The organism is Streptomyces sp. NPDC021749 (assembly GCF_040640655.1).
In the GTDB taxonomy this organism is placed as follows: Bacteria; Actinomycetota; Actinomycetes; order Streptomycetales; family Streptomycetaceae; genus Streptomyces.
Genome location: NZ_JBFACE010000026.1, coordinates 57672 through 114172 on the forward strand (window position 1 = coordinate 57672; position 56501 = coordinate 114172).

Here is a 56501-nt window from a genome sequence, read left to right on the forward strand (position 1 = left end):
CGTCGATCGCGGTCTGCAGGCGGGCCTGGACGCCACGCTCGTCGTCGCCCTCCGGCGCGGCCTGGGGCTGGCGGACGGGCTCGGCGGAGGTGAAGGCGGGCGGCAGGTGCGTCGGCTGTGCGTGCAGAGCCGTGCGGGGTGGGGCGGGGTGGCCGGGCAGCAAGGTGCGGGTGGCCGGCACGGTGGCGGCGGCGAGGCGGCGCAGGTGCCGCAGGCGGCGGGGACATCGGATCAGCAGGCAGGCGAACACAGCACTCTCCGGAGGAGCACGCGGCGGGCCCGCCCGTTTCGAAGGTCGGGCCCGCAGCAACGTCGGGTGGTCAGGTGGCGCGATTGCGGTTCAGAGAACGGGCCTTGGCGCGGGAGCTGACCCTCGGCATGGCAACGCGAAATGCGCAGGTGGCGGTGAAGGGGCACCTCGCACAGGCCGTGGCGGCCTTGATCCGGTCGGTCAGCGGCGCACGTCTGCTGGCGGCCCGGTCGAACACCTCCAGCTCCGTCCGGCACGCGGCGGAGCCGGCGCTGGTCGGGGCGACGGTGGCGACCGCCTTCAGGGTGCGCTGGTCGCGGCGCGCATCCTCGGATTTCAGGTCCTTGCTCACCCCCGCCACCAGCTTCCGCGGTCCTGGCGGGCGCGCTCACGGTTCTCCCACGCCTGCCCCTGGCGGTCGGCCGCGGCCGCGCTGCGGTGGTGGCTCTGGCGGCGCTTGCGGGCGGCTTTGTCGGAGGCCGACTCGTGGTCGCGGTAGGTCGTGGCGGCCAGCTTCTGGTCGTTGCCCACGAGGCCGAAGAACGCCATCAGCCGGCCTCCTTCTTCTTCTTGGGCGTGCCGGGGACCGGCTTGGGCTCGGCCTTGAAACAGCCGCCGCGGGGCGCCTGGTAGGTCGTCTCGAAGCGGGGGTCGGGCTTGCTTCCGGGGGCGATGGGCATGGGGCGCAGTGGCATGCTGGGTCAGCTCCTTGAATGGGAGAGACCGTGCGGCGGCCGGGCCCTGGAAAGCGGGCCGCCGCACGGTCGGCGAAAGGACCGTGCGCCCGGTCAGGCCCTGGAAGCGGGCCGGGCGCACGGTGGCCGCCTGGCGGCCGTGGCCGGCCCCACACCCGCACCTGGGGGTGCGGTTGGGGCCGACACCGGTCGGCAGGAGGAGCAGCGGTCGTGGTCAGCGCACCACGTGCTGTTTGAGGGCGACGGCGATCATCCCGGCGCGGTCGGTGGCGATGGTGCCGCCAGCGGTCCGGACCGCCTCAGCGATGTTCTGGCGGTTGAGCGGCAGTTGCTCGGACCGAAGGCGGTCCAGAGCGGTCCGCTCGTGGGCGGTCAGCGTGATGACGGTCTGCTCCGGTCCGTGGTCCGGGTGCCCGGCTGCTTCGCCGGTCCGCTCCGGTCCACCGGTGAGGCCCGGGTCGGTCCGGCGGTCCGGACCGCGGTCGGGTTCACGGTCCAAGCCGGTGCGGTCCGGACCGCGCACCGCACGCCGCCCCTGGTCGGGGGCTTGCGGGTCCGGTCCGGCGGTCCGGTCCGGACCGTGAGCCGGTCCGTGGGCCGGACCGGACTGCGGTCCACCAGCGCGGTCCGTCGCAGTCCGGCCGGTCCATCCGGTCCGGTCGGTCCGGTCCGGACCGGTGGGCCCGTACTGGGCGGTGGCCGCGTCGCGGACCGGACCGGCCTCGCGGACCGGTTCTGCAGCGGTCTGGACCGCGGTCCGGACCGGCAGTTCCCGGTCCGGACCGTGGCGGACCGGGCCGACGGCAGGGGCTGGGTAGACCGGTCCGGACCGGTCCATGCGGGTCAGGGTCAAGACCGTGGGGATGGCTGCCGGACCGTGATCAGCGGTCCGGACCCGCGGGATGACCACCCGGTGCAGCGCCCAGCCCTCCTTGACCGCGGTCCGTTCCGCCAGGCGCTTCTCGGCGGCCTTCCACGCCTGATCCAGCGTGGCAAGCGAGGCGTCGGTGATCGCCAGGGACCACGCCGTGAACGAATGACGGAAGTAGCGCACCCAGCGGATGGCACCGATCCGCGGACGCGCCTTGGCGATCTGGCCCTTGGCCCGCAGCGCCTTGCGGTGCAGCAGCGATGCGTACAGCTCCCACAGCACCATGCCGACGATGCTCATCGTGGCGAAGGACACCGCCGACTGCGTCGGGGCGCCGTCCTTACCGCAGTGGTGGGCGTAGTTCATCGCCGCCGCTCCCCCGGCGAAGATCCAGGTGAAGATGCGGTGCAGCAGGCCAGCATCCCCAGCCTTGCGGGCCTGGTGGTACATCCACCCGGTGAACGCCGTGGTCAACTCCCACGCCGCCGCAAAGCCGATCGCGAAGATCGTCCACCAGTGGAATTCGGTTTTGGCGTAGTCCATCTGAGACCACCAGGCCACCGCCATCGGAGCCAGGATCGGCCCGGCGACCAACACCCGGCGAGCTTGAGCAGCCGACAAACGCCGGCACCACCCCGACACCGCGGACAGCCGCTCCATCAGGGATCGGCGGCCCGCGCGGCGCTTGGCCTTGCGCGCAGCAGCAGCATCACGGCGCCGAGCGCGGGCGTCGTCCTTGAGCTGCCGGCGGGCCAGGCGCCGCTCGGTGCGATCGGTCGCCCGCCGCATCTGCTCGGCAGCGTCCGCGGCGGCGGCATCGGCTTCCTTCTGCCGGTCGGCCGCCATCGTCAGCTGTGCCTGTGCGTGGGCCAGCAGCTTCTCGGCCTGCGACTTGGTGGCGTCCGCGCTGTACTGGGCGTCCCTGAGCAACCGGGCGGCCTCGGCCTTCGCGGCCGCGGTGGTGCGCTGGGCATCCTCGGCCGCCTCGGTACGCTGGCGTTCGGTGTCCTCCTCGACCAGGCGCCGAAGCCGGTCTGCCTCGTCCTGGGCCGTGTCCAGCTTTCGCTGCGCGTCCTCAACGACCGCTCGGGCCTGGGAGGTCAGCTGCTCGGCCTCCGACCGTCCCGCGGCACGCATGCGCTGCGCCTCGGCTTCGGCGTCGGCCTTGAGCTGGTTGATCTCACTCTTGCCCTGATCACGCAGCTCGTCGGCATCGCTGCGGGCCTGAGCCCGTACGGCATCGGCCTCACGATGCGACTTGGCGAGGTGCTGCTCGGCCTCCACACGAGCCCGGGCTTGCTCCGATTCGGCATCCGTCTTGATCCGGTCGGCCTTCTCGGCGGCCTCGGCGAGGAGAGCCTCGGCCTGCGACCGGGCTTCGACGAGCAGTTGCTCCGCCTGCTCCCGGGCGCTGCGCTGGATCGCCGCGGCCGCGCGATTGGCGTGTGCGCGGTGTCGGGCCGCGGCCGCGCGGGCGGAGGTGATGGTCTCCTTCGCCTGCCGGCGGGCCTCCTCCCGGGTCTGCTGCGCCTCGCGAGCGCCGGCGGCTCGTGCTCCCTCGGCCTCGGCGGTGGCCTGCCGCAGACGGCGGCCGATCTCCTCAATCACCTCGGCGAGGATCTGCCGCGCCTGGCCGTGGGCCTCCTTGCGGGCCTGCCGGGCCTGAGCCTGGGCCCGGTCGTTCAGGGCCGCGGCGTGGCTCCGGGCGTCGGCAAGCAGTTCCTGGGCCCGGTCCGTGGCCTCCCGCACGGTCGCTGCGGCAGCTTGATTGGCGCGATTGCGGTGCCGGGCGGCGGCCGCGCGGGCGGTGGTGGTGATGTCCTTCGCCTGCCGGCGGGCCTCCTCCCGGGACCGTTGCACCTCACGGCCGGCCGCCTTGCGCACGCCCTCGACCTCGGCGGTGGCCTGGCACAGACGGCGGTCAGCTTCCTCGGCGTCCCCGTGCACCGGCCTGGCCTGAGCCCCGGTCTTCGGCAACGCGACTGAGAGCGCCAGCTCTTTCGGCGCGGCCGCGACCTTCTTCGGTACTGCGGTCGTCTTCTTCGCCGGCGGCTTCGACTTGGCGCTGTTCCTGCGCGAGGCCATGCCAGTTCCTTTCTCGGAGCTGCGGATGAACGGCTGTCCGGCTCCCTTCATGACTTGGCCCTCCCGTCCAGGAGGGCGGGAGGGCCAAGCAGGCACCGTCAGACGTAGTGGGGATTGACAGTTCGTTAGCGGACCTATCGGCCACCGCGGATGAGGACAGTGCCGTCCGCGAGGCTGGCCGGCGGCGGTTTCTAATTGCGGCCAGCCTGCGACGGAATCGCCGGCGGAGCGTCCGCGACCAGCTGGATCTCCGTGATGGTCCAGCCGTCGGTGCGGGTGCCGGCCGACGGCCCCCAGCTGTCTGCCGGCACTCCGAACATCTCCGCCGCCTGCACAGCGCCCTGCCAGCTGCGGGCGGCGTTGATCGGGGCGCCCTTGCTCTGCAGGACGTAGACCTCGGACTCGCCATGCCGGGCGTGGGCCAACTCATCCTTGAGCCGTGCCATTTCCTCGTCCCGGATCCGCAGCTGGGAGCGCAGGCCGTCCGCGGTGTTGGCGCTGGTGTCCGCCTCTTCCTGGAGACGCTCGTACTCGGCCTGGGCGTCGCGGAGGTTCTTCGACAGATCCTGGACTTCGATCTGCAACTCTGCGCGCTGCTTCAGCAGCTGGTTCCTCTCCTCGCGGAGATCGTCGCGCTGCTTCGTCGCTTCCTGGTTGTCGATCACGGCGGCGGCCGCGGCCGCGCGCAGTTCGTCGAGGTCGGAACGCCTGGTCAGCTTCCAGGGCCACAGCTTCATGGGTTGTTACCTCTCCGCCCGTCCGGGCGTGGGATGTACGGGGACTACGTGGTGGGCCTGCCTCGCTGTGGCCGCCAGGACGGCGGCCACAGCGAGCGCGTTTGGAGCGCGGGCAGGGCGGTCTGTCAGCTCTTGCCGCGCAGGTTGATGCGCACCCGCGAAACGGGCTTCTCGGGCTTGTCGGCCGGGCTGGTGCGCTCGCCGAGGTTGATGCGCACCCGCGAGACCGGCTTGTCCGTGCTGCGGTCCTTCTTCATGGCGCTCCTTTCGGAGTCCGGACTGTCCGGCTCCCCGCCGCCTGCCCGTCGCTGATGGGCAGGGGAGGCAACCGCCAGGCCAGTTACTCATCGGCCGCGGGGGCGTAGTGGTGCGGCGCAGCGGCCCGCACCAGGTGCTGGTGCGGGCCGCGGGTGCTCTTGGCTGCAGGTGGTACGCAGCTGCGCTGCGCATTGCTGCCAGCGGGCCAGTGGAGATGTCAGGGGAGGCGGGGGCCGTCCGGGTCACGGAGCCGGATCGGGGGGTAGGGCCGGCTGGTCGGTTCGGGAGTCGGGGTTGTCCCCTCGTCCTTGTCCGCTTCCGTGGGCTCCTTGTCCTCGTCCATGGCGATCAGCCGGCCGCGTCGTAGTGGTCGGCGATGGTCAGCGGGGTGATGACGTAGCCGGTGGGCCCCGGCTCCCCGTCCCGTCCGAAGAAGCACGCTTCGACGGGGCTGAGCGGGTCCTCCAGATCGTCCGCAAGCCAGACCGGCAGCGCCCCGGGCTCCTCACGGCCGAGCAGGTCGCTGACGTGCGCGCGGGCCGCCTCAAGATTGCTGTAGTGCCGCAGCGGCAAGGCCCCGTGCGAGGGCCGGTAGACGACGGTCGCCTCCGGAAGCGCGACGATCTTGTCTTCCTTCTCCCAGGCGGTGCAGTGGGTGCGCACGCCCTGGGCGTCCTGGACAGTGATCGCCCATCCGGCATCCCAGCCGATCATCGCCAGGGCATCCGGCCCGTAGTGGATGCCGACGACGCGGTAGACGGTGTCCCAGTAGGCACTGTGGTAGATCCCGCCGATAACACGCGGGCCGACCTCGGTAGCGAAGACGATCTGCCCCTCACTGGCGGAAAGCCGCGTCGCCGGAGCAGTCGAAGTGGTCGGAGTGGACGGGGTGTTGCGGTGTTCCATGGCGATGTCCTCGTGAAGGAGTGGGAGTGGGGTGGAGGTCACGGACGCGGTGGCCGGCCTCCCACAGGCCCGCGGCAGCCAGAGCGGCGGCGGCGAGCAGCATGCGGGTGCGCGGATGGGCAAATCCGTGAAGTGCGAGGGCCCGCGCCGCCAACTGCTGAGCGGCGCGGGCGCGGCGTATGCCGCAGAGGTCGGGCACGAGCTCCTGCCAGACGTTTCAGAAGCGGGCTTGGCCGGTGGCGCAGTGACCCCGGCCCCGAAGGACTGGCCTTCTGCGCCACCTGCACTCACTGCTGCTGGGCGGCCGCCTGCCGGCGGGCTTCCTCCTCAACGGCCGCAGCCGCCCGCCGGTACGCGTCCATCGCCCGCTGCGACGCCTCAAGATCCGCGCGGGCCCGTTGCTGCGCGGCTTCCAGGTCCGCAAGCGTCACCGTCACCGGACACCACCGCCGACCAAGGCCCAACGGAAGATGTCGTTACCGGCCGCCCGGGGCAACACGGTGCGGGGCACTGCCTGGTCCCAGTCCTCCGCCGGGTTGTCGAGCTCCTTGTTGAGGTCTTCCTCCGTCGCCGCGACCGGGGGCAGCGGCAGGCGGTCCCGCATCTCATCCAGCGTGCGCGGCGCACGCCGAGAGGCGGAGATAAGGGCATCAGCGGTGCGGAGCCGGTGCCGGACTTCAGCGTGCAGACGGCGCAGCGCCGCCTCGTCGACCACTCCGGTGTTCGGCCGGGTGATCACAGGTGCCATGCTGATGGCCATCAGGTCCTCCACTTCAGGTCCTGGTACTGACAGCCCCCGGTCGCACCCGGGGGCTGTCGCCGTGGCCAGCTCGGACGAGCAGGCCACGAACCCCGGCTCCTCCTCCCGCGTTGAGAGAGGAACCGGGGAACGTGAGCGCTCGTACGAGTCAGGCCTTGTTGCGGGCGCGGTTGCGGGAGATCCGGCGCTTCAGCACCCGGCGCTCGTCCTCGGACAGTCCGCCCCAGACGCCGTCGGCCTGCCCGGACTCCAGCGCCCACGTGAGGCACTGCTCCATGACCGGGCAGCGGCGGCACACGGCCTTCGCCTCCTCGATCTGCAGGAGCGCCGGGCCGGTATTGCCGATGGGGAAGAACAGCTCGGGGTCCTCTTCGCGACATACCGCGCGGTGACGCCAGTCCATTCATGCCTCCTTGATCTGGGCGGGCTTGCTGGTGAAGCGGCGCTTGAGCGACCGGCGCTCGTCCCTGTCCAGGACGCGGAAGCGATAGTCGACGCGTCGCAGGAGGTTGGCCTGCCCAGCCCCGACGGCGTGGAGCGCGTCGGTCAGGTACAGGTGGGCGGAGGTGAGCTCGTAGACCTCGACGTCGTAGTCCCTGAGGGTGCGAAGGACGTCGATGGCGGCCTGCACGTCGTTGACGAAACCGACCGGGTCGGTGGAGGCGTCGCGGTCGATGACGGTGCTGACGAGTTCCCCGTGGGTCGCAATGATCTGCGGGAAGGTGAGGAAGTCGGCCTTGGACATCGGCTCTCCTGTCTGTTCTGTGTGGTGACAGCGGCTCCCCACTGGGGAGTTATCGGGTGCAAGCAGCCAAAGCGGCCCCCACCAATCACTCGGTGGGGGCCGTGGGTGGTTCAGCAGCAGTCAGGCGGTGATTCGTAGCGGCGTGAGCGGTACGTCCGCGCCGCGGTACTCGGAGATCGAGCCTTCAGCTCGTTCCGTGCACTGGTTATTCGTCCTCTCCACCGTCTCGCCGCCGCGCTTGTCCCACTGCTGGGCGCGGACTGCCGGCCATCGCTCGGCCTGCCGACGTGCCATGCGTCGCTCCTCGCGCTCCTGTTGCTCGCGGGCCTTGCGCCGGGCGGGCTCCTCCTGGAGGGCGAGGACGTAGCGGCGGGCGAGGATGCCACCGTCAGTGCAGTGCTGGCCGCCGACGCACCGCGTGCACCCCTTGCGGTGGGCGAGGTACGACTGGCGGGTCGACTCCAGCGTGACCTCCACCTTGAGCCGGGCAACCGGCGCGGCCGGAGCCGGGAGAGGCTTGTAGTGCTGGCGGGCCGCGCGGCGGTTGGCCTGCGGCATCGCATCTCGAAGGAGGCGGTCCTGCCGGGCCTGCCACCGCCGCACGTCGATGTCGACGACGACGGCCTGATGGCTACCAGGGCACAGAGAGGGCTTTACGCCCTCCGGGCCCGAGATGCAGTGCTCACGGATCTTGAGGTCGGTAGCTCCCATGATCCGACGCCAGGTCCGGCAGTCGGGGCAGGCGATCGACTTCACTTCGTCCGGACGAACGTTGAAGTCCTCTGGGGCCATGGTGCTGAGCAGCAGCGGCTCGCGGTAGTTGTTGAGCTTGGTGCGGATGCGACGACCGGGACGCACGCGTTTCCCCATCACGATCTCCTTCAGCAGATAGAGCGAGTGCTGCTCTCTCTGCCACGCCAGGCCGGCCTTGCGGCCGGTGATCCTGACGGACAGACAGCGCAGCAGCGCTGGTCGGGGTAGTGCTGTGGTGCTCGATATGCGGTACAGACGCCTCGGCCGGGGGAGCAAAGGCTCAACCCCACTGCCGCCGCAGAACGGTGACGCCTGCTGTTTTGCGGTGTGACACTGGTGTGCAGATATAGCTAGCGCAACCATGCGGTTTAGCGCGCTAAACCGTCTGCACATCGAAACCATAGGACGACGGCATGGACCCCGTCAACCACCTTGAACCGGTAGGGTTTAGTGCGGTAAACAGGGACGACGAAGGAGGCACCATGGGAAACGGGGAATCACTGCGCTCGTTTAGAGAGCAGCTGGATGCGGCTTTCGATGTCACCTTGTCCCAGCTGAAGGAGCTATCGGACCCGCTTGAGCGGGCCAAGGCCGCACACGCCCTCACCGGCCGGGTGTCGGACTACGGCAACGAGATGCAGGTCATCCGCAACGAGGCGATGAACGAGACGTTGCGTCTAGGCATGCTGAACAGCAGCCAGCTGGCGGGGGAGCTTGGGATCAGCAAGGGGCGTGTGAGCCAGCTCGCGAAGGGCTTTCCACCGGAGCGTCTTTTCCTCGGCTCGGGGAAGGTCATCGTCGCCATCGCCGAGAAGCTAGAGGAGCGCAAGCTCAGGGACGGTCACGACAAGCCTGTGCAGGGACCCGTGATCGCAACCGAGGATGTGCAGACCTATGAGCGGCTCCGGGAGCTGGCCGAGGAGGTGGGTCTCGAAACCGTCTTTGAGCGAATCCCGCTCGGCGGCAACGTCCACCTCAATAGGACCAACTTGGTGGTGATCTGCGGACCGCGGCTATCGCCTCTCATCGAGCAGATCCTTGAGAGCGACCCCCACCTGCGCTTCGGCGAGGACGCCAAGGGATGGCACTTGATCGATCGCACCACAGGCCGGGTCTATCGCTCTCCCATGGACGAAGGTGAGAGCGCTGACATCGCCTACTTCGGCAGGCTTCCGCGGCCAGATGGCCAGGGCACCTTCCTCTATGTCGCCGGCATCCACGCCCGTGGGTCTGGTGGCGTGGTGCACTGGCTTACCAACGAGCTTGCCGCCGTACATCGCGAACTCAAGGGGCGGCGGTTTTCCACCTTGATCTCCAGCCGGTTCGATGCTGAGACCCTGGAGATCGTCGAAAGCGAGCGCATTACGCCGTTCTACCGCCCGGAAGGGGCTTGAGGTGCAGGTAGCCATTGCATCGGCCAAAGGTGTGGGCACCACTAACGAGGACTCAGCCCACGCCTGCCCCACCGCAGTCGTCGTCTTGGACGGCCTGTCTGCCCCTACGGATCTACCCATGGGCTGCATTCACGGCACTCCATGGGTTGTGCGGCAGCTCGGCACCCGCCTGATCAATCTTCTCGGTGACAACGGAATCCCTCTGCGCGAAGCGCTGCGCACCGCGATCATCGAGGTCAACGACCTGCACAGCACTTCCTGCTCACTCGACCAGGAGGCCGTTCCTGCGTCCACCGTCGTGATGCTCCGCGAGCGCGCCGATGCGCTTGACTACCTGGTGCTCTCCGACAGCGTGCTAGTGCTTGACCTCGGTGATGGGGGCATCCAAACAGTCACTGACAAGCGGGTTGAGGAAGTAGCTGGCGAGGAAATGCGGGCTGCGCTACGGGGCCCAACTGGCACTGAGGAGCATGCGGCGCGCGTCTCCGAGCTCGTCTCTGTCCAGCGGCGTCTCCGCAACAATCCGAACGGCTACTGGGTTGCCTCCACCGACCCGGCGGCTGCTGACGAGGCGATCACAGGCACCGTAGACCTCGCCAACGTCCAACAGGCCGCATTGCTGACGGATGGCGCGAGCCGCCTCGTCGACACATTTGGCGCGCTCAGCTGGGACCAGTTGCTCAACATTCTGCGGACCGAAGGGCCAGCGGCCCTGATCGCTCATACTCGCGCAGCGGAGCAAGCCGACCCGGTTGGCGACCGATGGCCACGATTCAAGCGCAGCGACGACGCGACAGTCGCATACGTCCTGCCGGTCAGCGCGTTGCCAGCATTCGATCCGGAGAGCTGAGCCATGAGCAGGCAGCCCTGGGGCGCCTCTGCTGCACGGACGGCATGGAGAAGCCTGTTCACGAGGCTGATGCGGGGTCAACTGCGTTCGACAGCACGGCCACGTTGTTGGCTACGACACGTGCCCCCCACGGCCACTCGGAGTGGGAACGGAACGGTAGGGTGGCCCCAGTATTGATCAAAAAGAAAGTGGCCCCGTCGATCGCCCTTGGACAAGGCGAGAGGGGCCACCGTGGCCGGACGGACCTTGTAGTGGGGGTCCGAAGGCCTACCGCACACCCTTGCCTCAGAAGGATGGCGACGTGATCAGGGTACCTGTACCTGAGACCGGGCTCATTGCACCCCGCCGTGGTGCCAGCAGCTGCACGCGCTCGCTGGCCCTTCGGTGGGGTGTTCGTGCTGTCTGGGCACACCTCGACCAGCCTCCGGGGAGGGGGTCGAGATGACGTAGTTCTGCGGGGCGGCGCCCACTGGGTCTTCATGCCGCCCCGGACGCTAAGTCACCAGGTGATGTAGGAGTCACCTCGGCTAAGCGTCCCAGCTGATCTCCGGTCTGGCCTGCCAGGGCCCTCCCGGAGGGGTTGCTCGACCCGGTGCCAGCCGGCTTCGAGCAGTTCGATCTCGGTTCACCACGAACCCGAAGTCCCGAGGGACTTCGTTATGCCCTCCCACAGTGGAAGGTCGTCGTCATTTTGCATCACGCCTGCAGCTATTGCCAGCCCACCCATGCCCGATTGGCGAAGATTGGGGGTTCTATCTCGTCACCGCGGTCGGTTTTCGCCATGGGTCATGGCGGATTCTCACTGTCGTGGTGTGCTCGCTCCGGGGGCGTATCCCGTCCTGCGGGACAGGCATCGCGGTTGGTTGCCCAGCTGACGGGAGGGACGACACCAGCGGCCTCTATCCACAGGCGAGCCGTTCGAGGGTGGGGCATGCCTTCCCCCCAAGCGGCGATTGCCGCTCTTCCTGCTGCCTTGCCTGCTCGGGCGATCTTTTTCAGGGTCACATTTGGCCGTCCGGTCGTCCCTTCTCTGTACGTGATCACGTACGTCGTCCCTGCTCAACTGGGCCTGTCCGGTTTTGATGATGCTGTCGGCGGCATGACACCTCTTCACGCCACGACCTCGCCCGCCACGTCACGGCTGGGGGCCCGGTGAGCGGCCTGGCGGCGCCGGCCGCGATGCTGCCTGAGTTCATCAACAACTCCGTAGACGACACCCCGGTACTTCCCAGGCAGCGAAAACGACTGCAGTCGGTGCCCAGCGGGGGGCAGCTGGGTGACGGCGGTCTGGACGGTGCGCTGCGGCTGGGACGGGGGATGCGGCTGCGGCTGCGCGCTGCGGTGCTGGCGCTGCTGGCGGACCCGACGGTTTCCGGGTTGAAGGACGCGGCGAAGCTGGCGGCGGTGGTGCTGTACGCGAAGTCGCGGGCGCCGCAGGGCCGCGGGGCCGACAACCAGTCGTCGATCTGGGGCGCGGAGCTCGGTCGGTGGCTAGGCGTGAAGGAGTCGACGATCCACCATCGGGTGCTGCCCGCGCTGCGTGGCTCGGGTGCGCTGCGCACGAGGGTGGTGACGGACGCGACGGGGCACCCGACCGGGCTGGACTGCCTGGTCATGCCGCTGTGGAGGGCCCGCATGAGCGGCGGGGCCGCGCACCCGCTGGCGCTGTCGAAGGCGGAGCTGGCGACGCTTCTGCGGCTGATCGAGGCGCTGTTCGGGCCGGGCTGGAGGCCGAAGGACCGGGAGCCGATCCCGGCCGGGCTGCTGGCCGGCCGCACGGGTAAGGGAGCGGCGACCGACCGGCTCGGGCTGCTGCTGATGGTGCTGAACACCCGGGCGTCGGGCTGGCTGCAGCTGCGCGGCGGCTCGGTGAAGGCGCGGGAGGGGCGCGGGGCGGCGACGCTGGCCCGGCTGCTGGGCTGTTCGCCGTCCGGGGCCCGGAAGGTGCTGGCCAGGTTGGCGGAGGCCGGTGTCGTGGCGCGGCACCGCAAGGCGACGGCGACGCGAATGAACGGCCGGGGCCGGGTCATGCTGCTGCCGGTCGCCCGCGCGTACGGCCGCGTCCTGGCCCCTGTGGAGGCCGTTCAGTGCTCGGAGGCTGTGTTTTCGCAGCGTCCTGATGGTGCAGTCGGAGATCATGCTTCGGCTGGCGCTGCCGGTGCCCTTGTTGCATCTGGGGTCTGCGGTGCTGAGGGTGCCGATAGTGCGGGGGATCAGGAGCGTCCCGATGGTGCAGAGCTCCACGCAGACCACGCTTCTGTGGTTACTCCCGTAGTTCTTCCGCAGCTTTCTTGTGGTTTTTCCGGCGAAGGCCGTGGGGGTGAAGGCCGTCGGCCGGAGCGCGTGTGCGTGCGCGAGGACCAGGCTGTCGACAGCGAGAGCACCGTTGCCAAGTCAGCGCGGCCGGTGGCGCAGGGCGGCCCGCTTCGCGGGGAAAAGCTGAAGGAGTCCCCAGTCGATAAGCAGGTTGGCCAAGGTGCTGCCGAGGCTGGGGCCGGTGGCCGGCCGAAGGCCGTGGCGAGTGGAAAGGCGCAGCAGCGGCGGAAGGCGGGGCTTCCTGCTGATCTTGGTCTGCGGGTGGCGCTGGCGCCAGTCGCCGGGCTGTGGGAGCAGTTGTCGGGCTGGCAGCAGAACCAGGTGGAGGCTGCCGCGAAGGTGGAACTGAAGCGACTGGAGGGCTTGCTGGCACAGCAGGAGGCCGGTCCCTGGCTGCTGGCTGGCCGGCTTACCCAACGGCTGGAGGAGACCGGCGGTGAGGCTCTGGTCGTCAAGCCGTACCCCTGGCTGATCTGGAAGGGGTTGGTGCAGCGGCCGGCCTGCTCGGACCGGCGGTGCGACGACGGAATCCGGCTGGACACCGGCGGCGAGTGCGAGAACTGTGGCAACGTCATCCACCTGCGCAGGGCCCGCCGCGCCCGGTTCGCGGCGGAGATCGACCGGGAGCTACCCGACCTTGGTGCCGGCGTTCGCCACCAGGTCCTTGAGGCCCGGTTGCGCGAGCAGGCTGCCATCGAGGCTGAGGAGTTCGTGCGGCGGCGCGAGCAGGCGGCAGCGGAGCAGGCCCGCCGTGATGCGGCCCGTGCGGCTGCCCGGGAGCAGGCAGAACGCGACCGCGAGGCCGCGGCCGCCGCCGACGCAGTCCGCCAGGCCCTGCCATGCGAGGACTGCGGGCAGCAGCGGTCGGCTGGGCTGTGCGAGGCGTGCGGCTACCGGCGCCGGACCGAGGCGGCGATCACGGAGGCGGGCATCGTCGCGGCCACCTGGGCGGCCGACCTGACCGACCCGAGCGACGTCGCCGCCGTCACCGCCCACGTCCGCGCGACGCTGGAAGCCGACATCGACGCCGCCCTTGAGAAGTTCGTCGAGCTGATGGAGCCGGGCGAGGTGGAGACGAACCCGGTCGCGGCGGCGTCCGCGCTCGCGTTCACCGCCCTCCAGGTCGTGCAGCAGGCCCTGCCGGAGTACCGCAGCAGCGCCCTGGGACGGCTGGGCCGCACCTCGGAAGCCGACGCGGAAGCCCGCCGGGCGTACAAGGCGGAGCAGAATCGCCGTTGGTACAAGCACAACCCGAACGGCGCGGACGCCGTGGCGGCCGCGATGAAGGCCGCCAACGTCGCCCGAGAGCGCACTGCCGAATACCTCCTGGCGGTGCGGTTGGAGCAGCTGCGCGCGGTCCGCACCGAGCACGTCGCGCCCGCACCGTGGCTGGCTCGGCTGACCGAGCCGGCCGCCCGCTGGACAGCAAGCTCGCCGGGGCGGTGATCACGTGAGTGACGAGCTGAGGGGTCGACCTCGCGCGCCAAGCCCTGGTCATGGCCGGGGAGCCGGCGAAGAAGAACGGTGCCACCCGCAAGGAGCAGCCGAAACGGCGCACCGGCACGGTCAGGCCGGCCGTTTTACTGCGGCGGAGTGAAGATCTCGACCACCCCTCAGACACCCGTGAAGGCCACCACCCGCTCGTAGTGATTGGACTCGCGCGATTGGCCACGAGATCCGGTGCACGGCTGGAATGGGCTGACCAAGCAGCGTGGACATGAGACAGCACGGACATCGTCACGAGGAGGGTGATGCGTAGACCCGCCTGCTGGGCTGGGGTCCGTCAGCTCGCGCGCATCGAGAAACGCCCTAACCCGACCTTGGTGGTTCACTCCTCGCGCACGCCCATCGTCTTCGATGCACCAACTGCCTGGTCCAGCGCCGCAACGAGGGCAAGACACCGTTCGTGTCTCATGGCGATACGGACTGCGTCTCGGGGAGAATTGCCTCATAGCGGCAACTTAACGGCGCCCTGTGACTTCCCTGCCGTCCCACACCGGTGAGGCGTGCTTAGGAACGGATCAGCTTCTAAGGGGCGGATCACTGAGGCGGCTCCGTCACGTTGCTCTCGGGTGGTGCACGGCTGCGTCCTGAATGCGAAGCGGCCTGCCACCGTTGGGAAGCGGGCTGTACGAGCGCGGGGCAGTTAGCGGGAGCGGCGGCCGAGGGTGGGCAGTCCTCCCGAAACCGTCCGCAGACTCACCGACCGGTCCCGGTCATCGACCTTCCGCAGATTGGCCCGCGCGCACTCCGCGAGCTTCTTGCGCTCAGTGGCACGTGCCCGGGCGGCGGCGGCCGGCTTCCGTTCGGTGGTCTTCTCGTGACGGCTGAACGCGTCCCGGATTAGGTCGGCGCAGCGGCTGGCTGCCCCGGCGAGCGTGATTCTTCGACCAGCAGTCCTCTGTTCTTGTTGCGGGTGAGCACGAGCTGCCCCGAGGGGCAGGGCGGCTCCGGAACGTCGACCCGGAAGCCTTCGCCCGCGTGCAGCGCTTTGAATTGAGTACGTTTCGAGGCCGTCCACGCTCCTGGGCGCCGTCACCTCGGTCACGTTCCATTTCGTGTGGCGGAACGGTGAGGCGGCAAGGAGCTGGCCGCTCTCACAGCGGTAGTAGATGACGAGCGTGGGCCAAGGCCGCCCTGGCTTGCGGTACCCCGTGTGCCCAATCTCCTACAGAGACAGGGCCGTTGGCGGGGGATCGGGCGAACGGCCCTCTGCGAAGGCTTACTGGAGGCAGCGGAGCGCGGCTTGGACGCTCTGCTCCAGGGCGCCGAGAGCGGAGACGCGGTCGCACCCGTCTCTCCAGCCTCCGCCGGACAGGCCCGCCCAGCACTCTGGCCCGCGGAGGGCGCAACTGATCAGGGTGGGAGGACTCGCCCTCTATCAGTCGAATGGAATACCAAATCGGTTCTTATGCGTACAAGAGCCACATGTCTGAACGTTTCAATTGGGACGGTTCACCGAAGGACGATGGACAGTCCGGCTTCAGCGCCACCCGGACCATGTGGCTGCACAAGTCCAACCGGTCAATGACTCTGCGGCGGGACGAACTGACGAGGTGCCGTTACTGCGGGCTTTTGATGGAGTACTTCGACCGGTACGACCACGGCCGTATCCCCATGGTCCCCAAGCAACTCCCCTCCGCACCCATCCCCCACCGAATGCGCTGGCACATCCTCAGTGGAGCGGCCTGGCCCGGGGATGGAGGAGAGATGAAATGCTACGTCCCGCACCCGGCCTTCTGCCCCGCGGTCGAGCATGACGACGACACCATCGATCTGGCTCAAGCTCGGGCAATCTTCCGCAAGCACATGGAGAGGCGGATCGAGGCCGGCCTGTTCGTCCCGGTGCCTCCCCCCTCTGGGGAATCGGAAGTCGCCGAGCAGTTCGTAGAGCCGATCGAAGGAATGCGGCACGTGATCGCCTACGGCAGCTTGCTGTGGCTGGCTCCTGGGGAGATCGACCATCTTCAGTGCGTGGCGCGCGCCCGGCGTTCCGGCAAGCGGTGCACCCAGACGGTGTCGGGCGATGAGGGCAAGTGGACCGAGATCGAAATCCCCTATGCGCCAGGTCGGGCCGGTCAGGAAGTGCTGTGGGCCGGGGCGACCATGTGGGTCTACGCCTTGCACACGCTGTACTCCCAAGACATCAGCCGGTGGATGCGGCAACGCTGCACTCACCACGCCCCGGGAGAGAACTCGGCCCCCGACGCCGTGCCGCCTCAATGGGTCCACTTCGACCCGCTGCGCCATGACGCCTTCATTCTGCGGCAACGGCCGGCCAGCGCCGGGCCGATCGAGGTTCCGAACTCCAGGTTCGCCGGACTCGCTCTGGGGCCCAAGCACACCGACTGCGCGACACCGGGCTGCGGCAACGGCAGCGAGGCGCCAGTGGCGGACGGGTGGAAGTGCCGGAAGTGCGAGCGTACGAACGAACGCCGTCAACGCACCCACCAGCGGTGGATCAATCCCACAAGCGATAGCATTCAGTGATTGGGCGCTACTCTTCGTGTTGTCGCTGGTTGTGAGATCCGAGAGTGCAATGGCCAAGTCCTCTTCACGCCGGCGTGGACCGCAGCCGCAGGATGACCAGATGGCTCTGTTCGCGCCCGCTACGCCGCCGCCGCCGGCGCCGACCCCTCCACCTTCACCCCAGCAGGAGCTGAGGCAGCTGCTGACCTGGCTCAAGGTCAGATCAGGGCTGGGCTGGGCCGAAGTCAATGCACGGCTGAACCGGCAGTTGGGGGTGGAGAGCCGTATGGGTGCACCTTCGGAAGTCGTGGACCAGGCGGTCGTCATCGCCCGTGAGTGGCTGGACCGTCTGAGCGCGCCGGAGAAACCACCACCCCCACCGCCGCCTCGTGCCCAGCCCCAGCCAACTGCCCGGGCTGGCCACCATAGGCAGCCCCCCAGGGGGCCCACGACGCCACCGGCCAATGCGGCGGCCAAGGGGCCCAGGCCAACGCCAGAGCAGGAGCGTGTAGTCGAAGCCAAGCGGTCCGGAGACCACCTGGCACTTCAAGCGGGTGCAGGCACCGGGAAGACCACGACCTTGACCATGCTCGCCCGATCCGACCTGCGGCGCGGCATCTACCTGGCCTACAACCGGGCCGTCGTGGACGACGCCTCTGCCAAGTTCCCTCCCCACGTGCCCTGTCTCACCGGTCACAAGCTGGCCATGCGCCAGGGAGGCCACCGGTATCGCGCACGTCTCAACGCACCGCGCGAGCCGGGCTGGAAGATCGGGGAACGCCTCGGCATCACGCCCAGGATGCAGCTGCACCTCGGCCAGCGGCTCATCACGCACAAGACGCTCTCCTACGCCGTCCTGGAGACGGTCAGGCGGTTCTGCCACTCCGCCGACACGGAATTGCTGGGCCGGCACCTGCCGCAGCTGAAGGGCCTTCCAGACGAGTTCCGGCCCGACCTTGCGCGGATCGTCCTGCCGTACGCACGGCGAGCCTGGGAGGACCTGCAAAACCCCGAGCGCGGCGTCGTGCGCTTCGAGCCTGACCACTTTTTGAAGATCTGGGCGTTGACCAAGCCAACCATCCCGGTCGACTTCCTTCTCCTGGACGAAGCCCAGGACACCAACCCGGTTCTGGAGGAAGTCTTCACCGCCCAGCGCTCCCACGCACAGCTGATCATGGTGGGGGATTCTGCACAGGCCATCTATGGGTGGCGGGGAGCCCGGGACGTCATGACCGATTTCAACGGGCTGCAGCTGCACCTGACCCAGTCTTTCCGCTTCGGCCCGGCCCTGGCCGAGGAGGCCAACCGCTGGCTTTCCATCCTCGACTCACCCCTGCGGCTGCAAGGCACCCCCTCGCTCGACACCACCATCGGACCGGTTGAGGCTCCCGACGCAGTCCTGTGCCGCTCCAACGCCGGCGCCATCCGCGAGGTACTTGCCCTGCTATCCGACAACAAGCGGGTTGCCATGGTGGGCGGCGGCGAGGCGTTGGAAAAGCTCGCCCGCGCCGCTGGCCAACTCAAGGCCGGACGCCGCACCAGCCACCCGGAACTGGTGCTCTTCACCTCCTGGGAAGAGCTGCACGAGTACGCCACCTACGACCCGTCCGGGACCGACCTGCTGCCCCTGGTCGAAATCATCGAGGCGCACGGCGTCGACGTGATCCTTACAGCGGTGCGCTCCCTGCACCCCGAGCACGACGCCCAGGTAGTGATCTCCACCGCCCACAAGTCCAAGGGCCGGGAATGGCCCACCGTACGCATCGCCAGCGACTTCGAACCCAGACCCAGCAACGGGCCGGCAACCACCGAGTCGGACGAAGGGGCCCCTCTGCCCGACATCAACCTCGACGAGGCACGCTTGGCCTACGTCGCGGTCACCCGCGCCCGTCAGCGCCTTGACCTGGGCGGCCTGTCCTGGATCAACAACTACCCGCAGCACGCCACGTCGACCGCTTCCTCCCCGGCCGCCGTGCCGGCCCAGCCCTCACCATGGGACTCGCTGGGCCCCTCTCCCAGCTAGTGCGTGCGCCGGGACCACGTCCGAAAGCCGATCAGCGCGCCACATGATGACCTGAGTAGTCCAAAATCCGTACCAGCCCGCGCCACGCGCCACACGCAGCCGCTGGTCCGCACCCATCCACCAGTCCAGGCGTGCTTCATCCTCAGCAGAGACGGAGTACGGCGCGCTGGTAAGGACAGCGGGCCGCCCCTCCTTGACCCACGAGACCATGTGGTCCAGCCAGTTGCGGTCCTCACCCGCCTGCCCGTAGTGGGTGCACTCGCCCGATTCCCACCGGCATTGCCGACTGACCTTCTTCGTCAGCCAACGCGGGCAGCAACCAGACTCGCTCTTCTTCAGGCCGTACCGCTCGGCCCATTCAAGGACGATCTCCTGCTTCTCCCGCTGCCCAGTAAGCCGTTGCTCGTAGAGCTCCGGATCCGAACGGCGCAGCGCCGCTGACGGGGCACCCAGCCCATAAGGCCAAGCCACCCGCCCAGAGCTAAACCCAAAGACGGCTCCAGCTCGGTCGTAGAAGTCGCTCATGTCCCTATCCCTTTAAGGCCGGGCCGGAAACACAACCGCGGACCCGCTCGATCGACAACCCGGTGAACGATCCGTGCCCAAAGACGGCACGCAACCCGATGCATAGGAGCGATGCTTTGCCAGATCAGCAGGACCGCCCCCACGTGCCGCGGTATGCCCTTCTGGAGGGGGTGACACCTTGGTCCCTGCCCGGCGCTGCCCCTGGCATCGCCGGTGACCTTGCACGCGACACCCTGGTGTGCCGTCCGCGGAGAGGCGGCTCCATGTGATGCCCTCCTGCTGGCTACTCGGGGCATCCCTGTCCGGCAGCCACGGCGTCCACCAACTGGCGGAGCGCGAGGAAGGCCGGCCGGGCTCCGGGCGGGTCGCCAGCGTCCAGGACGGCCCTTGCCGGATCGAGTACATCGGCCAGACGGCCGCCCCTGGCGCTGTCCGGTGGCTCGCGCAGCGCGGTGCGGAAGGTCGTCGCGTCCCATGGGGAGCGGGCCAGTCCCTCGGCGAGCAGGAGCTCGCCGGCTGTCGGTCGCCAGGTGCCGTCTTCGTACTCGGCGAGGAGAGCGCGGGCGTCCCGCTCCAGCGCGTTGGCCATCGCGGTGATCGTCATACCGGTCCAACGACGCCGCGGTGGGATGGGTGGTGCTGACTGTCAGCCCGAACCTGCAGGGAGGTGAACGGAGGGACAGCGCACTAGCGGGACTATAGTGATGCTATGGCTTCCACGACGATTCAGGTGCCGCGCGAGACCCGTGATCACCTCGCCGAGCTCGCGAAGGAGCGCGGCGTGAGCATCGGGCAGCTGGTCGAAGCGCTCGCCGCCGAGCAGCCGACCGCGGCGCAGCGGGCTGAGCGGCTTGCCGCCGACCGGGAGGTCGTACGCCGCATGATCGGCGTGAACATCCGCGACGAGGAGTTCGAGCAGGCTCCCGACGTGCTTGCCAACCTCTACAAGATCGCTGCGGAGAAAGCCCGGGCCGCCAGGGGCTCCGCAGCGTGATCATCCTCGACACGACGGCCGTCCGAGCGCTCGCCGGTGGCCACAAAGCACTGAGCCTCCTGGCCGGCAACATGGCCAAGACACCCGGCGAACGGCTCAGCATCCCTGCCTTGTGCCTGATGCAGGCCGAAGCTGCTGAAGAGAAGCTCTCTCAGCGTGTTCTCGCCTTCTCCGCTGTGATCGTCGACAGTCTGGACACGATGGCCGCCGTCAGCGTCGGCACCATGATCCGCGACGGCTACGGCGGCCCGGACACCTGCCATGCCCTGTACTGCGCGCTGCCGCGCCCAGAGTTCACAGGGATGTCGATCCTGCTCACCGGCGCCGAGGACGCCTACCCGCCTGGTGTGGTCACCGTGGACATCGATTCACCCGGAATGCTGGGCTTCCACTGACGGGCCGCTCGGGTCAACCGCTGACGCGGATGTTTCTGCGTTCGAGGCTTGCGGCGCTCGGTTGAGGGGAGGCCCACCTCATCCGCCGCTGGGCGGTTGCCGGTTGGCGTAGTAGTAGAGGGCGAGGTCGTCCGGGTGGTGGACGCGTTCCTCGGTGCCGCCGATCTCCTGGAGGATGAGGTGGGTCTTGTCGAGCGGGTGCTGGGTGATGAGCCAGGGGTTGTTGTCGCTCTCCTGCCAGACCTGGGCCCACACCTTGTCTCCGACGCGGACTTCGCCGCCGTCCTTCGTGCGGAATTTTGATGCCATGGACCGTGCATACCCGCATTCCAGCAGCCGGACGGGTAGGCGGAGAGCAGTTCCTCGGGAGCATCCCGCCGCCCGATCCTTGAACATGAGGCGCCAGGGCAAACCGCTACGCCGTGACCCAGCACCGTGTATCTCCTACGGCACTGCGGCGCGGACAACGCGTGATGTCCGCTGTTGGACTACCACCAGCAACTGGCACACACCGGGTGCCGCGAGCGACACTCCGTCGGCGGTAGGAGCGGTGACCGCGGCCGCCTGTTCGCGTTGAAGAGCCCGTGCCGAAGCCTTCCAGCCCCTCGTCCGCCACGGCCACGCCAGCGACCACGAACGCAGCGCTGCCTTTCCTGCTGACGCCCCAACAAGGAGACGCCGCACGCCGTCTCCTGAACTACGTGGTTTCCCTGCCGCTGACCGGTGCCGACGCGCAGCTCCTGGCCTCGGTGATCGCCACCCGCGCGGCACGGAACGGCACCGGAAACATCACCGGGCAGGACCTGGGCTCCCTGCGCCTGGCCGACGCGGAGAACGCTGTCGCTACCCTGAGCTCTCTGGGCTGGCAGTTCACGGGCGACCTGCTGGACGCTGACGCCGAGACCCCCGTGGCCGTCACAGTGCCGAACCTGGCCCAGGAATTGCCGGTCAGCAAGACGGCACAATCGCGGGTCTCGGGATGGACGACCCGCACGCTCGCCGCGAAGCCGGTCAAGAAGACCTCCCCACCAGCGCAGCTGGCCGCGCTGTTCCTGGCCGCCCACAGCTCGAACGACCGCCACGGCGTACTGCCCCAGGAAATGCCCGAGGACTGTCGTCAGGCGCTGCCCGAGCTGATGTCGAGGGGGTTCATCGCCGAGCTGGCAGATGACCGGTATCTGCTGGATGAGCCCGTACGGCACCTGTCTGGCATGCACCCGCGCTCGCACGACAGCATGGTGCTCGTCCGGGTGCGCTGGGAGGTGTGGAAGGACGGGGTGAGTCCGGCGTTGCGCCGTCATGCCGAGGCCGTGGAGCACTGCCCGCTGTGCGCGCTGCCCCTGGAGCGAGTGGCGCAGGCATTCATGCAGCCGAGCCTGCCGATGCAGGTCAGGCCGAAGGCGCGCGCCGCGTACGGCGCGTGGAAGGACACCCAGCCTGACCGCGGCCCCCGCGCTGCTGAGTTCGCCGCCACCTGGCGGGCCGAACACGGCCACGGCCCATCGATCACCCAGCTCTGCTCGGGGCTGGGGTGGCCCGTGGGCTCGCGGGAACTGCGTGCCTTCATCGTCAAGCGGCTGGTCGCCAACGAGTGGCTGACCCACACCTTCCCGGTGCCGTGGACGCTGCGCCCAGGGAAGGCTGCCCAGGAAAGCAAATCCTCGGCACCGGCCTTCAGCTCCGGCAAGCCATGACCGCCGGCCTCCGGACCGACGGCTGACCCCAGCGGTCGGTGCTGTACCCCTGGGGCGTGCAGTGGGGGGAATAATTCAGCGGCTGGAGAGATCGCTACGGGCACGCAGGGCGAGCGAGTGCAGGAGCCGCTCAGTGCGTGTTTCCATTCCCGAGTAGGGCACCTGACCAGCTCAGATATCGAACGGTGACTGCGCGAGATGGGGCGTCGTTGCCATAGGCATGCGGAACGACCAGCAACTCGGCTTCGCCGGCCTCGTAGTGGCGGGGCATAGTCCTGAAGTCGCATGGCAGACGATCAAGGACCGCTGCGCCAATCCCACGGTGCGGCAGATGATCAAGCACATGCAGTCGTCGGAAGCAGGGCGGAAGGCCCTGGAGCACACGCGGCAGGAGTGGGCTGACCTGGGACTTCCACCTCCGTGGGATGCGCCATCCGATGGGGTTTCTCTGAACTAGACGCTGAGGCGAAGGCTGGGCTCATCGGGTGACTCCGCTGCACTCTTATCGGCCCGGACGGACGCCTGTTGGTAAAGACGTTGCATGTCGCGCATCACTGCACTCTGGCAGGACACACCAAAGCCCATCCGAATTGTTTGCTACACACTAATCCCCTTGGGATTCCTTTGCGGGGTAGCGGGCGTCTATGGGGATGGCCATAACTGGTGGAGCAATCGAGGGTTTCTCACCAACTTGATGTCTAGCTTCACAGGATTGCTATTCGGCGTCCCAGTAGCTCTGACAGTCATCAGTCACCTTGGCAACGCCCAAGCTGAGGCCATCGAGCGTCGCTCCGTGAAGCGACACGCAAGCCTCGCTGCCTCTGACTTTCAGCGGATGGTCATTTCTATCTTCACCGCATCGATTCGCAACAGCCCGGAGGATGCTCTGCGTGCGCTCGTCGACAAGGCGAGGAATCTTGAGAATCAAGCGCTAGAACTAAGTAGTTCGATAGGGCCATCCGGGGGCATGCCCCGCCAGATGGACAGGAGGCGAGACGCAGCCCAAACCATTGTGGCGTCTCTAGCCGAGTTTCGCGCATCATGCAAAGAGGTTCTTGATCTCTGGTCGGAAGAAATGGATGAAAGCACATGGGCAGGTCTAGTGGCAAGCCAGTGGAAAATCTTCGACGCCGAGCTTCGCCCACGCGCCAGGGAGGCGGGACTACCGTGGCTCGCCCATGAGAAGTCCTTCAGAATTGGAAATGCGGTGGAAGTAGTTCGGGATGCATCTTGGCTGCCAGTTCAGGAAGGGCTCCTTGAGGCCCTTCGCGAAATTGAGTGCGCGCTTGAAGATGTGGAGTGGGTCGTGTATCGCGAAGACTTTCTTCCGTCGGCAATCAATGTCAGCGAAGAGCTACAGAAATCTGCGAAGCAAGCTAGGGACTGGCTCCTTCAATTGGCAGATTTGGTGAAACATCTTGATGACATTCGAGATATTGAGTTGGCTTACAAAGCGCTAGACGAGAAGGAGCATGTCAGCTCGTAGCCATTGGGGACTTTCCTCGGCCAGCTGGGGGTGGCGCCTTTCCGGGCCAGGCGCCTGGTCATAAGGGTGATGGCAACCCAGGTGATCAGCGTCTCGGAGTGCTGGACGAGCCGTTCGTAGTCCCGGGCATGCCGACCCGCGTGCATCATCCACGCAAGACTCCGTTCGACGACCCATCAACGCGGCAGCACGACGAAACCGGAGGCGTCCTTGGGACGGCTGACCGGCTTGATCGTCAAGCTGAGGTGCTGCTTTGCCCAGTCGACGAGCTTGCCTGCGTAGGCGGAGTCGGCCCACACGATCGTGATCTCAGGTGCTTCAGACGGAGACGGAAGAGGACTTCCTTGGCCGCCGCCGCGTCGTTGCACCACGTGCCCTTGGCAGTGAGCGGTGGTGCAGCCGGCCCTTTGGCGAGGGTCGGGTGTGCGGTGGAGCATATCGGGGTGAAGTGGGGTGTTCTACTACCGTGTACGGCGGTATGGGCGGGCTGGGGTGCGTGCGGCACGGTAGGCGTGGGCGGGGTCGGCGGAGGGGCCGTCAGCGGGCTGCCAAAGGCCGTACCGGGCGCGGTAGGGGTGCCAGCGGCCGTCGGGTCCATACCGCAGTTGGATGCCTGCGGCGTGGTCGGTGAGCCGGTTGTTCTCGTATTCGACGGTGGCCATGGGGGCGGGCCGCAGGGGCTGGATGGCGGCTTGGGCGCGGGCGAGGACGTCGTGGTCGACGGTGAGCGGCTTGAGGTAGGTGGTGGCGCCGGCGGGGCCGCCGTAGGCGTAGGCGAGGGAGAGGTGTCCCATACCGACGAGGTCCAGTCCGAGGTAGTCCATGGTGGCTTGCCGCAGCGGTGCGCCGTGTGGGAGGGCGACGAGTCGTGCGAGGTCGCTGCCGACGTCGGGGCAGACCGGCAACTCGTTTCCGTCGAGGAACAGTCCGGCGCGGTGTGCGGCGTCCGCGGTGAGTGTGCCCATGGCCGGGATGTCGGGCAAGGATTCCGGCGGTGGGGCGAGCGGGCCGGTCAACACCGGTCGTAGGCCGTCCAGGTCGAGGTCGGCGGGCTCGGGGAGGGGTACTACGCGCTTCGTGGACTGCGCCGGGATGGCGGGTCGGGACGCGGGCGTCGCAGTGGCAGGGGAGGCAGGCGCCGCAAGCGCCGCGCCCCGGAGCCCGGCCGGCGCCGGGAGGTCGCGCAGGCGTTTCTTCAGGTGATGGTGGGCTCGGCCGCGCAGAGTGAACAGCGGGGCGGGCGCGGTACGGAGGCGTTCAGCGAGGAGGAACCCGACCGCGACGGAGTGGGCGCACGGGGCGTCGGCGGCATCGGGGGTGCAGGTGCAGGTGTGGGTGATGTCCTGCGGGCCGGGGATGAGCGGGATGCCGGCAGTGTGGGTGGGATCGGCGAGCTGGTCACTGATGGTGGCGGTGCCGGCTACCTCTACCGCGTCGGGCCGGGCGGCGATCGCGGTCTCGATGCGATCCCACTGTTCGGCAGAGAGTTCGTCGACAACCAAGCGGGGCCGGGCGACACGACCGCCGGGCAGAGGCATCTTGCTGGTCGCGAAGCCCTGATTGACGTTGAGCGGCCCGACCGCACCGGTGGCGAGCAGGCGTTGCCCCTGGCCCAGGATGGTGGGGTCGGCGGTAGCTGCGGCGAGGGCGGCGATGAAGGCGCGGGCCCACCCGACGGTGGTGTGCTGGCTGCTCATCGGTGGCCCCCCAAGTGCACGAGGTCGGCGAGTTCGCGGTCGGTGAGCTGGGTGAGGGCCTGGTCGCCGCTGGTCAGTACGGCTGAGGCCAGGACTCGCTTGCGGGTGAGGAGCTCGTCGATGCGGTCCTCGACGGTGTGCTCGGTAATCAGACGGTGCACGGTGACGGTCTGGTGCTGGCCGATGCGGTGGGCGCGGTCGGTGGCCTGGTCCTCCACGGCGGCGTTCCAGCTGCGGTCGTAGTGGATGACGTGGGCGGCGCGGGTGAGGGTCAGGCCGGTGCCGGCCGCCTTGAGGGACAGGATCATCGCCGAGTGCCGGCCGGACTGGAAGGCGTCGACCATGCGTTGCCGCTCCGGCAGGGGCGTGCCGCCGTGGAGAAAGAGCGGGGCGAAGCCCAGGTGTCCAAGGTGGGTGGTGAGCAGGTGGCCCATGGCGACGTAGCTGGTGAAGATGAGCGCGGCCTCCTCACGTTCCCTGATGGTCGCCAGAAGTTCGGTGAGGGCCGCCGTCTTGGCCGAGCGCGCGCCGAACCGCGCGGACTCAGCCTCGGCCGGCGGCTGCTCGCGCAGGTAGTGGGAGGGGTGGTTGGTGATCTGCTTCAGCGCGGTCAGCAACTTGAACACCAGGCCATGACGCTTGATCCCGTCGCTGGCCGCAACCTGCTGCAGGGTCTCCCGCACGAGCGCCTCATAGAGGCCGGCCTGCTCGGTGGTGAGCTGCACCAGGTGTGGCCGGTCGATTTTGTCGGGGAGTTCCGGGGCGATGCCGGGATCAGTCTTGCGACGCCGGAGCAGGAACGGGCTGATGATCCGGCCGAGCTCGACGGCTTCGGCCGAGTTCGGGTCTTTCTCGGCCGCGTTCGCCCACCGCGACCGGAAAGTCTTGAGCGGTCCGAACAGCCCAGGGTTAGCCCAGTCCAGCAGCGCCCACAGCTCGGAGAGGTTGTTCTCCACAGGGGTGCCGGTCAGCGCCACGCGGGTCGTAGCGGGCACGGCACGTAGGTGCCGGGCGGTGGCGGAGGTGTGATTCTTCGCGTGCTGGGCTTCGTCGGCGATGACCCGTGCCCAGGGGCGGGCGGCGAGGGCCGGGTCCCGGCGCAGCAGGCCGTACGTGGTGATCACCATCGTGGTGTCGGTGACGTTCTCCAGAGTGCGGTCGGGCCCGTGGTAGGCGATTACCGGCAAGTGCGGAGTGAATCGGGCTGCTTCGCGGCACCAGGTGGTGACCAGGGATGCCGGGCACACCACGAGTGTGGGGCCGGGGGAGAGGTGCTGCTGGTGGAGGGTGAAGGCGAGTGCGGTGAGGGTCTTGCCAAGGCCCATGTCGTCGGCGAGGACCGCGCCGAACCCGAGGCCGGTGGTCCGGGCGAGCCAGGTCAGGGCCCGTTGCTGGTAGCCGCGCAGCGTCGCCCGCAGCTCTGCTGGGACGGGGACGGCGTCGTGGTGGTGCTCGCCTTGGCGCAGCACGCCGATGATGTCGGCGAGTGCTCCGACCGGGCGGCAGGGTACGACGTCGTCGGCGACAGTGACGGCGCCGGAGAGCGCCGCGGTGAGCGCCTGCGTCCCGGACAACTGCCCCAGCAGCCGATGGCGGGCTCGACGTCGCAGGATCGGATCGACCAGCACCCACTGGTCCCGCACCCGCACCAGGGGCCGGGCAGCCTCGGCGAGGGCATCCATCTCTTCCTCGGTCAACGCCGCACCGCTCAGGGCCACTTGCCACCGAAAGTCCAACAGTGCCGTCACGCTGAACCGCGGCTGCTCCCCAGCCGGCGCCCTCTGCCCGCGTGCTTGCTTGGCGGGTCCGGCTTCCGTCCCGATGACCGTGGAAGTAGTCAGAGCAGTGCGCAGCTGTTCAGGCCACATCACCCGCACGCCTACCTGGGCGAGTTCTGCCTCCTGCTCCAGCAGCGCTTCGACCGACCCTGCGTGGAACGTGCACTGTTGCGGGTTCTCCTCGTTGGCCAGCGCACTCAACGCCGGGCACCAGTGGGCTGCCCGACGCAGGACCCGCCGCACCCGCCGGCGCACCGCGGAAGCGTCCTGACCGCCCCAGCCCACGGGGCCTGCCCACACCTGGCCCGCGACCACCTCGTCTTCGGTACCGGGTTCTGAGCCCGCGGGGGCCAGATGGAGGTCTGCTGTCATGCGGCCGGCGGCGGCCTGCTCGTCACTCGGGGTCCGCACCCGCAGGATCAGCAGCGGCGCCGGACCGCCATCGATGAGGTCTTCAACGCCATCCAGCCACCCACGCACCGAACGCAGCACGTCGGCGTCCACCGGTTCGCGGTCGGCTGCCGTCCACGGGTTCACGCCGAACACGGCGGCAGCCGGGGTCCGCACCAGGGCATCGGCCAGCGCGTCGCAGAACAGAGTGAGCATGTGGCGTGCCGGCACCTCAGGTGGCACGGCACCGGGTGGGGCGGCTTCGCCGAGGTTCGTCAGGGCCTCGTCAGCACTCGCTGGGATGGGCCCGATGCGCCATACCGGGTGCTGGGTCTCGTCGAGGGCGGGGTAGATCAGCTGGGCGCGGATCAGCTGCAGGGCCACGTGCGCTGCGCGGTGCCAGAACACTGCCGACCCGTCCGCCTCGGTGCCGCACTGGTTCAGTGCTGGGATGCCCTCCAGGAGTGGCACCCACCAGCCGGTGGTGCCTGTCGGACCGGTCCGGGCGGTGACCGGCGCGGGCAGGTCGGACATCGGCAGCGCCCGCCGCCCGGTGTCCTCCACCTGCCACCCGGCCGCCCGCCCCGCTTCGGCGGGCACGAACGCCACCGCGCACCCTTCGGTGACCGCCTCGCGCAACAGGCCCTGCGCGCCACGTCCCTGCGTCTCCAAACGTGGGCGCTGGGGTGCCGGCGCTGGGGCCGGTGCTGGGATCGAGTGAGGTGCCGCTGCCGGGGCAGGTCGTGCGTCGATTCGGCCGGCCGGGGCAGGCGCGGATGTGCGCGCGGTACCGTCGAGAGCCTTGAGTTTGCGCAGCAGCTCCATGGCCGCGGCGCGCCGGGCCTTGGGCTTGTCCGGGCCACTCGCTGTGGCGCGGACCTTCGTGCCGGTCGCCTGGTGGATGCAGCAGTAGGTGCACTCCGCGCCCGTGCCCCGCGAGCGCACGCTTGCTTCGGGTTTGGAAATCGCCTCTTTCTGGTGGTGCTTGTTGAGGTACTTGACCGGGTCCTGGCCCTGGGTAGGGAGGGTGATCTCGGGAACCGAAGCCGGCGTGTCCTTGACGGGTGGTTCTGGTTCCGGCAAGCCGGTCAGCTCGGCCAGCAGGGCACATGCAGCAAGGTGCCGGGCGATTTTGCGTGTCCCTGCGGAACGTACAGGCCCCCTTGAGGTCCGGTCCGCTCGCAGCAGAGCACGCACCCGGTGGCCCCGCTCTGCCTCGGACTGCTCTTCGTAGCTCAAGCCGTGGTCTTCGCCGTGCTGCTCGCCGTACCAGTGCAGCAATGTCGCCGGTGTTGGCGGCATCGCCGCCGCTCGTTTCAACGCCGCCGTGCGGGCAGGCTCCCACGGTTCGCCCTGGGCGACCAGGAGCAGCACGTACATGTCACGGTGTCGAAGCCTCCCCGCGCTCGCCCGCCGCACAATCTCCTGCGCCAACTCAGCGTCAGGCCCGCCTCCTGCGTCTACCGTGCTGCGCAGACGGTGCTCGAACACCTCCGACACCATCCCCGGCACCACCAGACGCTCGGAAACGGGCTGCTGCTCATCCGGCAGCACGACCCCGGCGAGTCGGGCTAGCAGAGCAAGCGCAGCTTGGCCCTTGGCCTCACGGCTAGTGCTGCCCTCCCGGACAGGACCGCGGACGCAGAGACCCGCAGGGCCGACGACCGCGGCAACCCGCAGAGGCGATCCGGCACTGTCTGGCGCTTCGAACCGAGGGGCCGGCCACACCTCAACCTGGGTGTGCATGAGCAGCACCTGCCGGGCCAACTCCACGTCCGCGACCAGAAAGTCGACCACCGCTCGACGCGCCGGCAGCCAGCCGGAGGCATCTCCCGTCGCCAGCAGAATCAACCGCATATCGCGCACAGTCAGCAGCCCCGCGCGACACAGCCGGACAGCCTCCCGGGCCACCCCTGCGTCGCAGTCACCCGACCCTGCGATCGCTGTCAGCGCCTCGCGCCACTGACCAGAGCCCGTCTCCCCAAGGTCCTGACCCTCTGCCATCACTCGTGCTCCCGCACCGATCACGGCCGCAGAAACCACACTGACTCCTCACACCCACCGAACGCAGCAGCGCCAATCAATGGTCACCTAACGTAAAGGCACCGTCACATTAGGCGAGTGATCGCTGAACGCTCCGCGGGACAAACCGGCGCGCTGTCGGAGTTGGCGGCGCGGCCGGGCCGAACGGGGCAGAAGCGATCGGTGGCCAGGGCCCGGTGTCTCGGTCATGGGGAAGCCCCGGCGGGCCGCATTCGGCGACGGTGTGGTCGCGGGTGGGCACCAGGGTGTCGTCCACAATCAGTACGGTGTCCCTGCGGAACCGCTTGCGCTGCTGCAGCGCGAGCGCCGGGCCGAGGTCGTCGATGATGCGGTCGGCTGCGGACTTCGACACCCGGAACAGCGGGGCGAGTTGTCGCAGTGTGAGGTTGGTGCGCCAGTACGCAGAGACCAGCAGCACGCGGTCCTCAAGCGCCAGGCTCCACGGCCTGCCCTTGCGCACCGGATCCGCGCCCTCACGCCGCAGCGCGGTGATCAGCTTGCCGACCTGACACGAGCTCAGCCCGGTGAACGGACTTATCCAGGAGGGCTCCGACGCCGTGATCACACCAGCCACGACGAGATCATTTCAGTTGCCGTCGCCCTTTCCTCAGGCTGATCCTGTGTGCTCGGTCAACGAGGAGGAGACGTGGGGCTCGTTCTGTTCCCAGGAGACGACGACACCAGCAGCCCGGACGTGTCCTGGTCCTACACCGGCTTCGGAGTGTTCCGGCGGTGGCTGGCGCAGGCCGAGGGGTTCGCACTGGACGAGATGCACGGCTTCGGTGGACGGCGCCCCTGGAGCGACGTCTCCACCACCCTGGCACCACTCCTCAATCATCCCGACGACGATGGCCCTGACCTCTCGCCGATCCAGTGCGCCGCGATCCTGCCCCGCCTCAAAGAGATCGCCACCAGCGTCAAGAGGGAAGCACTGACCCGCTCCTCCAACGGCACATCGACGACACCCGCCAGTTGGTGGTCGTGCTGCAGCTCTGCATCGAGAAGGAGGCCGACCTCCTCTTCGGCTGACGTCGGTCGGCGTTACCGCTCACCGTGACCAGCAGTTACGGGACTTCCCAATGCTGATGTCAAGCCGCGACTGCGACGGGGGGTGAAACTTGGTAGCACTCTCTGTCACGGATCATTGCCCACAGGACGTTGACGCGTCGGCGGGCGAGGGCCAGGAGGGCCTGCTTGTGTCCCTTCCCCTCGCTCCGCTTTCGCTGGTAGTACGCCTTGGAGGCGGGGCAGCACTTGAGGCTTGCTAGTGCAGACAAGTACATCGCCCGCAGCAGCCCGCGGTGGTAGCGGCGGGGTCTGTGCAGGTTGCCACTGACGCGGCCGGAGTCGCGGGGCTGCGGGGCCAGGCCGGCGAAGCCGGCCAAGCGATTGGCACTGCCGAAGGCGTTCATGTCCCCGCCCGTGGCGGCGATGAACTCGGCGCCGAGCCTGGCGCCCATGCCAGGAAGGCTGCATATCACCTCGGCGTGCGGATGTTCGCGAAACCGGGCCTCGATGAGAGCGTCGAGTTCCGCGATCTCCTCGTCGAGGGCCATCACCCCCTTCGCAAGGCGGACCACCATGGCGGCGGCCAGCCTCTCGCCGGGCAGCGCGGTGTGCTGGGCCTGGGCGGCGTCCACGGCAGTGCGAGCGAGTGCGGCAGCGCCTTTCACCTTGCGGTTCTTCAGCCAGGTCTCAATCCGTTTCGCACCTGTACGGCGGATCGCTGCCGGAGTCTGGTAGCCGGTCAGGAGCATGACCGGACCCTTGTTGGTCAGGTCCAGCGCCCGCTCCAAGGCCGGAAAAATCTCCATCAGTTGAGCCCTGAGGCGGTTGATCTGGCGGGTGCGGTCGAAGACGAGGTCCAGGCGCCGGGTGGTCAGGGTGCGCAAGTCGACGGCGATCTCGTCCCCGGGCCTGAGCAGCCCCAGGTCCCGGCGGACACGGGCCTGGTCGGCGATGACGAAGGCGTCCTTCGCGTCGGTCTTTCCCTCACCCCGGTAGGTGGCCGAGGCTCGGTGCACTGCCAGGCCGGTGAGGTAGGCGACAGACTGATCGTGGGCGGTGAGCAGGCCGATCAGCAGGGCGGCGCCACCGTGGTTGAGGTCGACGGCCCACAGCACGTCGTCGGATATCGCCAGCACGTCGGCGAGCAGTGCGAGCAACTCGGCCTCGTCGTTCTGGATCCGGCGCGACAGCAGCCGTTCGCCCTCCGCGTTGATCACCACGGCGTGGTGATGCGTCTTGCCGATGTCCACCCCGGCCCAGATCTCGGGCACGTTCCCCTCCGCCAGCTCGTCATACATCGATCCCGCAGACGACCTCGCCGGCGTTGTCCTACAGCAGCGATCGAGTCGCGTCTCCCAATCAGCGGTCGAGTCGTCGCGGGGCTCCGGGCGGCCAAGTCCCGTAAGCCATCCAGCGGCTCAGCCTTTACAGCCATACCCGGCGCCCCCGGGGTCCTCCGATCTTACGAACGACCAGATCAGACCCACGTCTTCAAGGTAGGACAGCCCTTAGGGTCGGACATCCGAGAACTCTGTTCCTGTCAGTCCATTCGGGCCCTCGCGGTCACCGTCGGAGCTGCTCAGCGTCCGCCTGGGCCCGCCACTCAGGCGAGCCCAAACGGTGCATGTCAGCGGTCGCTGAGGAGGTGGGTGGCTCCGTGGGCAGCGAGGTCCAGAGCTTCGTTGAGGGCCTCTGGGCGGCGTCCTCCGGCACTGGCGACCGGGCCGTGCCCTCCGGAGCCGCCGCCGACCGTCCGGGCCGCCTCCGCGAGGATCCGGCTGGCCTGAATGCCCGCTTGGTGGAGGTCGGAGGAGAGCGCGGAGGCGAGGAGGGCCTTGCCCTTGTGTTCGGCGCCCAGGACCACGATGGCGGGGCCGCGGCCGAGTCGTGCGAGGGTGTCAGCGGCGAGGCCGCGCAGTTCGTCCGGGGCGACGCCAGTGATGAGTCGGACGACCAGCTGCCCGTGTCCGGTCGGCTGGGCATGGGCGGTGAGCTGTCCGGCCTGGTGACGCAGTTCCTCAGCCCGAAGCCGGGACAGCTTCTCCTGCGCGACCGCCAGCGCTTCCAGGCGTTTGTGCAGGGCTCCGGGGGCCTCGGTGGGGCGGGTGCCGAGCAGGCTGGCGAGCTCGCCCAGCAGCCGCCGTTCGGTGTCCAGGTGGCGGAGGCTGCTGTGGCCGGTGAGCGCTTCGACGCGGCGGAGGTTGGAGCCGATCGAGGACTCGGACAGCAGACGGAAGGCGCCGACCTGGGAGCCGTGGGCGACGTGGGTGCCGCCGCAGAGCTCGCGGGAGAAGTCGCCGATGTCGACGATGCGGACCCGTTCGCCGTACTTCTCTCCGAACAGCGCGATGGCGCCCGCGGCTTCGGCCTCGGCACGGTCGGCGTGCCAGGCCCGCACTTGAGGGTCATCGAGGACGTGGCCGTTGACGGCCTGCTCGATCTGGTGGAGCTGGTCGGGAGTGAGGGCGGTGAAGTGCGCAAAGTCGAAGCGGAGCCGGTCGGGCTCGACCAGGGAGCCCTGCTGCCGGGCATGATCGCCCAGGGTGGCCATGACGACGGCGTGCAGGATGTGGGTGGCCGAGTGCGAGCGCATCAGTCCGGCCCGCCGCTCTGCGTCCACGACCGCTTCGCCAGTGGCGCCCGTGCGGAGTTCGCCTTCGATGACGCGGGCGGAGTGGACGCGGAAGCCTTCCAGCCCGTAGCGGGTGTCCGTGATCCGCAGGACGGTGCCGTCGCTCATGGTCAGGGTGCCGGTGTCGCCGATCTGCCCGCCGGCCTCGGCATAGAACGGCGACCGGTCCAGTACCAGCTCGACCTCGCTGCCCGCGCCGACGGACGGGACGACGCTGCCGCCGGAGATGAGGCCGGTGACGGTGGCCTCGGCGGTCAGGTGCTCATAGCCGAGGAACTCGGTCCGCGCCAGGCCGCTGGCCAGCTCACGGTAGGTGTCCATCTTGCGTAGGGCCTCGCCAGTTTTGGCCTTGCCGCCGGCCTTCGCGCGCTTCTTTTGCTCGTCCAGCAGCGCGGCGAACCTCTCCTCGTCGACGGTCAGGCCGGCCTCGCGGGCCACCTCGACCGTCAGCTCCAGGGGGAAGCCGTAGGTGTCGGCGAGTTCGAAGGCTGTCTCGCCGGGCAGAGTGGCCGACCGCTTCTCGCGGGTGTGCGTGATCGCGGCGTCCAGAAGGCGGGTGCCTTGGGTGAGGGTGCGGGTGAAGGACTCTTCCTCGGCGGTGACGACCTGCTCGATGAGGGCGGCCTGGCCCGTCAGCTCGGGCCATACGGTGCCGAGGTTGTCGATGACGCTGGCGGTGGTGGTGGGCAGGACGGGCCCGTCGATGCCCAGGCGGCGGGCATGGCGGATCGCGCGGCGCATCAGGCGCCGCAGGATGTAGCCGCGGCCGTCCTTGGCGGGCAGGACGCCGTCGGCGATGAGGAAGGCGATGGAGCGGGCGTGCTCGGTGACGACCTGGAAGGACACCTTCTCTTCGCCCTCGCTGGGGGCCTCGCGGCCGGCGAGGTCCTGGACGGTACGGAAGGTGGGCAGCAGCAGGTCGGTGGTGCAGACGTTCTGGGCGTCTTGGAGGATCGCGGCGAGCCGGTCCAGGCCCAGGCCGGTGTCGATGCTCTTGTTGGTGAGCTCGCCGAGGATGGGGAAGTTGCCCTTCTTGTCGCCTTCACCGCGCTGGAACTGCATGAAGACCAGGTTCCAGATCTCGACGTAGCGTTCGCCGTCGATGGCGGGGCCGCCTTCCTTGCCGAAGGCGGGGCCGCGGTCGTAGTTGACCTCCGAACATGGGCCGCAGGGGCCCGGGACGCCCATGGACCAGTAGTTGTCCTCCATCCCCAGGCGCTGGATGCGGGAGGCGGGGACGCCGATGCGGCGCCAAAGGTGCTCGGCCTCGTCGTCGTCCTCGAAGACGGTGATCCAGAGCTTGTCCTCCTCCAGCCCATAGCCCTGGGTGAGGAGTTCCCAGGCGAAGGCGATCGCGTCTTCCTTGAAGTAGTCGCCGAAGGAGAAGTTGCCCATCATCTCGAAGAACGTCGCGTGCCGATTGGTGCGGCCGACGTTGTCGATGTCCGAGGTCCGCGCGCACTTCTGGATGCTGGTCGCGCGGGTGAACGGCGGGATGGTCTCGCCCAGGAAGTAGGGCTTGAACTGGTTCATCCCGGCGTTCGCCAGCAGCAGGGTGGGGTCGTCCGGGATCAGCGGACTGGACGGCACCACCTGGTGGCCGCGGGAGATGAAGAAGTCGGTGAACGTCTTGCGAATCTGCGTCGAGCGCATGGCGGCATGGCCTCACGAAAGAGTCGTGGAAGGTGGGGGAAGATCACACGCCGAGCCGGGCCGAGAACAGGGACTGAGAGGGTTCTCAGTTCTCCAGCTCGACGCAGATAGCTCGCGCCCCCACGGTGTAAACCATGACTCCAGATCCGTTGATCACATCGGTGCCGCAGCAGACCACCATGCACTGGATGGTCTGCCGCAGCACCGACTGTAGCGGGTCCGGCGTCAAGATCGCTTAGAGTGCGGTGGCCGACACCGGGAGTGGAGCCCGACCGGCCGGGACCAGGTCAAGCAGGCCGGGGCCGATCTGAGCCGAGTCGGTCAGCACCACCGGGCATCCGGCCGCCGCGAGCGCGTCGGGCCCGGCATAGCCCCAGCCAGCCCCGACGAAGGCGACGCCGGCCTCGAAGGCAGCCGCCCGGTCGGTGAAGGTGTCACCGACGAACACCGCGTCGCGTGGAGCCGCGGCGAGGTGGGCCAGAGCCAGGAAGATCCCGTCCGGGGCCGGCTTGGGCTCGGCGTCCTCGCGGCAGACGGTCACATCCAGCAGGTCCAGGACCGCCGGGGGCAGCAGCCACGGCAGCCGGCTGTGGGTCTGCAAGGTGACCAGGCCCGTCGCCATCCCGGTGTCCTTGAGGGCCATCAGCCCTTCCAGAACGCCGGGGAAGATCCGAGTGCCTGCGGCGGTAGCCAGTGCGACGTCCCACCACCGTTCGCAGAGCCCATCCGGGTCGGCGACGCCGAGGGCGGACAGCACCTCGACCCTGGGGGTCGTCGCGGCGCCTGGCGGCAGGTCGCACGCGGTGATCCGCCGCCCGAGGGCGGCGGTGGCGACCCCCGCCAGGGTTGCCAGCACCGCGTCCCGGCTGTCCAGCAGCACCCCGTCCAGGTCAAACAGCACCGCCCCCCTCACGACGCCGCCCCCGACGGGCCGGTCAGGTCGGCATCGGCCAGCAGCGGGTGCAGGGCGATGCCGTGCTCCTCCAGCAACAGCCGCCCGCCGAGGGGCCGTTCCAGCACGCAGAGCGCGTCGGTGACCGGCGCCCCGGCGACCCGCAGGATCCGGCTCATGGCCAGCAGCTGCCCGCCGGAACGGACCACGTCGTCGACCAGGACGACCCGGCGTCCCTCGATGCGGGCGCCCTCGATCTGCCGCTTGGAGCCGTAGCGCTTGGGCAGCCGCCTCAGGAACGCGGCCGGCAGCCCGGTCGCCGCCGACAGAGCGATGACCAGCGGAACCCCGCCGAGCTCGATCCCGGCCAACACCTCGGCGTCCTGGGGGACGAGGGCGGCCATGGCGTCGGCGACGTCGTGCAGCAGCTGCGGGTCGGCGGCCAGGCGGTACTCGTCGAAGTACCCGTCCAGCACCTGCCCGTCGGGCAGGGCGAACCTCCCGGTGACGCAGGCGGTGTCGGCGATCCTGCACGCCAGGATGCTCCTTGCGGTGGCGGTCACGCGTCCGCCCCCTTCTCATCGGTCAAGGTGTGGAGCCGGGCGGCGAACGCGGACGCCGACGCGACCTGGCCAAGGAAGCCCAGCGGCCGGGTGGGCGTCTCGAACAGCCACTTCTCCCGTCGCAGGAAGGCCAGCAGCCCAAGCGCGGTGGGGCCTGTGATCCAGACGGGGACGGGGCGGATGTTGCCCGCGTAGTAGAGGGCGGCAGCCAACTCGTGCAGGGTGCCGACCCCGCCGCCCATCGCGACCACCAGATCCGCCGTGTCCAGATAGTGGTTGAGGCGGGCGCCGACGTCGGGCAGGTGAACCTCATCAGTGATGTGCGGGTTGAACTCGCCCCACTCGGCGTGCTTGTCGGCCAGGGTGACGGCGGTGACCATGCCGCCCTTGGAGGCCGCCCCGCGGGCAGCCGCTTCCATCAGCCCGTTGTAGCCGCCGTGCAGGAGAGCGAACCCGGCCCCGGCCAGAGCCATGCCGACCTCCTCGGCGAGCCGTTCCTCGTCCGCCGAGGCCGGGACGACGCCACCGAAGAACACCGCTGTCCTCGCCCGGCGGATCTGGGGCATCACGCCAGCTCCAGGTAGGTGCGGTAGGCGATGATCGCGTCCGCCAAGCCGTCCAGCGCGTTGGGGCAGGCCCGCTCAACCAGGGCGAGCACCCGGTCCAAGGCGGCCTCGACATCGGCGGCTTCAGGGACGGCCGGGGAGGTGATCGCCGCATCCAGGTCGGCCAGGCAGGCCCGGCCGATCGGGGTTAGCGCGATCTCCTCCCGCAGCTGATACCAGCCCCAGAACCGGGACGTCGGCGCGAGGGCCGTCTTGATCAGGTCCTTCGTCGCGGTGTGCAGCATGTGCCACTCGGCGTAGGCGATGAACCGCTGACCGCGCTGGATGCGCTTGTGCAGCAGCACCGCCAGCACCAGGTGCTCGATCAGCAGCTCGGTGCACGACCTCGGCCGCCGAAGCAGCCCGGTGATGTGGGAGCGGGCCTGCTCGATCTCGGCGGTGGTGATCTCGGCTGGTGGGCGGTCCAGCAGCACCTTCCCGGCGATCTTCCGGCGGACGCTGGTGATCTGCGAGGCGGGGGCGAGGTAGAGGTCGACCTGCTGGAGCTTGCCCTGATGCTGGATGAGGAAGACGAACCCGATGCCGCCCAGGTCCGCGACGATGGTGTCGCGCCAGCCGGGCAGCAGAGCCCCGCCCGCGACCGTCATCAGGTCGTTCAGGGCTGTGGTGAAAGCGGGCAGGTCACGGTCGTGGACGCCGACGAGGAAGTCCACGTCGGAGAGGCGGTCGGCGGTGCCGGAGGCGAGCGAGCCGCGGACCAGCAGGTGGGTGACGGCCGGAGCTGCGGACAGCAACTCGGCGATGCGGGTCAACAGCGGCAGCTGGGTGGGCCGGTTGGCCTCGGTCAGTTCGGCCAGCTGCAGCTCGGCCGGAGCCGGGGCCATCGTTGCGGTGGGCATGCGCGAAGTCCTTCCAGGGCTCGGGGGTCGTGCGGCGTCAGGAGGCGAGGGCGAGGAGCTTAGATTTCGCCGCCGTCCAGCGGCGGCTGGCCTCGGCGTCGCCGCGGCAGGTGTGCAGGTCAGCGATCAGGTCGTAGGCGACGCCCGCAGGCAAGGCGAAGGAGTAGAACAACCGCAGCAGCAGCCTTTCGGCAGCGTCGGTGTAGCCGAGGTCGGCCAGGCGCCGGGCGGCGGCGAACCGCTCGGCCAGCACCGCCTCCGTTGCCAGCGGCAGCCGCTCGGCGGCCGCGGGTGCGTCGGCCCGTGTGGCCAGGCGGTCGTAGGCGTCATCCGCGTAGACGTCCGCGATCAGGTGGATCCGGTCCGGGCCCAGCAGGTTGCAGACCCCGTGTACGTAGGTCGGGGTCAGCCGCCAAATCCGCCCGCCTGCCATGTGGACCTTGGTCCCGCCGGTCACGAGAAACGCCGAGGAGTTGGTGTGCAGCGGGATGTGCAGCCGGTGGCGTTCGGCCTGGTCAAGCTCGTCGTAGTCGCGGTGTTCCCAGAGGAACGCGTTCGCCTCCAGACGGGCGAGCCGAACCCACATGTAGGACAGACCCAGCTCGGTCAGCAGACCAGCCGTGGCAGGCATGTGCTCCAGCAGGGCGGTGGAGCGGGCGGTGCAGTCGCCGATCTTCACGTCCGCGGCCTCGCCGGAGGCATTCATCAGCGACGTGGTCCACCAGCCGCCGGACTGGAACTCGCTGTACTCGGCCTTCCAGGGCGCCGGGGCGGTCAGGGCCTCGTGCCGCATCCGCTCGATCAACTGCCCGTCCAGCCGGTCCAGCTGGGCGACCTGCCCGGACAAGGAAGCGGTCGATGCTTCGTCCATGGGGAATCCCTCTCGTTCTCCCGCCCTGGGCAGACGCCCCGGGCGTGTGGATAGGGGGAGGCGCGACGCGTCCGGCCTGATGCCCTCGTCTCATCTCCGGGGGAGCCGTCGAATGTCCAGGGCCGTCGGCCGGACGCGGCGCCTTCTTCAGAGTGATCCGGCGGCGTTGTCGCAGGTAGTGAGAGGTAGCCGCCCCCAGCGGGCGGTGTGGCCGCCCACTGGGGGCGGCAGGTCCGCCCTCGTAAAAGGGTTTGACCGTGTGCCAGGGCAGGCAGGCAATCGTTGGTCACCAGCAGCGGCGCAACCAGCGCTGCCTCGCGGGAGAGGCAACCGGTGAAATCCCAGATGCAGCAAGCCAGAGCGGTCCACGACGTTTCCTGCGGGAAGGCTCTGCGGGAACGTGCCCTGGGCCGGGCCGGCTCTCCCGACCCCGTGCCGGCGGCCCTGACTGCCGAGATCGCCGCCAAGATCGCCGACCACTGCGGCCATCGGCGCCTCAAGTGCCGCCGTCTGGCCATGGGCTGGACCGTCGCCCAAGCCGTCGCCGCCGCCCACCAGCTCGTCGAGGACGAACACCTCGCCAAGGTCGGGATGTCCGAGCGCTCCTGGAAGGACTGGGAGGCAGGGGCCCTGCCCAGCCCTGACTACCAGGATCTGCTGTGCCGTCTGTTCACCACCAGCCCGGTCGGGTTGGGCTTCGCCCGCGACTATTCACCCGCCCCCGCAGCGGACGAGAACGCTCCGCTTTGGAGCGGGGACGGGCCCGGTGGAACACTTTCCGAAGGGGATGTGGCCCGGACCGATGCGTGCTTGGCGGAGGTGGAGGCAACGAAGCGTCGCGACGCGGTGAAGCTCGCCGGACTGGCCATGGCCGCCCCGGCCGCCGCAGCACAGATCCTGGAACAGGCCGCCGCCGAGGCCATGGAGTTCACCCAGCAGGCGGAAGCGACCTCGCTCGGCTCGGGAACCCTGGATCACCTCGACCTCGCGGTCACCGAGTTCAACCGCGCGTACTCGCTCACGCCACCCAGAGCACTCTTCGACGCGATGATGGACTACCGGCGCAAGGTCAACCGGCTGCTGAAGGCCAAGCACACCCACAGCCAAGCACGCGAACTGCTGGCGTTCGCCGGATGGCTGTCCGAGCTCCTGGCCTGGCTCGCCCACGACCTCGGAGACGCCCGCACCGGTCTGGCGTTCGCCACCGACGCATTCGTCCACGGCCAGCAGGCCGGACACGGCCAGCTGTGCGCGTGGGCGATGGACGCCGCCGCCTCCATCAACCTCTATGAACAACGGCCCGCCAAGGCCCGCGAAGCCGCCCTCAAGGGCCTCACCGAAGCCCCGGCCGACCATCCACTGACCGTGCGGCTGCATGCCCAGGCCGCCCGCGCTGCTGCCGCCGCCGGCGACGCCGAAGGCTTCACCACCGCCTTCCAGGCCGCCGAGAACGTCCACCGGCTCCTGCCGCCCCGCTCACCCCGCCGCTTCGGCATGGATGTCCTGCCGCTGGCGGACTATGCGCTCACCTCGTATCCGGCGACCTCGTTCATCTGGCTCGGCCAGGCTGAACAGGCCCGTAAACACGCCGAACACGCGCTCGCGACCTATGAGGCGGCCCCCGCGGCGTCCCGCTCGCCCAGCCGAGAAGCGATCGCCCGCATCGACCTCGCCCTCGCCCATGCCCAGCTCGGCGACCCCGACGACGCCGTCACCCTCGGCCACCAGGCCCTGGACTCCGCCCGCGTCGTCGACTCAGTCCGGAACCGGGCCGGCGACCTCACCACCTTCCTGACCCGCCGCTATCCCCGCCAGACTGCCGTCGAGAGCCTGCGCGAACGGCTGGCCAACGTCGAGGCAGCAGCCCGCCCAGCCCTGCCCGCAGCACCAACTGGAGCATGAAGGACACCGCGATGGCCACCCAGCAACCGCAGCCCGCCGCGTACTCCCTCAACATCCGCAAGCCGTACTTCGACCTGATCGCCAGCGGCGCCAAGACCATCGAGGTCCGCGTCGGCTACCCCAAGATCCGCAAGATCGCCGCAGGAGACACCCTGCGGATCAGCTGCGGCGACGACACCCTGACAACTCGCATCGCCCAGGTCAACGAGTACGAGTCCTTCAAGGCGATGCTCGATGCGGAGGACCCGGCCGCGATCGGCGGCCCGGAGATGACCCACGACGAACTCGTGGCCGCGATCCGCGACATCTACCCACCCGAGAAAGAAGCCCTCGGCGTCTTCGCCCTCCACCTCACCCTCACGCAGGCCGGCGCCTCACCGGGCTGATCGATTTGATCACCTTGCCGCCATAGTCCGTCACGCTGGACACCCCGTGGCCGGCCCGAAATCCGCGAGCTTTACCGCGCAGCCACCGCCCGGCACGGCGCCGCACGGACCACCAGCGGCCTGCGCGCTGCCCAAGCTCTACCAGCCCGTGCCGGGCCTACGGGGTGCTCTCGACGCCACCGCGGTGGCCACCGACTTCACCCAGCCCGCCACGGTGGCACGGGACCTTGAACGGCTGTGGACCCCCGGTGTGCTGCCCGCCGTGCGGGAAGCGGGGTATGCCAATGCCGCCCGCTACCCGCTCTCGGCCACCGTCCGCGCACTGCACACCCTCGGCCGGCGGTCAGGTGTTGAGCCCGTGCCGCACCAGCAACCAACCCGGCTGCGTCACTACGCTGGCCGGCGGGACAGCCGCCGCGAGGGAGACCATGATCGACCGCATCGAAGCACTGCTGGACGAAGGCGTCCGCGACAAGGTCTATCCCGGCGCCGTCTGGGCTGTCGGCGACAGCGCCGGTGTCCGAGCAAGCGGCGCCACCGGGGTCCTGGACCCGGACGAGCCCGGGGACCGGATGCAGCCCGCCACCGTCTTCGACGCCGCAAGCCTCACCAAGATCCTCGCGGTCTGGTCCTCCATCGGAGCCTTCTGGGAGGACAGCGCCCTCGACCTCGACCAGCCACTGGGCAGCTTCTGGCCCGAAGTGGAAGGCCGCCCGCTCGGGCACGTCACCGCCCGGCAGCTACTGACCCACACTGCCGGCGTTCCGCTGCGGGCCCAGTTGAAGAACCTCTACGGCACCGACCCGCAGGCCATCCGCCGCGGGGTACTGCACGAGGAACTGCACCGGCCGCCCGGCGAAGCCGTCGAGTACACCGACCGGGCCGCCCTCATCCTCGGCTACCTCACCGAACACCTCTCCGGCCAACCCCTGGACCAGATCGCCGCCGCCCGGACCTGGCAACCGCTCGGAATGAGCTCCACTTGCTTCGGCCCGCTGCCCGACCCGGTCGCCGCCCGCTGCGCCCCCACCGAACTCGACCCGGAGACTGACACCCACCTCAAGGGCACAGCCCACGACTTCTCCGCTCGCCTACTGGGCGGCGTGTGCGGCATCGCCGGCGCCTTCACCACCCTCGACGATCTCACCCGCTTCCTGCGGTACATGCTGGACCCTGCCACAGCCCCCACCGCGGCCGGTTTCGGGTCCGAGTGGACCGCCTACTCCCTGACCATGCAGACCAATGGTCTGGAGCCCGCCCGCGGCCTGTTCTGGCACCCCGCACCCGGAACGAACGACGAACGGGACGTCTGGGTGCACTACGGGTTCACCGGCACCGGCATGTGGATCTCACCCGCCAACGACCGCTGGGCGGTCCTGCTGACCAACAAGCTCTACTACACCCGCGACCGCCAGCCCCTGACGGACATCCGCGACACCTTCCGCGAACTGGCCTTCGCCTGAAACGACGAGGGCGCCCCGGCGAAGGCCGGGGCACCCTCGTCGTCCAACTGCTGGAACAGCAGGGCCTGAGCCCAGAACGGAACGGCGGCGGGGTCAGCAGCCGACGGTGGTCCGCCGTGCGATCTCGGCGCGGTAGGTGCGCTTGCTGCCCAACAGCCGACTGCGGCACAGCGGGCAGAACGGTTGGCGCGGACCGGGAGGTCGTACGCCGTCGTGGACAAGGAGTTCGAGCAAGCCCCGGCGTGCTCACCAACATCTACGGGATCGCTGCCGAAAAGGTCCGGGTCGCCAGAGCACCACAGCGTGATCATTCTGGATCCCAGCGCTGTTAAGGCGCTCGCCGGCGGCCACAAATCGGTGAACCTTCTGGCCAGCAACATGGGCGAATACGCCCGGCGACCATCGGCCTCCGGGGTCCGTCCGCCCTGGAGCGTTTGACCACCACGCAAGGATTTCGGAGTGGCGGGCCCCTGCCGTAGTAGCCATTCAGTGTGGCAACTTGCCGGTGAGGCTCTGCCACCGGCTGCGGGCGGCGTCCAGTTCCGCGCGAGCGGCCTTACGTCGACGGTCGTGCTGATGGAGTGAGGTGGTGTGCTCGACGTGGAGGCGGGCGGCGTCCCGAGCGCCGGTATCGGCCTGGGCCTTCTGCAGCTCCTTCTCTGCCTGAGTCATCAACGCCTTCCGCTGGGCGCGGAAGGCGTTCTCCTCTGCCACGGCGTTCTCGATGCCCACGGCGAACCGGCGAACGTGTCCCTCCTCATGCGCTGCATGCGGGAACGACGTCAAACGGACGGTTCCGTCCGGCCGGGTGGCGTAGATGTGGTGCTCTTTCCGGTCTTGCTCGAAGCGGATCCGCAGGCCGGCTAGGGGGATCTCTTCGCCGGCGATCAGCAGTACATGCCGGTGGAGTGCCATCGGCCCGCGTTCCTCCACCAGCTCTCCTCGGCCGGGCTGGCGTAGCTGCTGGAGAGTCTTCTCCGCGCTGCGGATCCGTGCATCGAGGAGTGTCTGCGCGCGGTGTTCTTGCTCCTTTGCTGCCGTCACCCGGCGGTACGAACTGCTCTCCGCGTCCCGCCACTTCCTCCGAGCCGCAGCAAGGTGCTCGCGTTCTCCAGCGTTTTGAGCGCCGAAGGCGAAGCCCCACCCGCCCGGGAAGCTGTAGAGCCGCCACCCCACCCATATCGCGCTACCGATGAGGATCAGCAGCAATACGCGAACGACGTCCATCAAGCCCTCCCCGAGCAGCCGTGTCGTGCACCGTCCTACCGGGTGCGGCACCTTCAAGGAGCACGTTCGCGAAGATCAGGCTTACAGCTGCTGCACATGGTCTCCCGCCCTGCCCAGACCGAGGGCGCGTGGATGCGGACGTGAAGACGCTGCGGTGATCTCATCTACAAGGAAGATCGACTTTGATGAGCACCGCGCGGGTGTCCCTGGAGTGGGGCATGATGGGGTAACTCGGGGCGGCGGGCACTATATCGACACAGCGTCATTTGCGCCCGCTCATCGCAAATCTCGACTGTCGAAGCCTATCGGTGTGGGAAAATCCCGCACCCGTCCGCAGCTTCATGGCGGGCGACGTTGCTTTCGTGTAGCCGATGAACCTCAAACCCGCTTTCGTGACGAACTCGTCGCTCTCTGTGCATGCGAGGGGTTAGGGTCGGGCATGCGAGAGGGCCCTGTGGCGGCGTCCAACCATTCCGCAGGGCCCTCTTGCGTTCACATACGACTACGAAGCAAGGAGTGCGAGTGCACCCTCGTCCGTGTCCCGCCGGTCTGACCAGCGGATTCGAAATTAGCATGCGCCGTTCGCCCGAGCGCCAAACTCCCGACCTTGTCGACACGACTGTCAACATCGGCGCTGGAGCGTTCGTGGCCGTGGCCTCACTGGGACTCGTCCTCATCTACGGGCCGGCAGCAACACCAGCGGTGGCGGTCCTGGCCCCGCTCGCCTACGTGGCAAACCGTTCCTACCTCCGCCATCGCCTGCTGCGCCGAAACTAAAGCCCCTTCAAACCCGGTCCGTCTCGCCGCCGCACCGGCCGGGGCGGACCGGTCCGGCCCAAGCCCGGCCCTTTCGTGCGGGCCGTTTCGTGATGCGCCTGGGCGAGATATTCGCTGCCCGCACGTCACGAAAGCACCCTGCTGATGAACACAGTCGACGTGTTCACGCATACCTGTTCTCACACGGATAGTTCATGAGGAAGAACGAGCGACCCCTCCGCTGCCAACGATGCCAGCGCACCTTCCCCCGGCCCCACGCCACCGGCCGCATCCCTCGCTACTGCAGTGGTAGCTGCCGTAGCGCCAGCTACCGCCGCCGCACCTCTGCCCCCTCCCGCCCGCGGTCCTACAACACCGCGTCGGTACGTCTTTCCCGGGCCGTGCTGCGCAAGGCCCAGGCGATGGCCCACAGAGCTCAGCGTCCGGTGCCGGCCCTTCCGCTGGAGGTCCTGCAGCTCTGCGTCACCCTGCGGCGCGACCTGGACGACCTCACCGCCGTCGCCGTACGCCAAGCCCTTGCCGATGGCGCCATCTGGAAGGACATCGCCAAGGTGATGGGAGCAGCTGAGAGCACCTTGAAAAACAACTACTCGCTGGACAAGGTCGACAAGATACTCAAGGCCCGCGTGCAACGCGGCCCGGCCCGGTCCCGCCCGCCCGCAGCATCCAAAGACGCTGGTAGCGCTGCCTCTTCACGTGCGCGCGTGCAAGGCGTGCTTCCGGGGCAGGCCGGCCACCCACTCTCGTGCGCGCTGTCTCATCTGCGGCGCACCAGCCAATCCAGCGTAGGCAGCCTCGCCTACCTCACCGGGGTCTCAGCCTCTTACATCTACCGGATCACCTCCGGAGAGAGGACACCCACCTGGGAAGTGACCAGGCGTTTCGCCCTCGCCTGCGAGGCCGAACCGGAGGACCTGATGTTCCTGTGGAACAGGGCCCACCTGCTGCAGACCCCACTCGCCCGCAGCTACACAGAGGCGATCCACACCCTCCAATCGGCCCTCCGTGGCCTGCATCTGGCCGCGTCCAGCCCTGACCTCGCGCGTGTGCGGAAGTCGGCGCACCTGACGGCCCGCGCAGCCGAGGCTCTCCTTTCCGCCTCCGACGCTCCTGTTGTCGACTGCTACCTGCGTTGGCCGGTGGTCAGGGACCTGACGACCGCACTGCAGGGAGACCCGCAGGCGATCCGGCCACTGTGGGAACGCGTCAAAGCCCTGTCGGCGACCGACGCTCCCGACGACGAGGGGCCGTCCTGGCCGGCGGCCGCCTTCGGCTAGCCCACTCCACCCACGCAGACTCCGCACTGAAGCACCCCTGGGGGAAATCCATGCCGCCCGCCTCACTCACCGCCGACGGCTTCGTCTCGCACACCACCCCCGTGCATCCCCCGGTCGGCGAGCAGACCATCACCGTGGTCCTGCCCGCCGACTTCGCGGCGTTCTGCCAGCTGCACCACGAGGCCTACCAACTCTTCGCCCAGCACCTTCTCGCCGACCACGAAACCGCCTCCGACGCCGTGCAGCGCGCCCTGGGTGATCTGGCCGCCTCGTGGACCCAGGCGCTTGCCGGCCACCGCACCAATGCCATCGCCTGGGAAGCCCTCACCCACCGCATTCAGCGCGCTCACACCCCCGCCAACACACCCGCAAGCGCCCTCTACGCCCTCGTCCCCGCGGCGGAGGCCGACGCTGCCGTCCTGCACCGCATCATGGGACTGAGCGTCATTGCCACCGCCGACACCCTCGGCATCGAAAACGCCACCGTCACCTCCCTGCTAGCCACCTTCGATCGCCGACTGGCTGCAACAAAGGCCGGGGCGCTCCGCGCATGTTGGCGCGCAGCGTCACACCGAAGCGCTGATCACGTCAGTCGCCGCACCGGCAGGAGCTGACTGCAGGCGGCACGGCCACCCGGAGGACCCGACGTCCTGCGGAAGGCCGCCGGCTGAACCGCCCCCGCCGGAACAGACGTCCACGGAGCGCTCGGGTCCCCACGGTGCCCTGGGCTGGGCCACGATGGGCTGACCGCAGTGTTCTGCACCACCGGCGTGGTCCTCACGCTGACCGGCCACGACGGGGCGGGCATCGCCCTCATCAGCGTCTGCTCCCTGGGACGAGGCGTTGACGCCCGGAAGTAGGGCGCGGTCGCGGGCCTCTGCCGCCGGCCTCCTCCGCCTCCGGCGGGGGAGGCCGGCCTCCCTGAGACTCCGGCCTAAGGGCTGTGGCTCTGTTCACGTCGCAGCGCCGGTCAGCCCTCGTACTCGTCTGCTTCTCGTGCCAGCCGCTCATCCAGGTCCCCGGCCCACTGCTGCGCCCAGGTTCTCAGGGCTGTGATGGCAGCGTCGGTCAGGCCATAGGCGGCGAATTCCTCGTCGTCATACCACTCAGCACCGGTCAAGCGGTCACGCAGGTCGTCGAGACGGAACGCGTCGCGTCCGTGACGCTGGCCAAGCCGTTCGAGTTCCGGCAGGGTGCGATGTTCGGCCGCGGCGTGGACGTCGATGAGGTCCCGTACGGCGCCGCGATCAGCCAGGGCGCGAACCTTGGTACCGATGACGTCGTCGAGTGAAAGAACCGGGCCGTACTCGGTATCGCGTGGCGGTGACCAGAGGTTTTCCTTGAGGATGTCGACTTCGCAGGCTGCGCCGTCGGCGTCGGTGGCCACGAGGCGGGCGGAGAGCGGGTCGGTGCTGATCACCGTGACGTGCCAACCCAGCTCGGACAGTCCCTGCTGGAGGTCGCGGGCAATGTCGGCCATAGGGGCGGGGTTCTCGGTAGCGACATCGAGGTCCTGGCTGAGGCGGCTGACCAGCCCATGGGCCTGCACCGCGTAGCCGCCGGTGATGACCAAGGGGTAGGGACTGCCGATGGCGAGGACGTCGGCCAAGAGCCGGCGGTGGAGTGCGCTGAGGTTCACGCGGCTGCGGAAGTCCTGCGGGCCAGGGCCGGGAACGCGGCCTCCCACACCTCGCGGATGTGCCGACTGACCAGCGTGCGGAGCACGGGCCACAGCGAGAGCAGCAGGCCCTGGTCGAGCAGGGTGGTCAGGTCGTGGCGCTGGCCCTCGGCGAGGACGGTGCGGTAGTAGCTCATGCGCTGGCGTGGCTGGTCGAGGTTGTAGGTGCGCAGGCCGGACCAGGCAACGTGCAGAGGCAGTTCGACGCGACCGTGCGTGGGGCCGGCGAGGTCCCCGAGGGAGGCCGGCAGACGGTCGGCATACCTCTGACGCAGCACGTCGGCGGTGGACGGTGCGTCGGTGGTGGGTGAGGACTGCGAGGCCATGGAGCGATTATCCCCCTACCGGATTGCTGACGGGTACTACTTTGCCTGCTTGCCGGAGATCCGCCGCACCCGAACCCCGCGCTCCTCACGCGAGTCGAATGTGACTGGTGCGACCCGCCACCCGACATTCGAATACACATCCGGGTCACGCGTTAAGATCAAGCCACGATGGCCGATAAGTTCGATTTCCCTCAGGACCTGGTGGATGCCCAGGCACAGCTGTACACGGTCCAGGCAGAGCTGTCCGCGTTGTACAAGCGCCTGCCGTGGTCGGTGGAGCCCCTGCCGGGCTGGACGCACACCAAGGAAGACGGTCGCTACTACGAGTCGAAGCGCCCGGACTCCCCAGGCTGGACCGACGAAGAAAAGCAACAGGTCAACGACCTGCGGGCCCGCCAGATGGAACTCGTCACCCATATCTTCGCCCACCCCTTCTGGGCCTCGTGCGAAGACCCCGTCACGGCGCGCACGGCACTCAAGCACGTCGTCCCGACGGACAGCGCGGAACCGTAATGGACGATGAGGGCAACTTCGCACTCGACGCCGAGGCCCCGCGGGCCGAGGTCACGCTTCCAGATGGGCAGCATCTGCAGGCGGTGGTCCTGCGCCGACGCCTCGACCGCTCGGGTACCTGGTGGTACGACCTCGCCGTGGAGCTGCCCGACAGGGTCGACGACCGCCGCCGCGGGCCCTCCTTGGGAAGCCGCACAGTCACCTTCTGCGCCCCGTTTCCCCTGGTCCAGCCCATACCAGGGGTCAGCTACGCCAGCCTCGACCTCCCACCACCCGAGGAGCGCAAGAGGTGGCGCCTCTCCCCGCCGACACGAGCCGGCTGGGCCGACGCATGCCTCCACCGTCCAGACTGTGCCCAGGCGGGGTCGACGGGCGGACTGGTGACAGACGAGGAAGCGCTTGCTGCGCTGGCAGGCCACGACATGGTCACCCTGCCGTGTCCGGTCTGCAGACCGGACACTGTCCTGCAGCACCGGCGCTGAGACGCACCTGCACGTGCCCTGGCGGAAACGGACCACCAGCAGCTGGGGTCCGCCGCCTTCCCCGGCAGGTGGCTACCGCGAGCGCCGGCCAAGGGTGGGCAGCCCTCCAGAAACCGTCCGCAAGCTCACCGAGCGATCCCGGTCGTCCACTTTCCGGGGGGCGGTGCGAGCAGCCTGAGCTTGTTGCACTTGAGCGGCAACAAGCTTCTTCTGCTCGATGACCTTCTCGTGGCGGTTGAGTGTTTCCACCACCAGGTCGATGAGGCGACGCGATGCGCCGGGCGAGCGGGACCCTTCGACCACGACTCCTCTGTCCCGGTTCCGGGTCAGCACGAGTTGCCCCGGGGCGTACGGCGGATCGGGAACATCGACTCGAAATCCCTGCCCGGCGTGCAACGCCCCCAGAACGGACTCAAGGCCGTCCACGCTCCGTGGCAGCTTGACCTCGGTCACGTTCCACTTCGTGTGGCAGAAAAGCGAGGCGGCCATGATCCGGTCGCCGTCACAGCGATGATAGATCGTGATCAGGGGCCAGGGACGGCCCCCTCCCATGCGATATCTCATGCCCCCAATCTCCTACAGATTCAAGGGCGTTGGTAGAGATTGGGAGATCCGGGCTTCGGCGGTTCACCGCCGGGATCGGCGCGCGGCCTGGACACTTTCCTCCAGAGCGGCGAGAAGGTCGAGAGCCGGCTGCGGCTGTGACAGTTCTGCGATTTGGCCGCCTTCGACCTTTGCCGCCACCAGCTGCCGAAGCGCGTCTCCGTATTCGTCCCGTAGCCGGCGCGTCTCGACCCCGGTGAGTTCGGTCAACAGCAGCTCGGCGAGCTGCAGCTCCCGGTCGGTGACGGGTGTCGAGGGCGCCAGGTCGCCGGGGGCCCGGACCTCGTCCTGCCACAGGAGCTGCTGCAGGACGAGCACCCCGTGCCGCGGCCGCAGCACCGACAGCCTCTCGCGGCGGCGGATCGCCATTTTGCAGACACCGACGTAGCCGGTGCGTGCCAGGGCCTCGGTCAACAAGACGTACGGCCGGCTGGCCGCGGCGCCGTCAGCGACCGCGTAGTAGGCCTTGCCATAGCTGATCGGATCTATGTCGTCGCTCGGGACGAAGCCGAGCACCTCCGCCACTCGCCTGCTCGGCAGAGGAAGACGCTCAAGATCTGCATCCGAGATCGGGACCAGCCGGCCATCCGGCAGCTCGACCGCTCGCCCGACATCCGAATAGGGGATCTCCTGCCCGTCCATCTCGCAGACACGTTTGTGCCGCACGCGCCCGCCATCGGCGGTGTGGATTTCTCTGAACCGGCTGTGATGTTCCTCAGTCGCTGCCGTCAGTCGCACAGGCAGGACCACCATGCCGAAGGCGATGACCCCTCGCCATACGGTCTGCGCCGGTTGGCGTGCTTCCATGCCACCAGCCTCCGGCTGCCGGTCACGGATTGCACTGCGGGGGTACTCCACCAGCCCCTGCAGGGCCCGCCAGCGACCCGCGCGAGCTACATACGGGCGTGACCGCAGTGACGCCCTGCAACTTCGCCGCAGCGCCTTCTCGGCGTTGGCGTGCGCGTCCCGCTCGCGGGAACCGTGCGGCGGTACAAGTAATTCCGGTACTTTTACCCTTGACCTCTTTCTTTTGCGCAGAACGGCGGGAATGGTTCCGCGAGATACCTCGGTGTCAGCGTCAAGCAACAGCGCCCTGTTGGCGTGTTGGACAGAATCCGCAGGATTACGCCAAGCTCCGAAAATGTATCGAACGCGTTTTCCGTGGCTGCTATAAATGACAGCGCACTGACAGCCAGAGAAACGGGGAAGCATGAAGAAGAAGTTCATCGCTCTTGGCGCAACCGTCCCTGCCTTATTGGCGTTATCCGCCATACCGGCGAACTCGGCCGAAATATCTCCCCCCACGAAAGCAGCGTCCGCCAAGGCTGGCGGGGAGCAGGCGGCGATGGTGAAGCGGAACATCGGCTGCTACTACCGGGCCAACAATCCGGGCCACCTGACCGCCGGCGGCAAGACGGTCTGGGCCACGGTGCAGATCACGCGCTGCACCCCCAAGCCTCCGGACAAGTGCCACCTGGCCATCCACCTCGCCAACCCCGTCTACGACGTCGCGCACAAGGACGGCGGATGGACGAGTTGCAAGAAGATGACCCTCAAGGTCGGCTACCACTGCGCCGACCTCGTCAGTAAAAGGGAATTCCAAACCGTCGGCACTTTGGCCATGGTCTACCACGGCGCCCAGAACTCGGATGTGTTCACCAGCAAGAAGGTGACTCTCTACTGCCGCTGACGGTTTTGCCGGTGCACCGCGCGGCCGATCTTTCGATCGGCCGCGCGGCCGCGTTACCACGTTTCCAGAATGCGCTCTGCCGCCTGCACTTCCTCATCGCTGGAAAGAACGAGAAAGCAATTTCCTTCCGGGTCGGCGACGAGGGCAGAACCTACCTGGAGTTCTTCGTGGACATTCCATTTACGGTCAATGACTGCCGCTCCCAGGGAAATAAGGCGGGCGGTCTCTTCATCCAGCGTGGTTCCCTGCGCTGCCACGGACATGCACGGCTTGCGCTTGAGCTCTTCGCGCCCGGAGCCTTCGACGATATAGAGAAACTGGTCTGGGTGCTGGCCGAACCGGATGACCACACCGTCTTCCCCCGGGTCGACCGACGACTCCAGAGCGGCGCTCCAGAATCCGCCCAGAGCCACCGGGTCCGGCGACTCGATCACCACGGCTCGAAGGGAAACGCTCACAACTCTCCTCAGGATCATGCCCGCCACCAGGAATAGGGCGAGCTTGCCTCACACCGCGAACGCTCAACGAGCGGGGCGTACACGGTTACGCCGGGCCATCACCAAGCTGCGCCAGCGCTCACGGGTGTTGTCCACTCCGTCGATCCATCGGCTTGCTGAAGCCTCGCCGTCCGGGTCGGTAAGTCCGGCCATGAAGTGGGCGACGTCGACGTAGTACGCGTAGTAACCCACGCGGGTCTGCTCCCGCAGCCGGCCGATCGTCGCAGTCATCTCTTCCTGGTCATCACGGATGGCGTGGTGGAAGGCGAGCGCGAGTTCGAGCTTGGGGCGGGCGAAGGCGAGCCCCGAGGTATCGATCTCTGCTGCCAGGACTCGCGCTCGGTCGGCGAGTTCGGGGTCGCTTCCGGCATCCCGCAGCAGAGCAGCGATGCGGATGTCAAGTGTGGCCGCACGCAGGTCGACGGCGGCCAAGAGGCGTTCGGCGAGTTCGATCTCGTCGTCCGCGATATCGGGGTGTGCGAAGGCGAGGGTAAAGGCTCGCATGGCCTGGGACATGGCTGCCTCGCCTGCCTTGCCGTGCTCTTCGCCTTCCAGCCGTGCGTCCAGGAAGGACTGGGCTCCCTTGGCCATGTCTCCCTGGACCCACCACACGTCCCCTCGCACCCGGTGGTGACGTCCCTCCCACCCCAGGTGGGCCGCGGCTTCGAGCGCGGTGGGGAAGTCGCCGGCGAGTCGAGCCAGATGCGCAAGGCCGCGCCGAGCAGCCGGTGCGAGCCGGCCACCGCCGTCCACCACGTGCTGCATACCCTGGCGGGATGCCTCGGTCAGCCCGAGGTCCCGTTGTGCCTTGGCCAGGTAGTAGACAGCCAGGTCGTGCAGGACCGGGGGCAGCAGGCCGGAGGCGGTCACAACGGTGAGGCGCTCCGCGGTGCGACGGCGGTTCTCGTGCTGTCGGCGAGCAAGAGCGCTGAGGGTCTCCACCAGCGCCTCGGCGGGGGTCTGCAGTTCCTCGTGGCCGGGCTGTTCACGGGCGGGGGGCGCGAGGGGCTCCCAGATCGAGTCACCGACGTAAGCGAAGGTGGCCTCGGCCAGCCAGTCCAGGTCGAGGTGGAAGTCCCGGGCCAGCAGCAGCCCCTGGCGTAGGCAGCCGACGAGGAGCATGCGGCTGGGCGTGGTGGAGGTGTTCCACTGTTCCCCCAGCGCGTTGAACGCCCGCTGCGCGGCCTGTTGCCAGTCGCGCGGGGACCAGCGGTCGTCGGCCTGGTCGTCGGCGTTACGGATGGTGGAGCGGATGAGCGCGTGGAGGTAGAAGGGCCACAGCCCGAAGGCGTTGTGGTGGATGAAGGGACGTTCCGTCAGGCGTAGCGCGGCAGCTTCGTGCGCCATGCCTGCCGCCTGCGTCGCCAGCTTCAGGTCGAAGGCGTCCAGGAGACTGACCGACCGCAGCACGTGGCGTTCGTCGGCGGTCAGGTCGCTGAGGGTGCGTGCGATCAGAGACGGGAAGTCATGGTCGAAGTCGCTCGGCTGGGGAGACCTGCCGCTACGCCGGATCTCCAGGAACCTCATCACCGATAGATCGAGGTAGAGCGGAAGTCCGTGTGAGCGGCGTGTGATCGCTTCTCGGACGTCCTCGCCGATGAGGGGCTGCCCGTCACGGGAGAGCCGGCGGGTGAGGTAGTCGTCGCAGTCCTCGGGGGAGAAGTCACCGATCAGGATCTGCCGCCCCATCTCGCCGGCCCTGCCGTGGGCAGCGCGGGCGTAGGGGAGGTCGTGGACGACCAGGTCGGGCCAGGCTGCGCGCCCGGCCCAGTCCAGCTGTCCTTGAAGAGCTTCGTCGGCCCACTGCAGGCGGCTGCGGCCGGTGATGACGAAGAAGGCGTTGGGCATCAGCCACACGACGCGCTGCAGGAGACGTTCCAGGTCGCGGTGGGTGCGGTCGCCGGTGTCCTCGAAGGTGTCCAGCAAAATCACCGGCACTGCCGACTTGCCTATCGGCCGCTGTGTGAGCTCCCATGCCAGGAGGTGGGGGTAGTACGAGAGGGCATCCAGATCGGGCTCGGCCTCCAGAAGGTCGGCGAGCCGGGCACAGCCGGCCAGGGCGCGCACCGCTTGCCGGCGCTCGCGCAGGGCACGTACCAGTGCCCCGGTGACCTGGCCGACGGCCGACCCCACGGAGCCGGGGAGCAGCAGGGCTTGGGCGACGTCGCCGAGCGCGGACTGCATCTGCTGCGGCAGGGCTTTGCCGAACCGGGCAGCCAGCCCGCCGCGACGAAGGTAGTCCTCCAGGGCTTCTCCGGGGTGCTGGTGCTCCCAGTAGCGCCGCAGGGCCAGGTCGAAGGCGGGCAGGGGCTGGCCGAGGCCGGCAAGCGCGAGTCGGATGGTGAGGATGACGCGCTCGAAGTCGGTGCCGGCCGCGCGGGCCAGGTCGATCCGTACCGGCAGAATCGTCTGCTCTTCGGGCCAGGAAATCTCGCCCCACTGGGAAGGCAGGCCCTCGGTACTGGTCAGCGACGCTTCGATTTTGCGGGAGAGCGTCGACTTCCCAATGCCGCCCACCCCGTGAAAGACCAGCACATTGCGCCTAGGGGCCTCCAGGTCCTCGATGTCGAAGCCAGGATCGGCCACGTGCTGCAGGTGCTCGGTCAGCGCGGCCGCGAACGTTTGCCACTGGCCCTGCCGGTTTGTAAACGCCTCGTCCGCGCCCAGATGCCGGTCGTTCGAACTGAACAACGCGCGAAGATCCCGACCTGCCATGCCACCCCCCGAAGTGATCCCTGACGTCAACCTATGCCCCGCCGGCCGTTGTCCAGCAACTACATACGGTTCCGCGGATGGCTTCTGGCCATCCGCCCACACCGCGCCGGCTGCCGCCACCCGTGAGGCTCAGCCGTCGCGTGGTGTTCGCGCCGGCCAGGACGGTAGGACAATGACGAGTTCCCTTTCAAGATCAAAAAAGGAGGGTGGTCGCGTGTCCGACCCCAACGTCCCCGACTTCTCCGGGCTGGAGGGAGGCGAAGAGCAGCAGGCGTTCGATGCCGTCCGCGCCGTGGTGAGCTGGTACACCGCCCAAATCGCCGCCGAGCACAGGGCGCCAGTGACCGACGAGGCGCGCATGGAGCAGCTGAAGGCTGCCCGGCAGGCCGCTCTCGATGACCAGGCACAGCTGGCAACTGCCGATCCTGAGGAGGCGGCCCGCGTCGCGGCCGTCTACGCAGCCCGGCTCAAGGAGCTCACCGCCTCGTAGTCCAAGGTTTGTCGGGGGAGCGGCAGTGGCCACAGCGGCGGCTGCGGCCAGTCAATACGGGCTGGCTGCATCCGAGCGGGCATCAGCGGTCGGGCGAGCGCGACGATCTCGTCCAGCTCACGACGGTGCTGCGGCAGCGCCTTGCGCAGCGCTGCGTGCAGCGCGAGGAACTGGGCGGCCTCCTGCTCGGTGTACGGCCGCTGCCGCTCGGCCGTCAGCGCCCACAGCGCCCGCCGTCCACCTCCTTGCTCCTGACGCAGCAATGCCTGGCCATCCCGACGGATCACCGTCACGGCCGTGATCGCCGGATGGGAGGCGGCGAGCTGGACAACATCGGGGACGGCGCCAAAGCATCGGCCGTGACCGGCCTTCGTGGTGAACCGGGCCGGGAGGCCGAGCTGCTGGGCGCGGGCGTAGCGCAGCGCAGTCGCCAGACGGCTGTCGGCCTCCCTGACGGCCACGGCCACAAGTTCGACGAGGTAGCCGTCGGTTGCGAACGGCAACGCACTGGCCAGGAATTCCTCCGCGCCGCCAGGCGCGGCCTCCAGCAGCACGTCACCGCGTCGGGCGCGCACGGTCGCCTCGGCCCTGGCGTACCAGGCGCGGTAGTCGGCGCGGATTGCCGCGCCCGCACCCCGCGGATCGTCTGTCAGCAGTTGCAGGTAGTCGGGGTGGGCGGCCTTGAAGTCGTCGCCGACCAGCCGCGTCGTCCCCGGCCTCATCGCCCGTAGCACCATGGTGGCGAGCGCGGTCTTGTTCGCTCCGGGCTGTCCGACCACGTACACCGCTCGGGGGTCCTGCCGGGGCACGATGCCGCCGAGGAGCGGCGGTGCGATCAGCTCGTCGTAGATCCACTGGTGCTCTGCTTGAGACAGCCGGTGATAGTCGACACCGGGCGGCCCTTGCTTGGGCTGCGCGATGCGGCGGACGGGTTCGGCCAGCGCGGCGGCGCGCTCGGCATCCCGCTGTACGGCCAGGCGCCGGTCCTCGCAGTTGACTTCGCGGTGCAGACGCTGGTCGGTGCGAGCCAGGTTTCGACGGAAGACAGCTGTCTCCCGGGCGGTCCACGGCCGCCTTCTGTCGCAGGCAACCGCCCGATCGGCTGCGGGCTGCCGTCGCCATGCCCCGTCGATGAGCTCGTTGTCGTAGAGCACTGTGCCGTCCCGCCGGACGACGGTGATGCGGTCGGCCAACTGCTCGGCCTCGATGACCGCCAGGGTCTGCAGCATCTCTTTCGCGCATGCGTCGTGGTTCGTCCACGACACATAGCGGGGCTCCGCCAGGAAGCGATCCAGCAACCCTAGCTGGCTCCATGCTTCCGCGGTCGCTACTGCTACCAGCTCAACCTGGTGGCCGGACCGTCGGTACGCACTCGCTGACGCACGAAACTCGTCAGCATCGGCGAGTGCGGATTCGACCACTGCGTCGAACCCGCAGGACCGGACGTGTTGTTCAACGGCTGCCTGCCAGCGCCGAGTATCGGGCCGGAGCTGGGCCCCTGCTGTGCGGACGTCCGTAGCCAGCAGCTCGGTGTAGCGCCGATGCGCGGTCTTGTAGAGGTCTCGGCAGACTCGCACGGCGCCGCCACGACGGTCCAGCGCCGCCTGCACAAGATCGGCGACCTGGGTCTTTCCGGCGCCTGGCTGCCCGCCGACAATGACGACAACCGGTTTCTCCTGCTGCACGGCGTCCTTCGTGACAACCGGAAGGATCCCCCGCTGCAACGCGTCGCGGCTCTCCTGTTCGGACAGCGTGACCATCTCGACGCCCCGTTCTG

At 68.7% G+C, this 56501-nt stretch carries 51 protein-coding genes and 3 pseudogenes (1 of these 54 only partly in view); 20 read left to right on the forward strand and 34 right to left on the reverse strand.

The genetic code is table 11. The features are described 5' to 3' along the window. From AB0G35_RS24115 to AB0G35_RS24175, 13 genes are all read right to left on the reverse strand, one after another. A protein-coding gene (locus tag AB0G35_RS24115) for a hypothetical protein (protein ID WP_360953088.1) crosses the window boundary here: on the reverse strand, nt 1-250 show its 5' portion. The gene continues 41 nt to the left of window position 1, outside the view; 250 of the gene's 291 nt are visible here — the first part of the coding sequence; it begins with the start codon at nt 248-250; its stop codon lies off the left edge, out of view. Nucleotides 251-320: 70 nt separating this feature from the next. Next, a complete protein-coding gene (locus AB0G35_RS24120) occupies nt 321-602 on the reverse strand; it encodes a hypothetical protein (RefSeq protein ID WP_360953091.1) in 282 nt (93 codons plus the stop codon). Next, nucleotides 599-799, reverse strand: coding sequence for a hypothetical protein (locus AB0G35_RS24125; protein WP_360953094.1), 201 nt, complete (start codon nt 797-799; stop codon nt 599-601). The genes AB0G35_RS24120 and AB0G35_RS24125 overlap by 4 nt, the downstream gene beginning before the upstream one ends. After that, entirely contained in the window at nt 799-945 is a 147-nt protein-coding gene (locus AB0G35_RS24130) for a hypothetical protein (protein WP_360953097.1), read from the reverse strand. Before AB0G35_RS24130 ends, AB0G35_RS24125 begins: the two co-directional genes overlap by 1 nt. Before the next feature lie 214 nt (nt 946-1159). After that, on the reverse strand, nt 1160-3901 hold the full coding sequence (locus AB0G35_RS24135; RefSeq protein WP_360953100.1) for a hypothetical protein: 2742 nt from the start codon (nt 3899-3901) through the stop codon (nt 1160-1162). A gap of 191 nt (nt 3902-4092) precedes the next feature. Beyond that, a complete protein-coding gene (locus AB0G35_RS24140) occupies nt 4093-4638 on the reverse strand; it encodes a hypothetical protein (RefSeq protein ID WP_360953103.1) in 546 nt (181 codons plus the stop codon). A 125-nt stretch (nt 4639-4763) separates the two neighbouring features. After that, nucleotides 4764-4895: a hypothetical protein gene (locus AB0G35_RS24145; RefSeq protein WP_360953106.1), complete on the reverse strand. Its 132-nt coding sequence runs from the start codon at nt 4893-4895 to the stop codon at nt 4764-4766. A gap of 349 nt (nt 4896-5244) precedes the next feature. After that, nucleotides 5245-5802 (reverse strand): hypothetical protein, encoded by a 558-nt coding sequence (locus AB0G35_RS24150; RefSeq protein ID WP_360953109.1) that lies wholly within the window; start codon nt 5800-5802, stop codon nt 5245-5247. A 287-nt stretch (nt 5803-6089) separates the two neighbouring features. Beyond that, complete coding sequence (locus AB0G35_RS24155; protein ID WP_360953112.1) at nt 6090-6239, reverse strand: hypothetical protein; 150 nt, start codon at nt 6237-6239, stop codon at nt 6090-6092. After that, complete coding sequence (locus AB0G35_RS24160) at nt 6236-6574, reverse strand: hypothetical protein (RefSeq protein WP_360953115.1); 339 nt, start codon at nt 6572-6574, stop codon at nt 6236-6238. The genes AB0G35_RS24155 and AB0G35_RS24160 overlap by 4 nt, the downstream gene beginning before the upstream one ends. A gap of 136 nt (nt 6575-6710) precedes the next feature. After that, the gene (locus AB0G35_RS24165; RefSeq protein WP_360953118.1) at nt 6711-6965 is read right to left on the reverse strand and encodes a WhiB family transcriptional regulator; all 255 of its coding nucleotides are present in this window, start codon (nt 6963-6965) and stop codon (nt 6711-6713) included. Next, on the reverse strand, nt 6966-7307 hold the full coding sequence (locus tag AB0G35_RS24170) for a hypothetical protein (RefSeq protein WP_360953121.1): 342 nt from the start codon (nt 7305-7307) through the stop codon (nt 6966-6968). It lies immediately after the preceding gene. A 120-nt stretch (nt 7308-7427) separates the two neighbouring features. Beyond that, nucleotides 7428-8177: a hypothetical protein gene (locus AB0G35_RS24175; protein ID WP_360953124.1), complete on the reverse strand. Its 750-nt coding sequence runs from the start codon at nt 8175-8177 to the stop codon at nt 7428-7430. A gap of 296 nt (nt 8178-8473) precedes the next feature. Here AB0G35_RS24175 and AB0G35_RS24180 point away from each other — a divergent pair, with 296 nt between their 5' ends. The 5 genes from AB0G35_RS24180 (at nt 8474) to AB0G35_RS24200 (ending at nt 18612) form a co-directional block, all read left to right on the forward strand. Beyond that, nucleotides 8474-9454, forward strand: a complete 981-nt coding sequence (locus AB0G35_RS24180) for a sigma-70 family RNA polymerase sigma factor (protein ID WP_360953127.1) — start codon at nt 8474-8476, stop codon at nt 9452-9454. A 1-nt stretch (nt 9455) separates the two neighbouring features. Next, on the forward strand, nt 9456-10304 hold the full coding sequence (locus tag AB0G35_RS24185) for a hypothetical protein (protein WP_360953130.1): 849 nt from the start codon (nt 9456-9458) through the stop codon (nt 10302-10304). 1152 nt (nt 10305-11456) lie between these two features. Next, entirely contained in the window at nt 11457-14066 is a 2610-nt protein-coding gene (locus AB0G35_RS24190) for a hypothetical protein (protein WP_360953133.1), read from the forward strand. A gap of 1482 nt (nt 14067-15548) precedes the next feature. Next, the gene (locus AB0G35_RS24195) at nt 15549-16610 is read left to right on the forward strand and encodes a DUF6083 domain-containing protein (RefSeq protein WP_360953136.1); all 1062 of its coding nucleotides are present in this window, start codon (nt 15549-15551) and stop codon (nt 16608-16610) included. Nucleotides 16611-16875: 265 nt separating this feature from the next. After that, nucleotides 16876-18612, forward strand: coding sequence for a UvrD-helicase domain-containing protein (locus AB0G35_RS24200; protein WP_360953244.1), 1737 nt, complete (start codon nt 16876-16878; stop codon nt 18610-18612). Between the two features lie 808 nt (nt 18613-19420). Here the strand turns inward: AB0G35_RS24200 and AB0G35_RS24205 are convergent. Continuing rightward, the gene (locus AB0G35_RS24205; protein ID WP_360953139.1) at nt 19421-19741 is read right to left on the reverse strand and encodes a hypothetical protein; all 321 of its coding nucleotides are present in this window, start codon (nt 19739-19741) and stop codon (nt 19421-19423) included. A 105-nt stretch (nt 19742-19846) separates the two neighbouring features. On the opposite strand from AB0G35_RS24205, the gene AB0G35_RS24210 reads away from it, so the two are divergent. Together AB0G35_RS24210 and AB0G35_RS24215 are read left to right on the forward strand one after the other, a co-directional pair. Further along, nucleotides 19847-20131, forward strand: a complete 285-nt coding sequence (locus tag AB0G35_RS24210) for a hypothetical protein (RefSeq protein ID WP_360953141.1) — start codon at nt 19847-19849, stop codon at nt 20129-20131. Then, nucleotides 20128-20526: a hypothetical protein gene (locus AB0G35_RS24215; protein WP_360953143.1), complete on the forward strand. Its 399-nt coding sequence runs from the start codon at nt 20128-20130 to the stop codon at nt 20524-20526. Before AB0G35_RS24210 ends, AB0G35_RS24215 begins: the two co-directional genes overlap by 4 nt. A gap of 78 nt (nt 20527-20604) precedes the next feature. On the opposite strand, the gene AB0G35_RS24220 is transcribed toward AB0G35_RS24215, so the two are convergent. Further along, nucleotides 20605-20835, reverse strand: coding sequence for a hypothetical protein (locus AB0G35_RS24220; protein WP_360953145.1), 231 nt, complete (start codon nt 20833-20835; stop codon nt 20605-20607). A gap of 392 nt (nt 20836-21227) precedes the next feature. Here AB0G35_RS24220 and AB0G35_RS24225 point away from each other — a divergent pair, with 392 nt between their 5' ends. Both AB0G35_RS24225 and AB0G35_RS24230 read left to right on the forward strand, forming a co-directional pair. Continuing rightward, nucleotides 21228-22220, forward strand: coding sequence for a hypothetical protein (locus AB0G35_RS24225; protein ID WP_360953147.1), 993 nt, complete (start codon nt 21228-21230; stop codon nt 22218-22220). Nucleotides 22221-22761: 541 nt separating this feature from the next. Next, the gene (locus AB0G35_RS24230) at nt 22762-23706 is read left to right on the forward strand and encodes a hypothetical protein (RefSeq protein ID WP_360953149.1); all 945 of its coding nucleotides are present in this window, start codon (nt 22762-22764) and stop codon (nt 23704-23706) included. Between the two features lie 47 nt (nt 23707-23753). Here the strand turns inward: AB0G35_RS24230 and AB0G35_RS24235 are convergent. The 4 genes and pseudogenes from AB0G35_RS24235 to AB0G35_RS24250 all read right to left on the reverse strand — a co-directional run. Continuing rightward, nucleotides 23754-24070 (reverse strand): annotated as a pseudogene (locus tag AB0G35_RS24235) (transposase); the annotation flags it as partial. A 97-nt stretch (nt 24071-24167) separates the two neighbouring features. Continuing rightward, nucleotides 24168-25403: a hypothetical protein gene (locus tag AB0G35_RS24240; RefSeq protein ID WP_360953151.1), complete on the reverse strand. Its 1236-nt coding sequence runs from the start codon at nt 25401-25403 to the stop codon at nt 24168-24170. Next, nucleotides 25400-29575 carry a DEAD/DEAH box helicase gene (locus tag AB0G35_RS24245; protein WP_360953154.1) on the reverse strand — a complete coding sequence of 1392 codons (4176 nt, stop codon included), beginning with the start codon at nt 29573-29575 and terminating at the stop codon, nt 25400-25402. The genes AB0G35_RS24240 and AB0G35_RS24245 overlap by 4 nt, the downstream gene beginning before the upstream one ends. Nucleotides 29576-29825: 250 nt before the next feature. Beyond that, nucleotides 29826-30188 (reverse strand): annotated as a pseudogene (locus AB0G35_RS24250) (transposase family protein); the annotation flags it as partial. A gap of 72 nt (nt 30189-30260) precedes the next feature. Between AB0G35_RS24250 and AB0G35_RS24255 the strand changes: the two are divergent. Continuing rightward, nucleotides 30261-30671, forward strand: a complete 411-nt coding sequence (locus AB0G35_RS24255) for a hypothetical protein (RefSeq protein ID WP_360953157.1) — start codon at nt 30261-30263, stop codon at nt 30669-30671. Between the two features lie 31 nt (nt 30672-30702). Here the strand turns inward: AB0G35_RS24255 and AB0G35_RS24260 are convergent, their stop codons facing one another. The 7 genes from AB0G35_RS24260 to AB0G35_RS24290 all read right to left on the reverse strand — a co-directional run bounded on the left by AB0G35_RS24260 (nt 30703) and on the right by AB0G35_RS24290 (nt 38698). Next, nucleotides 30703-31920: an IS110 family transposase gene (locus tag AB0G35_RS24260; RefSeq protein ID WP_360953160.1), complete on the reverse strand. Its 1218-nt coding sequence runs from the start codon at nt 31918-31920 to the stop codon at nt 30703-30705. Between the two features lie 329 nt (nt 31921-32249). Further along, the gene (gene alaS / locus AB0G35_RS24265; protein ID WP_360953163.1) at nt 32250-34907 is read right to left on the reverse strand and encodes an alanine--tRNA ligase; all 2658 of its coding nucleotides are present in this window, start codon (nt 34905-34907) and stop codon (nt 32250-32252) included. A gap of 235 nt (nt 34908-35142) precedes the next feature. Continuing rightward, nucleotides 35143-35808 carry an HAD hydrolase-like protein gene (locus tag AB0G35_RS24270; RefSeq protein WP_360953166.1) on the reverse strand — a complete coding sequence of 222 codons (666 nt, stop codon included), beginning with the start codon at nt 35806-35808 and terminating at the stop codon, nt 35143-35145. Nucleotides 35809-35816: 8 nt separating this feature from the next. After that, a complete protein-coding gene (locus AB0G35_RS24275; RefSeq protein WP_360953169.1) occupies nt 35817-36362 on the reverse strand; it encodes a phosphoribosyltransferase family protein in 546 nt (181 codons plus the stop codon). After that, the gene (locus tag AB0G35_RS24280) at nt 36359-36928 is read right to left on the reverse strand and encodes an LOG family protein (protein WP_360953172.1); all 570 of its coding nucleotides are present in this window, start codon (nt 36926-36928) and stop codon (nt 36359-36361) included. The genes AB0G35_RS24275 and AB0G35_RS24280 overlap by 4 nt, the downstream gene beginning before the upstream one ends. Next, on the reverse strand, nt 36928-37827 hold the full coding sequence (locus AB0G35_RS24285; RefSeq protein ID WP_360953175.1) for a hypothetical protein: 900 nt from the start codon (nt 37825-37827) through the stop codon (nt 36928-36930). The genes AB0G35_RS24280 and AB0G35_RS24285 overlap by 1 nt, the downstream gene beginning before the upstream one ends. 37 nt (nt 37828-37864) lie before the next feature. Further along, nucleotides 37865-38698 carry an aspartyl/asparaginyl beta-hydroxylase domain-containing protein gene (locus tag AB0G35_RS24290; RefSeq protein ID WP_360953178.1) on the reverse strand — a complete coding sequence of 278 codons (834 nt, stop codon included), beginning with the start codon at nt 38696-38698 and terminating at the stop codon, nt 37865-37867. 345 nt (nt 38699-39043) lie between these two features. Between AB0G35_RS24290 and AB0G35_RS24295 the strand changes: the two genes are divergently transcribed. The 4 genes and pseudogenes from AB0G35_RS24295 (at nt 39044) to AB0G35_RS24310 (ending at nt 42449) form a co-directional block, all read left to right on the forward strand. Beyond that, the gene (locus tag AB0G35_RS24295; RefSeq protein WP_360953181.1) at nt 39044-40600 is read left to right on the forward strand and encodes a tetratricopeptide repeat protein; all 1557 of its coding nucleotides are present in this window, start codon (nt 39044-39046) and stop codon (nt 40598-40600) included. Further along, nucleotides 40597-40986 (forward strand): ASCH domain-containing protein, encoded by a 390-nt coding sequence (locus AB0G35_RS24300; protein ID WP_360953184.1) that lies wholly within the window; start codon nt 40597-40599, stop codon nt 40984-40986. The genes AB0G35_RS24295 and AB0G35_RS24300 overlap by 4 nt, the downstream gene beginning before the upstream one ends. A gap of 118 nt (nt 40987-41104) precedes the next feature. Next, a pseudogene (locus AB0G35_RS24305) lies at nt 41105-41329 on the forward strand (glycosyltransferase); the annotation flags it as partial. Between the two features lie 85 nt (nt 41330-41414). Next, nucleotides 41415-42449 carry a serine hydrolase domain-containing protein gene (locus AB0G35_RS24310; RefSeq protein WP_360953187.1) on the forward strand — a complete coding sequence of 345 codons (1035 nt, stop codon included), beginning with the start codon at nt 41415-41417 and terminating at the stop codon, nt 42447-42449. A 486-nt stretch (nt 42450-42935) separates the two neighbouring features. On the opposite strand, the gene AB0G35_RS24315 is transcribed toward AB0G35_RS24310, so the two are convergent. Continuing rightward, nucleotides 42936-43676 carry a hypothetical protein gene (locus tag AB0G35_RS24315; protein ID WP_360953190.1) on the reverse strand — a complete coding sequence of 247 codons (741 nt, stop codon included), beginning with the start codon at nt 43674-43676 and terminating at the stop codon, nt 42936-42938. Between the two features lie 1157 nt (nt 43677-44833). On the opposite strand from AB0G35_RS24315, the gene AB0G35_RS24320 reads away from it, so the two are divergent. After that, nucleotides 44834-45730 (forward strand): helix-turn-helix transcriptional regulator, encoded by an 897-nt coding sequence (locus AB0G35_RS24320; RefSeq protein ID WP_360953193.1) that lies wholly within the window; start codon nt 44834-44836, stop codon nt 45728-45730. 50 nt (nt 45731-45780) lie between these two features. Further along, a complete protein-coding gene (locus tag AB0G35_RS24325) occupies nt 45781-46344 on the forward strand; it encodes a hypothetical protein (protein ID WP_360953196.1) in 564 nt (187 codons plus the stop codon). 356 nt (nt 46345-46700) lie between these two features. Here the strand turns inward: AB0G35_RS24325 and AB0G35_RS24330 are convergent, their stop codons facing one another. Beyond that, entirely contained in the window at nt 46701-47369 is a 669-nt protein-coding gene (locus tag AB0G35_RS24330) for a nucleotidyl transferase AbiEii/AbiGii toxin family protein (RefSeq protein WP_360953199.1), read from the reverse strand. Further along, nucleotides 47366-47734: a hypothetical protein gene (locus AB0G35_RS24335; protein ID WP_360953202.1), complete on the reverse strand. Its 369-nt coding sequence runs from the start codon at nt 47732-47734 to the stop codon at nt 47366-47368. Before AB0G35_RS24335 ends, AB0G35_RS24330 begins: the two co-directional genes overlap by 4 nt. 168 nt (nt 47735-47902) lie before the next feature. Between AB0G35_RS24335 and AB0G35_RS24340 the strand changes: the two genes are divergently transcribed. Then, nucleotides 47903-48247: a hypothetical protein gene (locus AB0G35_RS24340; protein WP_360953205.1), complete on the forward strand. Its 345-nt coding sequence runs from the start codon at nt 47903-47905 to the stop codon at nt 48245-48247. Continuing rightward, nucleotides 48247-48729 carry a DUF6233 domain-containing protein gene (locus AB0G35_RS24345; protein ID WP_360953208.1) on the forward strand — a complete coding sequence of 161 codons (483 nt, stop codon included), beginning with the start codon at nt 48247-48249 and terminating at the stop codon, nt 48727-48729. The genes AB0G35_RS24340 and AB0G35_RS24345 overlap by 1 nt, the downstream gene beginning before the upstream one ends. 72 nt (nt 48730-48801) lie before the next feature. Here the strand turns inward: AB0G35_RS24345 and AB0G35_RS24350 are convergent, their stop codons facing one another. Both AB0G35_RS24350 and AB0G35_RS24355 read right to left on the reverse strand, forming a co-directional pair. Next, a complete protein-coding gene (locus AB0G35_RS24350) occupies nt 48802-49293 on the reverse strand; it encodes a hypothetical protein (protein WP_360953211.1) in 492 nt (163 codons plus the stop codon). 63 nt (nt 49294-49356) lie between these two features. Continuing rightward, the gene (locus tag AB0G35_RS24355) at nt 49357-50139 is read right to left on the reverse strand and encodes a Ku protein (RefSeq protein ID WP_360953214.1); all 783 of its coding nucleotides are present in this window, start codon (nt 50137-50139) and stop codon (nt 49357-49359) included. A gap of 538 nt (nt 50140-50677) precedes the next feature. On the opposite strand from AB0G35_RS24355, the gene AB0G35_RS24360 reads away from it, so the two are divergent. Then, entirely contained in the window at nt 50678-51022 is a 345-nt protein-coding gene (locus AB0G35_RS24360) for a hypothetical protein (protein WP_360953217.1), read from the forward strand. A gap of 53 nt (nt 51023-51075) precedes the next feature. Here the strand turns inward: AB0G35_RS24360 and AB0G35_RS24365 are convergent, their stop codons facing one another. Both AB0G35_RS24365 and AB0G35_RS24370 read right to left on the reverse strand, forming a co-directional pair. Then, the gene (locus AB0G35_RS24365; RefSeq protein WP_360953220.1) at nt 51076-51459 is read right to left on the reverse strand and encodes a VOC family protein; all 384 of its coding nucleotides are present in this window, start codon (nt 51457-51459) and stop codon (nt 51076-51078) included. A gap of 84 nt (nt 51460-51543) precedes the next feature. Continuing rightward, nucleotides 51544-54210, reverse strand: coding sequence for an ATP/GTP-binding protein (locus tag AB0G35_RS24370; protein WP_360953223.1), 2667 nt, complete (start codon nt 54208-54210; stop codon nt 51544-51546). Nucleotides 54211-54448: 238 nt separating this feature from the next. On the opposite strand from AB0G35_RS24370, the gene AB0G35_RS24375 reads away from it, so the two are divergent. Beyond that, on the forward strand, nt 54449-54724 hold the full coding sequence (locus tag AB0G35_RS24375; protein ID WP_360953226.1) for a hypothetical protein: 276 nt from the start codon (nt 54449-54451) through the stop codon (nt 54722-54724). Here AB0G35_RS24375 and AB0G35_RS24380 read toward each other — a convergent pair. Then, nucleotides 54688-56484, reverse strand: coding sequence for a zeta toxin family protein (locus AB0G35_RS24380; protein WP_360953229.1), 1797 nt, complete (start codon nt 56482-56484; stop codon nt 54688-54690). The two genes, AB0G35_RS24375 and AB0G35_RS24380, sit on opposite strands and share 37 nt — an antisense overlap. Between the last annotated feature and the right edge of the window lie 17 nt (nt 56485-56501).

Coding starts and splice junctions, on each gene's coding strand:
- AB0G35_RS24165 (WP_360953118.1), bottom strand. CDS start 6,965: ATGGACTGGCGTCACCGCGCGGTATGTCGCGAAGAGGACCCCGAGCTG.
- AB0G35_RS24135 (WP_360953100.1), bottom strand. CDS start 3,901: ATGGCCTCGCGCAGGAACAGCGCCAAGTCGAAGCCGCCGGCGAAGAAG.
- AB0G35_RS24310 (WP_360953187.1), top strand. CDS start 41,415: ATGATCGACCGCATCGAAGCACTGCTGGACGAAGGCGTCCGCGACAAG.
- AB0G35_RS24315 (WP_360953190.1), bottom strand. CDS start 43,676: ATGGACGTCGTTCGCGTATTGCTGCTGATCCTCATCGGTAGCGCGATA.
- AB0G35_RS24335 (WP_360953202.1), bottom strand. CDS start 47,734: ATGGCCTCGCAGTCCTCACCCACCACCGACGCACCGTCCACCGCCGAC.
- AB0G35_RS24130 (WP_360953097.1), bottom strand. CDS start 945: ATGCCACTGCGCCCCATGCCCATCGCCCCCGGAAGCAAGCCCGACCCC.
- alaS (WP_360953163.1), bottom strand. CDS start 34,907: ATGCGCTCGACGCAGATTCGCAAGACGTTCACCGACTTCTTCATCTCC.
- AB0G35_RS24145 (WP_360953106.1), bottom strand. CDS start 4,895: ATGAAGAAGGACCGCAGCACGGACAAGCCGGTCTCGCGGGTGCGCATC.
- AB0G35_RS24175 (WP_360953124.1), bottom strand. CDS start 8,177: ATGGGGAAACGCGTGCGTCCCGGTCGTCGCATCCGCACCAAGCTCAAC.
- AB0G35_RS24380 (WP_360953229.1), bottom strand. CDS start 56,484: ATGGTCACGCTGTCCGAACAGGAGAGCCGCGACGCGTTGCAGCGGGGG.
- AB0G35_RS24260 (WP_360953160.1), bottom strand. CDS start 31,920: ATGTATGACGAGCTGGCGGAGGGGAACGTGCCCGAGATCTGGGCCGGG.
- AB0G35_RS24170 (WP_360953121.1), bottom strand. CDS start 7,307: ATGTCCAAGGCCGACTTCCTCACCTTCCCGCAGATCATTGCGACCCAC.
- AB0G35_RS24300 (WP_360953184.1), top strand. CDS start 40,597: ATGAAGGACACCGCGATGGCCACCCAGCAACCGCAGCCCGCCGCGTAC.
- AB0G35_RS24355 (WP_360953214.1), bottom strand. CDS start 50,139: ATGGAAGCACGCCAACCGGCGCAGACCGTATGGCGAGGGGTCATCGCC.
- AB0G35_RS24220 (WP_360953145.1), bottom strand. CDS start 20,835: ATGGCATCAAAATTCCGCACGAAGGACGGCGGCGAAGTCCGCGTCGGA.
- AB0G35_RS24140 (WP_360953103.1), bottom strand. CDS start 4,638: ATGAAGCTGTGGCCCTGGAAGCTGACCAGGCGTTCCGACCTCGACGAA.
- AB0G35_RS24285 (WP_360953175.1), bottom strand. CDS start 37,827: ATGCCCACCGCAACGATGGCCCCGGCTCCGGCCGAGCTGCAGCTGGCC.
- AB0G35_RS24340 (WP_360953205.1), top strand. CDS start 47,903: ATGGCCGATAAGTTCGATTTCCCTCAGGACCTGGTGGATGCCCAGGCA.
- AB0G35_RS24345 (WP_360953208.1), top strand. CDS start 48,247: ATGGACGATGAGGGCAACTTCGCACTCGACGCCGAGGCCCCGCGGGCC.
- AB0G35_RS24325 (WP_360953196.1), top strand. CDS start 45,781: ATGCCGCCCGCCTCACTCACCGCCGACGGCTTCGTCTCGCACACCACC.
- AB0G35_RS24205 (WP_360953139.1), bottom strand. CDS start 19,741: ATGACGATCACCGCGATGGCCAACGCGCTGGAGCGGGACGCCCGCGCT.
- AB0G35_RS24240 (WP_360953151.1), bottom strand. CDS start 25,403: ATGAGCAGCCAGCACACCACCGTCGGGTGGGCCCGCGCCTTCATCGCC.
- AB0G35_RS24350 (WP_360953211.1), bottom strand. CDS start 49,293: ATGAGATATCGCATGGGAGGGGGCCGTCCCTGGCCCCTGATCACGATC.
- AB0G35_RS24180 (WP_360953127.1), top strand. CDS start 8,474: ATGGACCCCGTCAACCACCTTGAACCGGTAGGGTTTAGTGCGGTAAAC.
- AB0G35_RS24150 (WP_360953109.1), bottom strand. CDS start 5,802: ATGGAACACCGCAACACCCCGTCCACTCCGACCACTTCGACTGCTCCG.
- AB0G35_RS24195 (WP_360953136.1), top strand. CDS start 15,549: ATGTCTGAACGTTTCAATTGGGACGGTTCACCGAAGGACGATGGACAG.
- AB0G35_RS24245 (WP_360953154.1), bottom strand. CDS start 29,575: ATGGCAGAGGGTCAGGACCTTGGGGAGACGGGCTCTGGTCAGTGGCGC.
- AB0G35_RS24230 (WP_360953149.1), top strand. CDS start 22,762: ATGTCGCGCATCACTGCACTCTGGCAGGACACACCAAAGCCCATCCGA.
- AB0G35_RS24295 (WP_360953181.1), top strand. CDS start 39,044: ATGCAGCAAGCCAGAGCGGTCCACGACGTTTCCTGCGGGAAGGCTCTG.
- AB0G35_RS24290 (WP_360953178.1), bottom strand. CDS start 38,698: ATGGACGAAGCATCGACCGCTTCCTTGTCCGGGCAGGTCGCCCAGCTG.
- AB0G35_RS24280 (WP_360953172.1), bottom strand. CDS start 36,928: ATGCCCCAGATCCGCCGGGCGAGGACAGCGGTGTTCTTCGGTGGCGTC.
- AB0G35_RS24125 (WP_360953094.1), bottom strand. CDS start 799: ATGGCGTTCTTCGGCCTCGTGGGCAACGACCAGAAGCTGGCCGCCACG.
- AB0G35_RS24360 (WP_360953217.1), top strand. CDS start 50,678: ATGGTGAAGCGGAACATCGGCTGCTACTACCGGGCCAACAATCCGGGC.
- AB0G35_RS24210 (WP_360953141.1), top strand. CDS start 19,847: ATGGCTTCCACGACGATTCAGGTGCCGCGCGAGACCCGTGATCACCTC.
- AB0G35_RS24200 (WP_360953244.1), top strand. CDS start 16,876: ATGGGTGCACCTTCGGAAGTCGTGGACCAGGCGGTCGTCATCGCCCGT.